The organism is Staphylococcus sp. GDY8P85P, from assembly GCF_017892405.1.
GTDB classification, from domain to species: Bacteria; Bacillota; Bacilli; order Staphylococcales; family Staphylococcaceae; genus Staphylococcus; species Staphylococcus borealis.
Genome location: NZ_JAESLA010000015.1, coordinates 1 through 56,341, shown reverse-complemented (window position 1 = coordinate 56,341; position 56,341 = coordinate 1). Strand labels below are relative to the sequence as shown.

The 56,341-nt window shown below is 32.0% G+C and carries 60 protein-coding genes and 1 pseudogene; 59 read left to right on the top strand and 2 right to left on the bottom strand.

What is annotated here, in order from left to right:
- The first annotated feature begins 289 nt into the window (after positions 1-289).
- The 26 genes from KA828_RS03710 to holA all read left to right on the top strand — a co-directional run bounded on the left by KA828_RS03710 (position 290) and on the right by holA (position 21,083).
- On the top strand, positions 290-925 hold the full coding sequence (locus tag KA828_RS03710) for an O-methyltransferase (protein WP_075108354.1): 636 nt from the start codon (positions 290-292) through the stop codon (positions 923-925).
- 2 nt (positions 926-927) lie between these two features.
- Entirely contained in the window at positions 928-1,851 is a 924-nt protein-coding gene (locus KA828_RS03705; protein ID WP_075108355.1) for a peptidase U32 family protein, read from the top strand.
- A 15-nt stretch (positions 1,852-1,866) separates the two neighbouring features.
- Positions 1,867-3,135 carry a peptidase U32 family protein gene (locus KA828_RS03700; protein ID WP_210125432.1) on the top strand — a complete coding sequence of 423 codons (1,269 nt, stop codon included), beginning with the start codon at positions 1,867-1,869 and terminating at the stop codon, positions 3,133-3,135.
- The gene (gene udk, locus KA828_RS03695; RefSeq protein WP_011275606.1) at positions 3,135-3,758 is read left to right on the top strand and encodes a uridine kinase; all 624 of its coding nucleotides are present in this window, start codon (positions 3,135-3,137) and stop codon (positions 3,756-3,758) included. The genes KA828_RS03700 and udk overlap by 1 nt, the downstream gene beginning before the upstream one ends.
- An 87-nt stretch (positions 3,759-3,845) precedes the next feature.
- Entirely contained in the window at positions 3,846-4,322 is a 477-nt protein-coding gene (gene greA / locus KA828_RS03690) for a transcription elongation factor GreA (protein WP_053029550.1), read from the top strand.
- Between the two features lie 621 nt (positions 4,323-4,943).
- Complete coding sequence (gene pxpB, locus KA828_RS03685; protein WP_210125431.1) at positions 4,944-5,672, top strand: 5-oxoprolinase subunit PxpB; 729 nt, start codon at positions 4,944-4,946, stop codon at positions 5,670-5,672.
- Complete coding sequence (locus KA828_RS03680; RefSeq protein ID WP_210125430.1) at positions 5,662-6,663, top strand: 5-oxoprolinase subunit C family protein; 1,002 nt, start codon at positions 5,662-5,664, stop codon at positions 6,661-6,663. Before pxpB ends, KA828_RS03680 begins: the two co-directional genes overlap by 11 nt.
- Before the next feature lie 7 nt (positions 6,664-6,670).
- Positions 6,671-7,120, top strand: a complete 450-nt coding sequence (locus tag KA828_RS03675) for an acetyl-CoA carboxylase biotin carboxyl carrier protein (RefSeq protein WP_210125429.1) — start codon at positions 6,671-6,673, stop codon at positions 7,118-7,120.
- 14 nt (positions 7,121-7,134) lie between these two features.
- Positions 7,135-8,496, top strand: coding sequence for an acetyl-CoA carboxylase biotin carboxylase subunit (locus tag KA828_RS03670; protein WP_075108359.1), 1,362 nt, complete (start codon positions 7,135-7,137; stop codon positions 8,494-8,496).
- The gene (gene pxpA / locus KA828_RS03665; RefSeq protein ID WP_210125428.1) at positions 8,496-9,248 is read left to right on the top strand and encodes a 5-oxoprolinase subunit PxpA; all 753 of its coding nucleotides are present in this window, start codon (positions 8,496-8,498) and stop codon (positions 9,246-9,248) included. The genes KA828_RS03670 and pxpA overlap by 1 nt, the downstream gene beginning before the upstream one ends.
- Before the next feature lie 12 nt (positions 9,249-9,260).
- Positions 9,261-10,517 carry an NRAMP family divalent metal transporter gene (locus tag KA828_RS03660; protein WP_075108361.1) on the top strand — a complete coding sequence of 419 codons (1,257 nt, stop codon included), beginning with the start codon at positions 9,261-9,263 and terminating at the stop codon, positions 10,515-10,517.
- A gap of 363 nt (positions 10,518-10,880) precedes the next feature.
- Positions 10,881-11,567 (top strand): 5'-methylthioadenosine/S-adenosylhomocysteine nucleosidase, encoded by a 687-nt coding sequence (mtnN, locus tag KA828_RS03655; RefSeq protein ID WP_210125427.1) that lies wholly within the window; start codon positions 10,881-10,883, stop codon positions 11,565-11,567.
- A gap of 23 nt (positions 11,568-11,590) precedes the next feature.
- Positions 11,591-12,118, top strand: coding sequence for a YqeG family HAD IIIA-type phosphatase (locus KA828_RS03650; protein WP_053029542.1), 528 nt, complete (start codon positions 11,591-11,593; stop codon positions 12,116-12,118).
- Positions 12,119-13,219: a ribosome biogenesis GTPase YqeH gene (gene yqeH, locus KA828_RS03645; protein WP_210125426.1), complete on the top strand. Its 1,101-nt coding sequence runs from the start codon at positions 12,119-12,121 to the stop codon at positions 13,217-13,219.
- Between the two features lie 12 nt (positions 13,220-13,231).
- The gene (gene aroE / locus KA828_RS03640) at positions 13,232-14,038 is read left to right on the top strand and encodes a shikimate dehydrogenase (protein ID WP_210125425.1); all 807 of its coding nucleotides are present in this window, start codon (positions 13,232-13,234) and stop codon (positions 14,036-14,038) included.
- A gap of 1 nt (position 14,039) precedes the next feature.
- Entirely contained in the window at positions 14,040-14,330 is a 291-nt protein-coding gene (yhbY, locus tag KA828_RS03635; protein WP_016930857.1) for a ribosome assembly RNA-binding protein YhbY, read from the top strand.
- Positions 14,331-14,909, top strand: coding sequence for a nicotinate-nucleotide adenylyltransferase (locus KA828_RS03630; protein ID WP_210125424.1), 579 nt, complete (start codon positions 14,331-14,333; stop codon positions 14,907-14,909). It begins immediately after the preceding gene.
- Entirely contained in the window at positions 14,899-15,483 is a 585-nt protein-coding gene (yqeK, locus tag KA828_RS03625) for a bis(5'-nucleosyl)-tetraphosphatase (symmetrical) YqeK (RefSeq protein ID WP_193839273.1), read from the top strand. Before KA828_RS03630 ends, yqeK begins: the two co-directional genes overlap by 11 nt.
- Positions 15,484-15,837, top strand: a complete 354-nt coding sequence (rsfS, locus tag KA828_RS03620; protein WP_053029538.1) for a ribosome silencing factor — start codon at positions 15,484-15,486, stop codon at positions 15,835-15,837. It begins immediately after the preceding gene.
- On the top strand, positions 15,838-16,563 hold the full coding sequence (locus KA828_RS03615) for a class I SAM-dependent DNA methyltransferase (RefSeq protein WP_053029537.1): 726 nt from the start codon (positions 15,838-15,840) through the stop codon (positions 16,561-16,563).
- Between the two features lie 52 nt (positions 16,564-16,615).
- Positions 16,616-17,320 carry a helix-hairpin-helix domain-containing protein gene (locus KA828_RS03610; protein WP_075108370.1) on the top strand — a complete coding sequence of 235 codons (705 nt, stop codon included), beginning with the start codon at positions 16,616-16,618 and terminating at the stop codon, positions 17,318-17,320.
- A 70-nt stretch (positions 17,321-17,390) separates the two neighbouring features.
- Positions 17,391-17,849 (top strand): ComE operon protein 2, encoded by a 459-nt coding sequence (locus tag KA828_RS03605; protein WP_075108371.1) that lies wholly within the window; start codon positions 17,391-17,393, stop codon positions 17,847-17,849.
- 117 nt (positions 17,850-17,966) lie between these two features.
- Positions 17,967-18,359: a hypothetical protein gene (locus KA828_RS03600; protein WP_210125423.1), complete on the top strand. Its 393-nt coding sequence runs from the start codon at positions 17,967-17,969 to the stop codon at positions 18,357-18,359.
- Positions 18,296-19,084 (top strand): ComEC/Rec2 family competence protein, encoded by a 789-nt coding sequence (locus KA828_RS03595; RefSeq protein ID WP_210125422.1) that lies wholly within the window; start codon positions 18,296-18,298, stop codon positions 19,082-19,084. The genes KA828_RS03600 and KA828_RS03595 overlap by 64 nt, the downstream gene beginning before the upstream one ends.
- A 43-nt stretch (positions 19,085-19,127) precedes the next feature.
- On the top strand, positions 19,128-20,039 hold the full coding sequence (locus tag KA828_RS03590; protein WP_348634767.1) for a ComEC/Rec2 family competence protein: 912 nt from the start codon (positions 19,128-19,130) through the stop codon (positions 20,037-20,039).
- A 69-nt stretch (positions 20,040-20,108) separates the two neighbouring features.
- On the top strand, positions 20,109-21,083 hold the full coding sequence (holA, locus tag KA828_RS03585; RefSeq protein ID WP_075108373.1) for a DNA polymerase III subunit delta: 975 nt from the start codon (positions 20,109-20,111) through the stop codon (positions 21,081-21,083).
- Between the two features lie 71 nt (positions 21,084-21,154).
- Here holA and rpsT read toward each other — a convergent pair whose 3' ends face one another.
- On the bottom strand, positions 21,155-21,406 hold the full coding sequence (gene rpsT / locus KA828_RS03580) for a 30S ribosomal protein S20 (RefSeq protein ID WP_053029533.1): 252 nt from the start codon (positions 21,404-21,406) through the stop codon (positions 21,155-21,157).
- 335 nt (positions 21,407-21,741) lie between these two features.
- Between rpsT and lepA the strand changes: the two genes are divergently transcribed.
- From lepA to recO, 19 genes are all read left to right on the top strand, one after another.
- A complete protein-coding gene (gene lepA / locus KA828_RS03575; protein ID WP_070854947.1) occupies positions 21,742-23,565 on the top strand; it encodes a translation elongation factor 4 in 1,824 nt (607 codons plus the stop codon).
- A 132-nt stretch (positions 23,566-23,697) separates the two neighbouring features.
- Positions 23,698-24,819: a radical SAM family heme chaperone HemW gene (gene hemW / locus KA828_RS03570; protein ID WP_210125420.1), complete on the top strand. Its 1,122-nt coding sequence runs from the start codon at positions 23,698-23,700 to the stop codon at positions 24,817-24,819.
- Positions 24,820-24,920: 101 nt separating this feature from the next.
- Positions 24,921-25,898 (top strand): heat-inducible transcriptional repressor HrcA, encoded by a 978-nt coding sequence (gene hrcA, locus KA828_RS03565; RefSeq protein WP_075108699.1) that lies wholly within the window; start codon positions 24,921-24,923, stop codon positions 25,896-25,898.
- Positions 25,899-25,929: 31 nt separating this feature from the next.
- A complete protein-coding gene (gene grpE / locus KA828_RS03560) occupies positions 25,930-26,556 on the top strand; it encodes a nucleotide exchange factor GrpE (protein WP_210125419.1) in 627 nt (208 codons plus the stop codon).
- A gap of 51 nt (positions 26,557-26,607) precedes the next feature.
- Positions 26,608-28,434, top strand: a complete 1,827-nt coding sequence (gene dnaK, locus KA828_RS03555; protein WP_210125418.1) for a molecular chaperone DnaK — start codon at positions 26,608-26,610, stop codon at positions 28,432-28,434.
- Between the two features lie 151 nt (positions 28,435-28,585).
- Positions 28,586-29,719, top strand: coding sequence for a molecular chaperone DnaJ (gene dnaJ, locus KA828_RS03550; RefSeq protein ID WP_107629545.1), 1,134 nt, complete (start codon positions 28,586-28,588; stop codon positions 29,717-29,719).
- Positions 29,720-29,723: 4 nt separating this feature from the next.
- Positions 29,724-30,662 (top strand): 50S ribosomal protein L11 methyltransferase, encoded by a 939-nt coding sequence (gene prmA, locus KA828_RS03545; protein WP_210125417.1) that lies wholly within the window; start codon positions 29,724-29,726, stop codon positions 30,660-30,662.
- Between the two features lies 1 nt (position 30,663).
- Entirely contained in the window at positions 30,664-31,416 is a 753-nt protein-coding gene (locus KA828_RS03540; protein ID WP_053029525.1) for a 16S rRNA (uracil(1498)-N(3))-methyltransferase, read from the top strand.
- Between the two features lie 5 nt (positions 31,417-31,421).
- Positions 31,422-32,768 (top strand): tRNA (N(6)-L-threonylcarbamoyladenosine(37)-C(2))-methylthiotransferase MtaB, encoded by a 1,347-nt coding sequence (gene mtaB, locus KA828_RS03535; RefSeq protein WP_210125416.1) that lies wholly within the window; start codon positions 31,422-31,424, stop codon positions 32,766-32,768.
- A 129-nt stretch (positions 32,769-32,897) separates the two neighbouring features.
- Entirely contained in the window at positions 32,898-33,074 is a 177-nt protein-coding gene (gene rpsU, locus KA828_RS03530) for a 30S ribosomal protein S21 (protein ID WP_000048060.1), read from the top strand.
- Between the two features lie 196 nt (positions 33,075-33,270).
- Positions 33,271-33,942 (top strand): NfeD family protein, encoded by a 672-nt coding sequence (locus tag KA828_RS03525; protein WP_481906423.1) that lies wholly within the window; start codon positions 33,271-33,273, stop codon positions 33,940-33,942.
- Between the two features lie 12 nt (positions 33,943-33,954).
- Complete coding sequence (gene floA / locus KA828_RS03520) at positions 33,955-34,941, top strand: flotillin-like protein FloA (protein ID WP_053029522.1); 987 nt, start codon at positions 33,955-33,957, stop codon at positions 34,939-34,941.
- 18 nt (positions 34,942-34,959) lie between these two features.
- On the top strand, positions 34,960-35,649 hold the full coding sequence (locus tag KA828_RS03515; RefSeq protein ID WP_075108705.1) for a hypothetical protein: 690 nt from the start codon (positions 34,960-34,962) through the stop codon (positions 35,647-35,649).
- Positions 35,650-35,927: 278 nt separating this feature from the next.
- Positions 35,928-36,875: a PhoH family protein gene (locus KA828_RS03510; RefSeq protein ID WP_193839281.1), complete on the top strand. Its 948-nt coding sequence runs from the start codon at positions 35,928-35,930 to the stop codon at positions 36,873-36,875.
- Positions 36,876-37,337: an rRNA maturation RNase YbeY gene (gene ybeY / locus KA828_RS03505; RefSeq protein ID WP_210125414.1), complete on the top strand. Its 462-nt coding sequence runs from the start codon at positions 36,876-36,878 to the stop codon at positions 37,335-37,337.
- On the top strand, positions 37,333-37,677 hold the full coding sequence (locus tag KA828_RS03500) for a diacylglycerol kinase family protein (protein ID WP_210125433.1): 345 nt from the start codon (positions 37,333-37,335) through the stop codon (positions 37,675-37,677). The genes ybeY and KA828_RS03500 overlap by 5 nt, the downstream gene beginning before the upstream one ends.
- Before the next feature lie 19 nt (positions 37,678-37,696).
- Positions 37,697-38,101: a cytidine deaminase gene (gene cdd, locus KA828_RS03495; RefSeq protein WP_070854955.1), complete on the top strand. Its 405-nt coding sequence runs from the start codon at positions 37,697-37,699 to the stop codon at positions 38,099-38,101.
- Positions 38,102-39,001, top strand: a complete 900-nt coding sequence (era, locus tag KA828_RS03490; protein WP_210125413.1) for a GTPase Era — start codon at positions 38,102-38,104, stop codon at positions 38,999-39,001.
- Between the two features lie 29 nt (positions 39,002-39,030).
- A complete protein-coding gene (gene recO / locus KA828_RS03485; protein ID WP_075108708.1) occupies positions 39,031-39,783 on the top strand; it encodes a DNA repair protein RecO in 753 nt (250 codons plus the stop codon).
- Between the two features lie 78 nt (positions 39,784-39,861).
- On the opposite strand, the gene KA828_RS03480 is transcribed toward recO, so the two are convergent.
- Positions 39,862-41,253, bottom strand: a complete 1,392-nt coding sequence (locus tag KA828_RS03480; RefSeq protein WP_210125412.1) for a glycine--tRNA ligase — start codon at positions 41,251-41,253, stop codon at positions 39,862-39,864.
- Between the two features lie 338 nt (positions 41,254-41,591).
- Here KA828_RS03480 and ccpN point away from each other — a divergent pair, with 338 nt between their 5' ends.
- The 14 genes and pseudogenes from ccpN to rpmG all read left to right on the top strand — a co-directional run bounded on the left by ccpN (position 41,592) and on the right by rpmG (position 56,267).
- A complete protein-coding gene (ccpN, locus tag KA828_RS03475) occupies positions 41,592-42,215 on the top strand; it encodes a transcriptional regulator CcpN (RefSeq protein WP_193839968.1) in 624 nt (207 codons plus the stop codon).
- 11 nt (positions 42,216-42,226) lie between these two features.
- Positions 42,227-43,042, top strand: a complete 816-nt coding sequence (locus KA828_RS03470; protein ID WP_210125411.1) for a pyruvate, water dikinase regulatory protein — start codon at positions 42,227-42,229, stop codon at positions 43,040-43,042.
- 59 nt (positions 43,043-43,101) lie between these two features.
- Positions 43,102-44,907: a DNA primase gene (gene dnaG / locus KA828_RS03465; RefSeq protein WP_210125410.1), complete on the top strand. Its 1,806-nt coding sequence runs from the start codon at positions 43,102-43,104 to the stop codon at positions 44,905-44,907.
- Between the two features lie 308 nt (positions 44,908-45,215).
- Positions 45,216-46,322 carry an RNA polymerase sigma factor RpoD gene (rpoD, locus tag KA828_RS03460; RefSeq protein ID WP_053029511.1) on the top strand — a complete coding sequence of 369 codons (1,107 nt, stop codon included), beginning with the start codon at positions 45,216-45,218 and terminating at the stop codon, positions 46,320-46,322.
- Positions 46,323-46,510: 188 nt separating this feature from the next.
- Positions 46,511-47,200: a tRNA (adenine(22)-N(1))-methyltransferase gene (locus KA828_RS03455; protein ID WP_075108712.1), complete on the top strand. Its 690-nt coding sequence runs from the start codon at positions 46,511-46,513 to the stop codon at positions 47,198-47,200.
- On the top strand, positions 47,190-48,290 hold the full coding sequence (locus tag KA828_RS03450; RefSeq protein WP_210125409.1) for a Nif3-like dinuclear metal center hexameric protein: 1,101 nt from the start codon (positions 47,190-47,192) through the stop codon (positions 48,288-48,290). The genes KA828_RS03455 and KA828_RS03450 overlap by 11 nt, the downstream gene beginning before the upstream one ends.
- A gap of 47 nt (positions 48,291-48,337) precedes the next feature.
- Complete coding sequence (locus KA828_RS03445) at positions 48,338-49,684, top strand: DEAD/DEAH box helicase (protein WP_193839287.1); 1,347 nt, start codon at positions 48,338-48,340, stop codon at positions 49,682-49,684.
- 9 nt (positions 49,685-49,693) lie between these two features.
- On the top strand, positions 49,694-50,584 hold the full coding sequence (locus tag KA828_RS03440) for a deoxyribonuclease IV (protein WP_053029507.1): 891 nt from the start codon (positions 49,694-49,696) through the stop codon (positions 50,582-50,584).
- A 231-nt stretch (positions 50,585-50,815) separates the two neighbouring features.
- On the top strand, positions 50,816-51,592 hold the full coding sequence (locus tag KA828_RS03435; protein ID WP_053029506.1) for a metal ABC transporter ATP-binding protein: 777 nt from the start codon (positions 50,816-50,818) through the stop codon (positions 51,590-51,592).
- A 62-nt stretch (positions 51,593-51,654) separates the two neighbouring features.
- Positions 51,655-52,517: pseudogene (locus KA828_RS03430) on the top strand (metal ABC transporter permease).
- A complete protein-coding gene (locus KA828_RS03425; RefSeq protein ID WP_075108718.1) occupies positions 52,504-52,920 on the top strand; it encodes a Fur family transcriptional regulator in 417 nt (138 codons plus the stop codon). Before KA828_RS03430 ends, KA828_RS03425 begins: the two are co-directional and overlap by 14 nt.
- A gap of 308 nt (positions 52,921-53,228) precedes the next feature.
- Positions 53,229-53,828: a superoxide dismutase gene (locus KA828_RS03420; RefSeq protein ID WP_037558187.1), complete on the top strand. Its 600-nt coding sequence runs from the start codon at positions 53,229-53,231 to the stop codon at positions 53,826-53,828.
- Between the two features lie 127 nt (positions 53,829-53,955).
- On the top strand, positions 53,956-56,001 hold the full coding sequence (locus KA828_RS03415; protein WP_075108719.1) for a peptidoglycan D,D-transpeptidase FtsI family protein: 2,046 nt from the start codon (positions 53,956-53,958) through the stop codon (positions 55,999-56,001).
- A 116-nt stretch (positions 56,002-56,117) separates the two neighbouring features.
- Positions 56,118-56,267: a 50S ribosomal protein L33 gene (gene rpmG, locus KA828_RS03410; protein WP_011275661.1), complete on the top strand. Its 150-nt coding sequence runs from the start codon at positions 56,118-56,120 to the stop codon at positions 56,265-56,267.
- Positions 56,268-56,341: the final 74 nt, after the last annotated feature.

The following is a 56,341-nucleotide window of genomic DNA, read 5'->3' as shown; positions in this document are numbered from 1 at the left end:
CCGATTTGACGAAGAGCCATTCTTTTCTGCTCCTTTTTGATTGACAAAATCATGTTTTTTTACTTGTTACACCTTAATTTACAATCAAATATGTGATAAAATATTTAAAGTTAAATTCTTATAACTAGACAAGTATTTTAATAAATATTTAAATCAGTCATACAATTATACACATGAGTTGACGTCATTTGATTTAGGTTATTTATAAGTCATCGGTGATTAAAACTTAATTTAATAGAGACTGGTTTATTTTTTAATGTCATTTTGTCTTAAAAAAGGAAGTAAGTAAATGGAAGCTAATCAGCAATATTTATTGGAGATACAATCTAAAACAGATAATCAGATTGAATCATTAAGAAGCTATGCAGAAGAGAATGCTGTACCAATTGTAGACAGATTATCTCTAGAAATGATCAAACAATTAATTCGAATCCATGGTGCAAAAAATATATTGGAAATTGGTACTGCGATAGGTTATAGTTCAATGCATTTTGCATCCGTATCAGATGACATTCAAATTACAACAATAGAACGTGATGAGAAAATGATTACGCAAGCTAAAACAAATTTTGAAACTTATGGTTATACATCACAAATACGATTAATAGAAGGCAATGCCTTAGAGCAATATAGTCAAGTCGATGACAAAGTATATGATATTATCTTTATTGATGCAGCTAAAGCGCAATCAAAGAAATTTTTTGAATATTATACACCATTATTAAAAAAAGGTGGACTAGTGATTACAGATAATGTTTTATATCACGGTTTTGTATCGAACATAGATATTGTTCGTTCCAGAAATGTTAAGCAAATGGTGAAAAAAGTCCAAAAATTTAATGAATGGTTAATGAATCAAAAAAATTACAGTACAAATTTTATCAATATGGATGATGGGTTAGCTATTTCAATTAAAGGAGAATAATTATGACGGAATTACTCGTTACTCCTAAATCTTTAACACATTTAGAAACACTAATCGATATTGGCGCGGATGCCTTTGTCATTGGTGAGCAAAAATTTGGGTTACGATTACCGGGAGAATTTAATCGAGAAGATATAAAAAAAGCAATTAAATTAGCACATGAACATGATAAAAAAATCTATGTCGCTGTAAATGGTATTTTCCATAACTATCATTTAAACGCATTGGAAGACTACATTAATTTCTTACACGAAATCAATGTGGATCGTATTATCTTTGGGGATCCTGCAGTTGTTATGTACGTAAAAAATCAACAAAATCCCATACCTTTAAATTGGGATGCCGAAACAATTGTTACCAACTATTTCCAATGTAACTATTGGGGTAAACGCGGTGCGAAACGTGCACTTCTTGCTAGAGAATTAAACTTAGATGAAATTATAAATATTAAAGAGAATGCAAATGTTGAAATTGAAGTTCAAGTCCATGGGATGACATGTATGTTCCAATCTAAACGGATGTTACTTGGAAACTATTATACATTTCAAGATAGACAAATGAAGATTAAACGTGAAAATGATGAACGTGAACTATTACTCTATGACGAAGAACGTGATAATAAATATCCTGTATTTGAGGATTTTAATGGCACACATATCATGTCTCCGAATGACATCTGTTTAATCGAAGAACTTGAACCATTGTTTGAAGCTGGTATTGATTCATTTAAGATTGACGGTATATTACAGAGTGAAGAATATATCAACGTTGTTACAGCTCAATACAGAGAAGCGATTGATTTATACAATGAAGATCCTGAAGCATATGAAGACGAAAAATTTATGCTAGTAGACCCAATTGAAGACATTCAACCAGAACATCGTCCATTTGACGAAGGATTCTTGTATAAACAAACCGTATATTAAAAGGAGGCGCTAAACTTGAAAACTTTAACTGACGTTCAATCTCAAGTAAAAAGTAAAATCAAAAAACCTGAATTATTAGCGCCTGCTGGTAATTTGGAGAAATTAAAAATTGCTGTTCATTATGGTGCAGATGCCGTATTTTTAGGTGGCCAAGAATATGGTCTACGTTCTAACGCTGATAATTTTACAATGGCTGAAATTAAAGAAGGCGTTGAATTTGCAAATCAATATAATGCTAAAATATACGTGACTACTAACATTATTGCACATGATGAAAATATTGATGGGTTGGAATCGTATCTAATTGAATTAGAAAAAACTGGAGCTACAGGTATTATTGTAGCAGACCCTTTAATCATAGAAACTTGTAAGCAAGTTGCACCAAAATTAGAAATACACTTATCAACACAACAATCATTATCTAATACTAAAGCTGTAGAATTCTGGAAAGAAGAAGGATTAGACCGAGTGGTATTAGCTCGTGAAACAGGCGCTATGGAAATGAAGGAAATGAAAGAGAATGTTGACATTGAAATTGAGGCTTTCATCCATGGTGCTATGTGTATTGCCTATTCAGGTCGTTGTACACTTAGTAATCACATGACAGCGAGAGACTCTAATAGAGGAGGGTGTTGTCAAAGTTGTCGTTGGGATTATGATTTGTTAGAGGTTGATAATGATGGTGATTTAGATCTTTATTATCAAGAGGGCGACGTTATCCCATTCGCTATGAGTCCTAAAGATTTAAAATTAATCGAATCTATACCACAAATGATGGATATTGGCATTGACTCCCTTAAAATAGAAGGTCGTATGAAATCGATACATTATATTGCTACTGTAGTTTCAGTTTATCGAAAAGTAATTGATGCCTATGCTGAAGATCCAGAGCACTTTAAAATAAATCCTGAATGGTTAATAGAATTAGATAAATGTGCTAATAGAGATACAGCGCCAGCTTTCTTTGAAGGTACACCAGGTTATGAAGAGCAAATGTTTGGTGTTCAGCAAAATAAAAAATCACCTTATGATTTTTGTGGATTAGTATTAGATTATGATGAGGCAACACAAATTGCTACTATTCAACAAAGAAATCACTTTAAACCTGGTCAAGAAATTGAATTCTTTGGACCTGAAATTGAAAGCTTTAGACAAGTGATTGATGCCATATACGATGAGGAAGGCAATCAATTAGATGCTGCACGTCATCCACTTCAAATTGTACAAATTAATGTAGATCATCCAATTTACCCTAAGAACATGATGAGAAAGGAAATTAGATAATGGCAAACACAACAATTATTGGTATTGCCGGTGGCTCTGGATCTGGTAAGACAACAGTTACTAATGAAATCATGAAAAATTTAGAAGGACATAGTGTTGCACTTCTTGCTCAAGATTATTATTATAAAGACCAATCACATTTAACTTTTGAAGAGCGTCTTGAAACAAATTATGACCATCCCTTTGCCTTTGACAATGATTTACTCATTGAAAATTTAAAGGATTTACGTAATGGTCATGCAGTTGAAGTTCCAACGTACGATTACACAAATCATACACGAAGTAATGAAACCATTGCATTTGAACCTAAAGATGTTATTATCGTAGAAGGTATATTTGCTTTAGAAAATAAAACACTTCGTGATATGATGGATGTCAAAATATACGTTGATACTGATGCAGACTTAAGAATTCTAAGACGACTCGTACGTGATACTAAAGAGCGTGGTCGATCAATGGAATCGGTAATTAACCAATATTTAAATGTTGTTAAACCAATGCACAATCAATTCATTGAACCAACAAAGAAATATGCTGACATTATTATTCCAGAAGGTGGAAGTAATAAAGTAGCAATAGATATTATGACAACAAAAATTCAAACATTGGTTAGTAAACAATAAGTAAGTTACAATGTATATTAAAAATAAATGTATTCAATAAATTTTTAATTGACGCAAACATATTAACTGAAAAAGGAAGATGACATAATGGAAAATCAAAAACAATATCCAATGACTCAAGAGGGTTATGAACAATTAGAAAAAGAATTAGAAGAATTAAAAACGGTTAAACGTCCTGAAGTTGTAGAAAAAATTAAAGTGGCACGTTCATTTGGTGACCTTTCTGAGAACTCTGAGTACGATGCTGCTAAAGATGAACAAGGATTCATTGAACAAGACATTCAACGTATCGAGCATATGCTTAGATATGCATTAATCATTGAAGATACAGGTGATAATAATGTTGTTCAAATTGGTAAAACTGTAACTTTTATTGAGTTACCTGGAGATGAAGAAGAAAGTTACCAAATCGTTGGTTCTGCTGAAGCAGATGCATTTAACGGCAAAATCTCAAACGAATCACCTATGGCTAAAGCATTAATTGGTAAAAGTTTAAAAGATGAAGTACGTGTGCCTTTACCAAACGGTGGAGAAATTAACGTTAAAATCGTAGATATCAAATAATCTCTATTTATAACAATGATTAATTTGAGTCTGAGACAATAATAATATACAACTGCTTTTTTCAAAAAAGGCAGTAAATAACTAAACTGAGAGGGTATTTAAATTAAGCTTTTCTCAGTTTTAGTCATTCTTGCGAGAGTGGGACATTGAATTTAAAAAATTCTGTTCCACTCTCGTTTTTAATGTCAAATGCTGTATCATTTTTGGTTAAGTTCAACTTATTTTTAACAACTAAATGGTTTATCCGACCGCGCTTGCTTTATTGGTTACATTTTTAACCATTTAAGCTATAAGTATCCTTAAAGTAACGAATATCTATTTATATTTTATCAAATTAATTTGAAAATCTGAACTTTTTCATGACAAATTTTGTTTTATATGCTTAAATAACATTGTGAATACAATTGAATGAATTGTTAAGTATACATAAAAGTAAGCGATTACATCATGCCTTACTTTTTTTATTATTCACAATTTGAAATACTTATTAAACAACTAAGATATGAAAATGTTATAATTTTTTATACATAATAGTAAAATTTGAAAGTTGATACTTTTGTTAAATCAATACTTTTAGAAATACAATATAATCAAATGAAAGTATACAAGGGAGGCAATAGGTTGGAAGTTAAAGTTATAAATGAGCAATCGCTATTGCTATATTTCAAAGAAGAGATTAGCGAAGATAATTATCAAGAAGTTAATCTAACTACTCAATATATTCTGTCTAAAAACATACCAGACATTAAGGATGTAATCCCGTCTTATCGAGCAATTATGATAAATTTTAATAATGATTTAATTGATTACAAGCAATTAATTGAAAAATTAGAATTAGATAATCTTAAACTTTCAAAAGTTGATTCAACTTCAAATAAGAATATTATACATATTCCTGTACTATATAATACTGAGATGGGCCCGGATTTAGAAGAGGTAGCAAATCATAATCATTTATCTGTAGAGGAAGTGATCCAAATTCATACAGAAAATGAATATCTTGTTTATATGCTTGGTTTTATGCCAGGTTTCCCATTCTTAGGTGGGTTAGATGAGCGTGTTCATACACCTAGAAGAGCTGAACCACGAGTTAAAATAAATGCCGGTTCTGTAGGAATCGCTAATAATCAAACGGGATTATATCCATCAGATTCACCAGGTGGTTGGCAAATTATTGGTAGAACACCATTAAAAGTGTTTGATCAATATTCTGACCCTATGACATTGTATGAAGCTGGTGATTATATTAAATTTTATGCAATTGACGAGCAAACGTATAACCAAATTAAAAAAGAAATCAACGACGGTCAATTTAATAAAGAAAAGTGGGTGACGTGTAATGGGCATTAAAATTATAAAACCAGGACTGTTCACCACGGTACAAGACAAAGGACGTTTTGGATTTCAACATTTAGGTTTTTCAGGCTCTGGTGCTATGGATCAATTTAGTTATGACTTAGGACGACAATTGATTGCTAACGATGGTCCAAGTTTGGAATTTACAATTATCGGACCAACAATACAATTCACTCAAAATAACACGTTTGTATTGACAGGCGGCCAGTTCAATGCAAAATTAAACAACGCCAAAATAACAAATAACAGTGTTGTCTTGGCAAATAAAGGCGATATCCTTGAATTAGGACCTGTAATACGTGGTGCACGTGGCTATATTTTCTTTGGTCATTCACTTGATATTGAAAAAGTTGCAGATAGCTATTCAACGCATACTAGAAGTGGCGTGGGTGGTTTTTACGGAAGAGCATTGAAAAAAGATGATCATATTCAAGTCGTGCAAAATAGCAATTATAAAGTAAATCTTGGAAAATCAATTGATTATGATGCAGTTGAACAAGACAATATTATTCACATTATAGAAGGTCCGCAAGTTGATGCCTTTTCTGAAGAAAAACGAAAAAATTTAGTTGAATCTGAATATAAAATATCTGATCAATCTGATCGTATGGGATATAGACTTATAGGCAATCAAATTCCACCTGAAAATGGTGCGGATATCATTTCTGAACCAGTAGGCTTAGGTAGTATTCAAGTACCTAACGATGGGAATCCAATCATTCTATTAAATGACAAACAAACAGTCGGTGGTTATACAAAGATAGCTACAGTAAGTCAATTGGGCCTTAAGAAACTAGCACAATTCAAGCCAGGAGATATGATACAGTTCAAATGGACTTCTGTAGATGAAGCAAATGAGATGTTGCAGTCGTTTAATCAAAAGTTCAGTGACAAATTGGACTCTGTGACAAATGCACCAATATTTAATATGCATTCAATGCGACCAACATCACAAAAATTAGCAAAATTAATTGAAGAGGAGTAATAACAAGATGAATATTAAAAAAATTGAGGAAGTTATTAATTTAGTTAAATCAAATGGCGTAAAACGCTTTAAATTTAAAGATAATAAAAGTGAACTAGAATTAGACTTCACAGAGGGCGCTCAAGTAGTCAGTGAATCTGCTAATCAAAGTGTAGCAAGTACAAGTGCTGTGAATAATGATAATCAACAACAAGCCGAATCTAGTTCAAATGAAGATACTTCTAAAGAAATAGCTTCACCAATGGTTGGTACATTCTTTTTACAAGATAGTAAAGAATTAACTGATCCTCAAATTAAAGTTGGAGATAAAGTTAAATCTGGAGATATCATCGGTTATGTTGAAGCAATGAAAGTTATGAATGAAATTACAAGCGATGTAGATGGAGAAGTCGTTGAAATAGTAGCAGATCATGGTACAAATGTCGAATATGATCAAGTACTAGTTAAACTTAAATAAAGGGGGACAGCTAAATGTACCGTTGTTTAGTAGCAAATAGAGGAGAAATTGCAGTCCGTATTATTAGAGCCTGTCGTGAAATGGGCATTGAGACTGTTGCGATATATGCTAAAGGAGATGAGCAAAGTTTACATGTTAGCTTAGCTGATCAAGCAGTTTGTATTGGAGAAGCCAATCCTTTAGATAGTTATTTAAATATTGAACGTATCATTGGCGCAGCTGAAATAACAGGTGCGAATGCGATCCATCCAGGGTACGGATTTTTATCAGAAAGTACAACTTTTGCTGAAAAGGTAGAAGAAAATGATATTCATTTCATTGGTCCAAGTAAAAAAACAATGGAGCTGATGGGTGATAAAATAACTGCGCGTCAAACAGTAGACGCTGCGGGAGTACCCGTCATTCCTGGATCAACAGGTGCTGTCAATTCAGTGGAAGAAATTAAACAACTTGCAGATGAAATTGGTTACCCTGTCGTTTTAAAAGCAGCTAGTGGCGGTGGCGGTAAAGGTATCCGTATCGTTAAGGAACCTGAACAACTTGAAAAATCATTAAAAGAAGCAAAAAGCGAAGGGCAGAAGTACTTTAATGATGACAGAGTCTATGTCGAAGCTTTTATACCTGTAGCAAAACACGTTGAAGTTCAAATCATTGGTGATGGAAAAGGTAACTATGTACATTTAGGAGAACGAGATTGCTCAGTACAACGCAAAAATCAAAAGTTAATTGAAGAGTCTCCTTGTGCAGCATTAACAGAGGAAAGACGAAAACAAATTTGTGCAGATGCAGTTGCCGTTGCCAAAGCTTCAAATTATCGAAGTGCAGGTACAATAGAATTTTTAGTTACAAAAGATGCACATTACTTTATAGAAATGAATGCACGTATACAAGTAGAACATACTGTCACAGAAATGCGTGCTGATAGAGACTTATTACAAGCACAACTGTATTTAATGCAACATGATAAACTTCCATTCGGTCAAGATGACATCGTATTCAATGGTCACGTAATCGAAGCGCGTATCAATGCTGAAAATCCAGAGAAGAAATTCCAACCTACGCCTGGTAAAGTAAAAAAATTACATTTACCTCAAGGGTTCAATATTCGTGTTGATTCTTTACTATATCCAGGATACCAAGTATCACCATATTATGACTCACTTGTCGCAAAGGTTATAGTTAAAGATACGGATCGACAAACTGCGATTAACAAATTGAAAGTAGCACTTGATGAAATGGTAATTGAAGGCTTTACAACAACTGCTGACTTTTTATACGCAGTTTTAAATTACCCATTATATGCAGATGATGATGCTAGTGAAGTAGATATTAAATTCCTTGAAAAACATCAAATTATTGAAGGAGTGGAGCTATAATGCGCATAGACTTGAATTGTGACTTAGGCGAAGCATTTGGAAATTATTCATTTGGCGGTGACAATCAAATCATTCCATTAATCACTTCAGCTAATATTGCTTGTGGCTTCCATGCAGGTGATGAAAATGTGATGTATGACACTATTAAACTCGCTAAAGACAACGGTGTAGGAATAGGTGCGCATCCAGGATTACCAGATTTAAAAGGATTTGGTCGCCGAAATATGGATATTTCACCTAAAGAAATTTATAATTTAGTTATCTATCAACTAGGCGCTTTAGATGGTTTCTGTAAAGTACATCAAACGCGTATTAATCATGTAAAACCACACGGCGCACTGTATAACATGGGGGCTAAAGATCAAAATATTGCGCGTGCTATTGCACAAGCAGTTTATGATTTTGATGCTTCACTTGTCTTAGTAGGATTGTCAAATACATTACTAATTACTGAGGCCGAAGCATTAGGTTTACGCACTGCATCTGAAGTGTTTGCTGATAGACGATATGAAGATAATGGTCAACTCGTTAGTCGTAAAGAGGCAGATGCAATCATCACTAACACTGAAGAAGCGTTAGATCAAGTTTTAAAAATGGTTATTGAAAACAAAGTGGTTAGCAAAAATGGAAAAGAAATCAATCTAAAAGCGGATACGATTTGTGTGCATGGTGATGGTGCTCATGCTTTAGAATTTGTATCACAAATTAGAGAAAAATTAACGAAAGAAGGCATTGATATTCAATCCTTATAAGGGGGACCAATTATGGGAGAAAACTTTAATCAAAATCCAAATCAAGAAATAAATCCGAATGAGAAGGAATTTAAATTCACGAAGAACCACAGACGATTATTATATGGATCTGTGTTCCTAATGGCAACTTCTGCTATTGGCCCAGCATTCCTTACTCAAACAGCTGTATTCACAGCTGAGTTTTATGCTAGTTTTGCATTTGCAATATTAATTTCAATTATTATTGATATAGGCGCACAAATTAATATTTGGCGTGTCCTTGTAGTTACTGGTTTACGTGGACAAGAAGTGTCAAATAAAGTGATGCCTGGTTTAGGTACATTAATTTCAATATTGATTGCATTTGGGGGTCTTGCATTTAATATAGGTAATATTGCTGGTGCAGGCTTAGGCTTAAACGCTATGTTTGGATTAGATATCAAATGGGGTGCTGCAATTACAGCTATTTTCTCTATTTTAATTTTTGTTAGTAGAAGTGGTCAAAAGATCATGGACGTTGTTTCGATGATTTTAGGGGTTGTAATGATACTCGTAGTTGCATATGTTATGGTAGTTTCAAACCCGCCATATGGTGATGCATTAGTACACACATTCGCGCCAGAACAGCCGGTTAAATTAATTTTACCTATTATTACATTAGTCGGAGGTACTGTAGGGGGTTATATTACTTTCGCAGGTGCACATAGACTTTTAGATTCTGGTATGAAGGGTAAAGCGTTCTTACCATTTGTAAACCGCTCTGCAATTGCAGGTATATTAACAACAGGTATTATGAGAACTTTATTATTCTTAGCAGTATTAGGTGTAGTTGTAACTGGTGTAACTTTAAGTGCCGATAATCCACCTGCTTCAGTTTTTGAACATGCAATTGGACCGATTGGTAAGAATATTTTCGGTGTCGTTATCTTTGCAGCTGCCATGTCTTCTGTTATTGGCTCAGCTTACACAAGTGCTACATTCTTAAGAACATTACATAAATCTTTATTAACTAAAAATAATCTAATTGTAATCGTCTTTATCGTAATTTCGACATTAATTTTCCTATTTATTGGTAAACCTATTAGTTTACTTATTATTGCTGGTGCAATTAATGGTTGGATTTTACCTATCACACTTGGAGCGATACTTATTGCAAGTCGTAAAAAAGATATTGTTGGAGATTATAAACATCCAACGTGGATGCTAATCTTTGGTATTGTAGCAGTTATTGTAACTATTGTAACAGGTATCTTCTCATTACAAGATTTAGCTGCACTTTGGAAAGGATAAATGGCTTTTATACGGTATAAGACATATAGCATTAGATTTGCTTAAAATTCTGGGTTATAGATTAATACTTTTATAAAAATATCAGATTAAATTCACTATGAAAAATTGAGCTGAGAAGTTAGTGGTAGTATGCTTTTCTCAATTTAAATTACACATAGGAAGGGTGAGATTTTGAATTCAAATTGAATTCCATCTCACTCTTTTTTTGTAGCATTTATTCTCTTTTTCACTAGTGAAATTTATAAAAAGAGATGAATGTGTAAGGAATTTATTATTTTAAATACGGAGTGATGAAACATTGTCGTGATGAATGAAATTATATGATAAAATAGCAATTGCTAAGATAAAGACTGAGGTGTAAATATGATAGGAATTATAGGAGCTATGGAAGAAGAAGTAGCTATTTTAAAAGATAAATTAACAGAGATGGATGAAATTTCTGTTGCACATGTTAAATTTTATAGAGGGAAATTAAATACAACAGAAGTTGTTTTAACGCAAAGTGGTATTGGTAAAGTGAATGCCGCTATTTCAACAACATTATTAATTGAGAAATTCAATCCTAGACTCATTATCAATACTGGATCTGCCGGTGCGCTAGATGAAAGCTTATCTGTAGGAGATATGTTGATTAGTAATGATGTACAATATCATGATGTTGATGCAACTGCATTTGGTTACGAATTTGGACAAGTACCTCAAATGCCTTCTAAATTTGAGTCAAATCAAGAACTATTAAACTTAGCTGAACAAGTTATTAAACAACAAAATTATACTGCTAAAATAGGCCAAATTGTGAGTGGTGATAGTTTTATTGGAAGCGTTGAGCAACGTTTAACGATAAAACGACAATTTCCTAATGCTATGGCTGTTGAAATGGAGGCAACTGCAATTGCACAGACATGCTATCAATTTCATGTTCCATTTATCGTGACACGTGCAGTATCCGATTTAGCGAATGGTAAAGCAGATATATCTTTCGAGGAATTCCTCGGTAAAGCTGCTAAATCATCAAGTTCAATAGTTGAAGCATTAATTAAAGTTTTATAAATATTAATAAAGGTGATAAATAAATGGGATTAATAAAGAAATATTTTATGCCAAATGATTATGTTAAGTCTGTATTTCAAATCGATATTGAAAAATTAGCTAAGGCTGGTTTTAAAGGTATTATTACAGATTTAGATAATACATTAGTTGGGTGGGATGTAAAATCGCCAACTATAGAAATACAACAATGGTTTAAAAAAGCAAATGAATTAGGTATTACAATCACTATTGTATCTAATAATAATGAAGATAGAGTTTCAAGCTTTTCTAAGGACTTAAATGTAGATTTCATTTTTAGAGCAAGAAAACCTATGGGCAAAGCATTTAAAAAAGCTATCAAACAAATGAATATCAAACCTGAGGAAACCATTGTAATTGGAGACCAAATGTTAACGGATGTTTTTGGTGGTAATCGTAATGGCTTATATACAATTATGGTTGTGCCTGTGAAACGTACAGATGGATTTATTACTAAATTCAACCGTATTATTGAGCGTCGATTATTAAATTACTTTAAAAATAAAGGCTATATCACATGGGAGGAAAATTGATTGGATGACACATTAAAATGTATTGGATGCGGTGCACCACTTCAATCAGATGATAAAAGTGCACCTGGATATGTTCCAGAACATAACCTTTTTAGAGAGGACGTTATTTGTCAACGTTGTTTCAGATTGAAAAATTATAACGAAATTCAAGATGTCGGAATGGATAGTGAAGATTTTTTAAATTTACTAAATGAATTATCTGACCGACAAGGAATAATTGTGAATGTTGTTGACATTTTCGATTTTGAAGGTTCATTTATCAATGTCTTGAAACGAATTGTAGGCAATAAAAAAATAATATTAGCTGCTAATAAATTAGATCTTTTACCTAAGCAAATTAATAAACGTCGTGTAAAAGAGTGGCTCAAAAAAACTGCTAGAAAATATGGCTTAGAAGCTGACGACGTTATACTTATTTCTGCACAAAAAGGTTGGGGAATCGAAGATTTATTAGCATCGATTGATAAGCATAGACATAATCAAGATGTGTATATTGTCGGTACTACGAATGTAGGTAAATCAACACTTATAAATAAATTGATTGAACAAAGTGTGGGCGAAAAAGATGTTGTAACCACTTCTAGATTTCCAGGAACTACATTAGATTTAATTGATATACCTTTAGATGAAAAAACATTCATGTACGATACGCCGGGTATTATTCAGTCTCATCAAATGACACACTATGTATCTGAGAAAGAATTGAAAATAATCGTGCCTAAAAATGAAATAAAACAAAGAGTTTTTCAACTTAATGAAGGACAAACGTTATTCTTTGGTGGACTGTCTAGAATTGATTATGTATCAGGTGGAAAAAGACCACTCGTTTGTTATTTTTCAAATGATTTGAATATACATCGAACTAAAACGGAAAAGGCAAATGATTTATGGCGAAATCAAATTGGTAATGTTTTGACACCACCAAATAATCCTGACCACTTCGATATGAGTGATACAAAGGCTGTACGTCTTGAAACTGGTAAGGAAAAGAAAGACATAATGATATCAGGTCTAGGATTTATAACAATTGAAGCTGGTGCAAAAGTTATTGTACGCGTCCCTAAAAATGTTGATGTAATCCTAAGAAATTCAATAATGTAAGGTGGGTTATTTATGAAGTATGCAGTAATAGGTGATCCCGTATCGCATTCATTATCTCCAGTCATGCATCAAGTTAATTTTAAATCATTAAATATGGAAGACACATACGAAGCGTTGCATATTCCCACACAAGACTTCCATGATATTAGACAAATTATTGAAGATAACCATATTAATGGATTCAATGTTACGATTCCGCATAAGGAAAGAATTATTCCTTATCTGGATGAAATTGATGACCAAGCAAAAGCTGTTGGAGCCGTTAATACTGTGAAAATTATTAACAATAAATGGATAGGTTATAATACAGATGGTATTGGTTATGTGATGGGCTTGAAACAAGTTTATCCTGATTTAGAAAATGCTTTTGTTTTAATCCTTGGTGCTGGTGGTGCTAGTAAGGGAATTGCAAATGAACTCAGTAAAATTGTACAACCAAAATTAACAATCGCTAACAGAACAATGCGTAGATTTGAGACGTGGGATATGGATATTAATGCAATTTCATTAGAACAAGCAGAACAATATTTAGATGAATTTGATATTATAATCAATACGACATCTGCTGGATTAAATAATAACGATGATATGGTTATTAGCTTAGATAATTTATCATCAAGTACACTCGTTAGTGATATTATTTATATTCCATATAAGACTAAATTTTTAAAAGAAGCAGAACTTAAAGGCAATACGGTTTATAATGGCCTGGATATGTTCATAAACCAAGGCGCTGAAAGTTTTAAAATTTGGACCGGCAAACAGCCTAATATACTAGAAATGAAATACGCAGTACTAAACAAATTAAAAGGAGTTTAATATGTTAACAGGAAAACAAAAAAGATATTTAAGAAGTTTAGCACACAATATAGACCCTATTTTTCAAATTGGTAAAGCAGGCATTAATGACAATATGATTGCTCAAATTGATGATACACTTGAAAATCGCGAGTTAATTAAAATACATGTGTTACAAAATAACTTTGATGATAAAAATGAATTAGCGTCAACATTAAGTGATGCAACTAATAGTGAAGTTGTTCAAGTGATTGGTTCGATGATTGTCATTTATAGAGAATCAGTTGATAATAAAGAAATCACATTACCGTAAATGATGAATAAAAAATCAATAGTGCTTTATGGTGGTCAATTCAACCCAATCCACACTGCACACTTGTTAGTTGCAAATGAAGTCTATCATCAACTTAAACCTGACAAATTTTATTTTTTACCAAGTTATATGGCACCATTGAAAACGCATGATGACTATTTAGATGCTAAATATCGAATCAAAATGATACAACTTGCTATTGAAGAATTAGGTTTTGGTGAAATATGTGAAATTGAACTTGAGAGAAAAGGTCAAAGTTACACTTATGAAACGCTAAAAGATATCGTTAATAATGAAAAAGATGCGAATATCTATTTCATTATCGGAACAGATCAGTATAAACAATTAGATAAATGGTATAAAATTGAAAAGTTAAAACAACTTATTACGTTTGTAATTGTAAACAGAGATGTTAATTATCAAGAGGTCGACGAATCAATGATATCGGTTAATATACCGCGAATGGATATTAGTTCATCATTGATTCGAAATCGTATAAAAAATAAACAACCAATAAATATCTTGGTTCCTCGTAGTATTCACGACTATATAAGAGAGGAAGGATTTTATGAAAATTGATAAAGCGATTGAACTCGTTAAAGATAAACTACCGGAGAAACGTTTTAAGCACTCATTGAGAGTAGCTGAAACCGCAGTAAAACTTGCAGAAATTTATGATGGTGATAAAGATAAAGCTAACTTAGCGGGTGTATTGCATGATTATTGCAAGTATGATGACCTAAGCACAATGTACCAAATTGTAAGACAACACGATTTAGATAGTGAACTATTAAGTTATGGTGGAGAAATCTTACACGGACCAGTCTGTGCTGCTCTCATGCAATCAGAATTTGGTATTGAAGACGAGGAAGTGCTTCTTGCAATCAAGAATCACACTACAGGTCGAAAAGAAATGACTAAAACTGAAAAACTTGTGTTTATTGCTGATTATATCGAGCCTGGAAGAAAAACCCCAGGAGTTGAAGAAATTAGAGATATGGCATACAATCAAGGTAGCTTAGATAAAACAATTTATGAAATTTCTAAGCGAACAGTACTGTTCCTAATTAGTAAGGATATAACTGTTTATGGCACAACGATTTCATGTTTAAACTATTATAATTATAGTGATCAAAGGATAAAGGATGATTAAATGAATTCAGAAGAATTATTAAATATTGCTGTCGATGCGACAGAAAATAAAAAAGCAGAAGATATTGTTTCTCTTAATATGAAAGGTATCAGTGACATGACAGATTATTTCGTTGTTTGTCACGGTAATAATGAGCGTCAAGTTCAATCAATTGCTAGAGCAGTTAAAGAGGCAGCACATGAACAAGCTATTGATGTAAAACGTATGGAAGGGTATCAAAGTGCTAGATGGGTTTTAATTGATTTAGCAGATGTTGTGGTGCACATCTTCCATAAAGATGAACGTAATTATTATAATATTGAGAAGCTATATCAAGATGCGCCAATAGAATCATATGGGCAGGTTGCGTATTAGATGGCTCAATATGGTGAGATGAGCTTAGTTTATGATCAACTTACGCAAGATCAACCTTATGACAAGTGGTTTGAAATCGTGAACCATTATACGCAAGATCTCAGTCATAAGCCGAAAATCCTTGATATCGGTTGTGGAACTGGCAGTTTAACTGCTCAACTAAGTACTATTGGTTCGGTTACAGGAATGGATTTAAGCTCAGAGATGCTCTCCATTGCTGCTAATAAATCTAATCAAGTAACATGGTTAGAAGGCGATATGACCGATTTTTCATTCAATACTAAATTTGATGTAATAACAATATTTTGTGATTCACTGAATTATTTACCTGATATCGAAGATGTAAATGAAACATTTATCAATGTTTTTAATCATCTATCAGAAACTGGTGTTTTTATATTTGATGTCCATACTATTCAAAAGATGAATACGTTGTTTCATAATCAATGTTACATTGATGAAAATGAGTCAATCTTTTTAGCATGGGAAGCTATTGTCGGTGATGAACCTTATAGTGTGTATCACGACATGAGTTTCTTTGTAAAAAATACTGATGATACTTATCAGCGATTTGATGAATCGCACTATCAAAGAACCTTTGAAAAAGATACTTACATTAGTTTATTAAAGACAATTGGATTTAAAGCATTCGAAACATTTATCGACTTTAATCGCAATAATCACGATGAAAACGGCGATCGTTTATTTATCGTAGCTTATAAATAAATAAAGTAAACTCATCTCCTTAAACGTTTATATATATAAGGAGATGAGTTTTTTGTTTAAAGATAAAATAGAATTATTGGCATTTATCAAGCAATGGAAATTTCAACTGATGATCACTTTGACCATTATAATAGCTATCGCATGTATACTAATGTTTCTTAAACCTGTTAAGGAAACAAGCAATGACATGCCAATCGTTTCATCGCAAAACAATTCAAAAGAAAAAAATAATACACGTCAATCATCTAGACAAATTAATGATGCAACTAAGAAAGATGAGTTGAATACTGGTATTGATGAAAATAAAACGGTAATTGTAGATATTAAAGGCGCTGTTGAGCACCCTGATGTATATAAAATGAAAGGATCAGATAGAATTAAAGATGTATTGGAAAAAGCTAAATTACAAAAAGATGCTGATTTGACACAAGTCAATTTATCTGAAAAATTAACAGATCAAAAATTGATTTACATACCATCTACCAGTGAAATGAAAAATACTATAGCACATAGTGATGATAATAATAAGCGTAGTAATACAAAACCTTTAAATTCATTAACTACTGACAAGATAAATTTGAATACTGCGAGTGAAACTGATTTGCTAAAGATCCCAGGAGTAGGACCGACAAAAGTCAAAGAAATTTTAGATTACAGGGCAAAGAATAACCAGTTTCATTCAATAGAAGATTTAAAAAATATCAAAGGCATCGGTGACAAAACTTTCGAAAAGATTAAGGATTATATTACAATCTAACTTTGTTGATTGGCTTAAATATAAAGATATTCTATAATAATGATAATAAATTTGAATCGGAGTGAATTTAATGGAAAGATTAAAATGGGACGAATATTTCATGGCGCAAAGCCATTTACTAGCTCTAAGATCAACTTGCCAAAGATTGTCAGTAGGGGCAACGATAGTAAAAGACAATAGAATTATAGCAGGGGGATATAATGGATCTGTTGCAGGTGAGGTGCATTGTATTGATGAAGGATGTTTAATTGAAGATGGCCATTGTATCAGAACCATACATGCCGAAATGAACGCTTTATTACAATGTGCTAAGCAGGGTGTATCAACAGAGGGTGCTACTATCTATGTCACTCACTTTCCGTGTCTTAATTGCACAAAATCTATTATACAAGCAGGCATTAAACAAATATATTATGCTGAAGATTATCACAATCACGAATATGCGCTGCAATTATTAAACCAAGCTGGTATTGAATACAAAAAAATACCTTTTTCTGCTCGAAATGTGGCTCAATATTTAACTGACTAATATATGATTTATTTTGCATTGTCCTTTCTCATAGGTATTCTATGGATACATTTAAAATTAATGTCGTGTTTGATTATTTTTTTATTAGTTATCATTTCAATACAAAGAAGAATTAAAATGCATCATATATTATTAATGATTATTTGTGTATTTTGTGGTGTGAGTTTTGAACATTTTCACAATGAAAACAGTGTAAGTAAAGATGATTTCTTCAAGATAAACCCTAACATATTTACCAAGGTCGAATTTGGATCTAATATCGAACGTCAAGGAAAGCAATTAAAAGGTAAATTTACTGTCAAAGATCAATTGTACGTCTTTCACTTAAATACCAATCAATTAAGTGAAAAAGACATTGAAAATAAATCATGTGTTATTAAAGGTAAAATTGTTAATGTTTTAAATCACACCCCTTATGTTTCTGTTAACAAAGTAGTCACGAATACGTGCCAAATCACAAAAATTCAAATGTATTTGAAAAGCATTCGTCGTATATTACTCAAAAATTGACTCACTCAAGCCTATCGCATCCTGAATATATTACTGCTTTAATTAGTGGTGATATTCATGGCATTAGTACTGAATTTATTGATAAGGTCAAAGACATAGGCATTTATCATTTATTAGCAGTGAGTGGGTCGCATATTGCTACTATTTCTTATCTTATATATCAACCTCTAGTTAGACTTAATATACCCAAAGTGATTATTAACGGTTTAATTATCATATTTCTAATTATATTCGCATATTATACCGATTTTGCACCAAGTGCATTGAGAGCAATTTTAGCTACAATAACCGTCATTCTCTTTTCTAATAAGTCTAAAATGTCGACCATTGATATTTTAGGTCTAATCTTTATCATTATGATTTTAATAACACCTGACTATTTGTATGATATAGGCTTTCAATTTTCATTTATTATTTCATTTTTTATTCTAGTTTCCTTTCCACTTATAAGACAGTTATCTTTTTTTAATAATATTATTATCCTTACTTTAATAGCTCAGCTTTCTTCTTCAATCATTTCAATTTTTCATTTTAATCAATTACAATGGATAGGCTTATTTTCTAATATACTATTTGTTCCTTTATATAGCTTTATTATTTTCCCATTAGCAATATTATTATTTTTTACTTATCATTTTGTTAATGATATACCTTTATTTAGTGCAATATTCAATAAAATATATATCTTACACGATAATCTCTTAGAATTATTTTTTGAAATTTAAATTTTATCAAGTTTTTATTGCACCAAAATCATCTTTTGAATATGTGCTTTTTGTAGTATTGATAATACTAATATTCATCTTTTTATGCCATAAAAAAATAAAATCACTCGTATTACTATGTGTCTTGTTTATATCTTTATGCGTTTTTAATATCCAACCTAACACGAGTACAATTACTTTTTTTAATGTTGGGCAAGGGGATAGTTTAATATTTCAAACAAGCATGAAAGAAACTGTTATGGTTGATACTGGTGGCAAGGAAATTAGAGACGGTACGATAGATAATCATAATATAGCCAAATATCATATTTTACCTACATTAAAACGTAAAAGGATTACCTCAATAGATCATTTAATTATTACGCATCCACATGCAGACCATATTGGCGAGCTACCTTACATCATTCAACACATAAGAATCAAAAAGTTATATATTCATGTATATAGCTATTCAGAAGTAGAACTAACAAGACTCATACGTTTGTGTAAAAATAACAATATCCAATTAGTAGATGCTAAAGAAATAGATTCTATCCAATTCAATAACGGTAAAATTTCATTCCTTCATGGAGATATTCCTTCAAGTGATGATAAAAATGAGCATAGCATTATCTTACTTATTGAATATCAAAACTACAAAATGATTTTATTGGGTGACGCGACGAAAAATAATGAAACTAAATTGATGAAATTATACCAACTTCCCACCGTTGATATATTGAAAGTAGGACATCACGGAAGTAAAACAAGTAGTTCGGAAGTATTTATAAAGTCTATTAAACCAACTATTAGTATTATTTCAAGTGGTAAAAACAATAAATATCATTTGCCAAATAAAGAAACATTGCAGACGTTAACGTCGGTAAACAGTAAAATTTTGAACACTCAAGACGTTGGAGAAATAACAATAGATTTGGATCACAATATGAATATTACATCTAATCAAATTGATTGAACTGGTGACGCTTTACCCAAGCATGATATAATTATCAATGTTTGATATTTTAAAAGGGAGTTCACAATTATGACAAACAATATTATGGCTATATATGGTGAAGTGCCTGAATTAGTAGAAAAGAAAAGTAATGAACTGACAAATGCATTCTTAAATGAGGACAGAGATGACTTTAATTTTATAAAATTTAACCTTTATGAAACAAATATTTCGACAATTATTGAAGAAGCCTTAACAATGCCATTTATATCTGAAAAGAAAGCAATTGTTGTTAAAAATTCATTTATATTTACTGGCGAAAAAGTTAATAAAGATTTACAGCCGAACAATGAGCAAGTTATAGAATTTTTAGAGAAGTATGATGGTGATAATTTAGTCATTTTTGAAATCTATAGTAATAAATTAGATGAAAGAAAGAAATTAACTAAATCATTAAAAAAGACCAGTAAGCTAACCAAAGTAGAACAAATGTCAGAACAAGAAATTAAATCCTGGATTCAAAATCAACTACATGAGAATTTCAAAGATATAAAGCAAGATGCGCTAAACCTATTTATTGAATTAACTGGTGTGAATTTCAATATCGTTTCTCAAGAGCTAGATAAACTCATTTTATTCTTAGGTGATAGATCTACTATTAATAAAAATGATGTAGGTTTAATTATTAACAGAAGCTTAGAACAAAATGTTTTTCTATTAACAGAATATATTCAAAAAAATGAAAAAGACAAAGCTATACAACTTGTAAAAGATTTAATCGTTATGAAAGAGGAACCCATTAAATTACTTGCACTTATTACAAGTAATTATAGATTGTATTACCAATGTAAAATATTAGCTCAAAAAGGGTATAGTGGGCAACAGATTGCTAAAACAATTAATGTGCATCCATATAGAGTTAAGTTAGCATTAAACCAAGTCCGTTATTATGAGTTAAAAGAATTATTAAATATAATAGATAACTGCGCAGAAACAGATTACAAACTAAAGTCGTCATATATGGACAAACAACTAATACTTGAGTTATTTATTCTATCACTATAAGCTTGTAATCAACCCTAGTTATATATTTAAATACAAAAAAGCACGGAACATAGTTCCGCGCTTTTTACACATTATTTACTTGATGACATTAATTGTGATTTAATGCGATCAGCTTTGTTTGAGTGAATTAAGTTACTTTGTGAAGCTTTATCAACTGATTTGATTGCGAAGTTAACTAATTCAGCTTTGTTATCAGCGTTATTGTTGATTGCTGTTTTAGCATTTTTCACAGCAGTACGCATAGCGTTTTTTTGTGAAATATTACGAGCTTCTGCGTTTTCAGTTGTTTTAACACGTTTAATAGCAGATTTAATATTTGGCATTACTGTCACCTCCTAAAAGTGATCTTAAGCATATCAAATTTTATTTTGATTACAACAAGAAATATTTTATCAAAACTAACATATTTGTGCAATCATTAATTAAATATAGCATAATTAAAATCTCAATTAAATCATAATTACTGTTGGAATGCGCACTTTAACACTTTATAATTAGGATATATTCTATAATTATATACGAATAACGCAAGTGATTTTATAATCACGTTTTAACATTTAATAGTAAGGATACGTTTGCAATTAATCATTAAAAACGATATCATATCAAAGATGTATACATATACGGGCTAATTTTATGAAAGCGAGAATGATAGGCTATGGATATGCAAGAACGCTATAACAGAAGAGAAAATATACGAAATTTTTCTATTATTGCTCATATTGATCATGGTAAATCAACATTAGCAGATAGAATATTAGAAAATACTAAATCTGTAGAAACAAGAGAAATGCAAGATCAATTATTAGATTCAATGGATCTTGAAAGAGAACGTGGTATTACAATCAAATTAAATGCCGTACGATTAAAATATGAAGCTAGTGATGGACAAACTTATACTTTCCATTTAATTGATACACCTGGACACGTAGACTTTTCATATGAGGTCTCTAGATCCTTAGCTGCATGTGAAGGTGCAATTTTAGTAGTAGATGCAGCACAAGGTATTGAAGCACAAACATTGGCAAATGTGTATCTAGCACTTGATAACGATTTAGAATTATTACCAGTCGTTAACAAAATCGATCTCCCTGCTGCTGAACCTGAAAGGGTTAAACAAGAATTAGAAGATGTGATTGGTTTAGATCAAGATGATGTCGTACTTGCTAGTGCTAAATCAAATATCGGTATCGAAGATATTTTAGAGAAAATTGTAGAAGTAGTGCCACCACCTGAAGGTGATCCTAGTGCCCCGTTAAAAGCTTTAATTTTCGATTCAGAATATGATCCTTATAGAGGCGTTATTTCATCAATTCGCGTGATGGAGGGCGTTGTTAAAGCTGGAGATAGAATTAAAATGATGGCAACAGGTAAAGAATTTGAAGTTAGTGAGGTAGGTATTAATACACCTAAACAATTACCTATTGAAGAACTAACTGTAGGTGATGTTGGTTATATTATTGCAAGTATTAAAAATGTCGATGATTCACGTGTAGGTGATACGATAACACATGCAAACAGACCAGCTGAAGCACCGCTAAAAGGATATAAAAAAATGAACCCAATGGTTTATTGCGGTTTGTTCCCAATTGAAAATAAAGACTATAATGATTTAAGAGAAGCTCTTGAAAAGTTACAATTAAATGATGCGTCATTAGAGTTTGAACCAGAATCTTCTCAAGCACTTGGTTTTGGTTTTAGAACTGGATTTTTAGGCATGCTTCACATGGAAATCATTCAAGAGCGTATTGAAAGAGAATTTGGCATTGAATTAATTGCTACTGCGCCATCAGTTATTTATCAATGTGTAATGAAAGATGGTTCAGAAGTCACAGTAGATAATCCCGCACAAATGCCAGAAAGAGACAAAATTGATGCGATTTATGAACCTTATGTGAAAGCAACCATGATGGTTCCAAATGACTATGTAGGAGCAGTAATGGAATTGTGTCAACGTAAACGTGGTCAATTTATTAATATGGATTATTTAGATGATATTCGAGTGAATATCGTTTATGAAATACCACTTTCTGAAGTTGTTTTTGATTTCTTTGATCAACTTAAATCTAATACTAAAGGATACGCTTCGTTTGATTATGAGTTTATTGAAAATAAAGAAAGTAATTTAGTGAAGATGGATATTTTATTAAATGGTGATAAAGTAGATGCATTAAGCTTTATCGTTCATAAAGATTTTGCTTATGAACGAGGCAAAGCATTAGTTGAAAAATTAAAAACGCTTATTCCGCGTCAACAATTTGAAGTTCCAGTCCAAGCTGCAATTGGACAAAAAATCGTTGCAAGAACTAATATTAAATCAATGGGTAAAAATGTTTTATCTAAATGTTATGGTGGGGATATTAGTCGTAAGCGTAAATTACTTGAAAAACAAAAAGCAGGTAAAGCGAAAATGAAAGCAGTTGGTAGTGTTGAAATTCCACAAGATGCATTCCTAGCTGTACTAAAAATGGATGATGAATAGAACATAAAAGAGGTCGAGACGAATATAAATTGGTAGATACCATAACAATAATGAATATTATTGATAAAGAAACTACTAACTTATATTACTAAGTCTCAATCTCTTTTTTTAAGTTATAGAAGGGGTGTAACATTGGAAGTTAAAAGTGCGTATATACACATACCTTTTTGTGTCAGAATTTGTACTTATTGTGATTTTAATAAATATTATATTGATAAACAGCCAGTAGATGAATATTTATCCGCATTAATAAAAGAAATGTCGTTTAGTAAAACAAAACAACTTGAGACAATGTACGTTGGAGGAGGTACGCCAACAGCACTGAATGACATGCAACTTGAAAGATTATTACAAGCTATTACTTCAACTTTTTCAATCAATGGAGAGTTCAGTTTTGAAGCAAATCCAGATGAACTAACTTTTAATAAAGTAAAGTTACTTAAACAATATGGTGTTAATCGTATTTCAATGGGTGTTCAAACATTTAAACCAGAGCTATTAAAAATATTAGGCCGAACACATCATGCTCAAGATATCTACAATGCAGTAAATAATGCTAGGAAAGCTGGTATCAACTCTATAAGCCTTGATTTAATGTATCATTTACCTGAACAAACGATAGAGGATTTTGCAGACAGTTTAAATCAAGCAATCAATATGGATATTGACCATATTTCAAGTTACGGTTTAATACTTGAACCTAAGACACAGTTTTATAATATGTATCGAAAAGGGAAACTAAAATTACCAAATGAAGATTTAGGTGCTGAAATGTACCAATATCTAATGAAAGCATTAAGTCAAACTGACTTTAAGCAATATGAAATTTCTAACTTTGCTAAAACGAATCATGAATCTGAACATAATAAAGTGTATTGGTTAAACGAAGAATATTACGGTTTTGGAGCAGGTGCAAGTGGATACGTTGAAGGCGAACGCTATACAAATTTAAATCCGGTTCAACATTATATAAATGCAATTAATGATGGCAAACGGCCTATACTAACTTCTAATCGACCAACCTTGAATGAAAAGATGGAAGAAGAAATGTTTTTAGGTCTGAGAATGAATCAAGGTGTAAATCGCGAACGTTTCGAGTTGAAATTTGGTCAATCACTTGATGCAATATTTGGAGAAACGGTTAAAGATTTAAAATCAAGACAACTTCTAATTGAAACGAATGGAAATATCTCACTTACCCCAAGAGGAAAGGTTATAGGAAACGAAGTATTTGAGGCTTTCTTACTAAACTAATAAAAAATTAAAAAAGTAAGGCTTTAACGTTGACTTACTTTGACCAATTTGATAAATTATAATTAGCACTTAGGACAAAAGAGTGCTAATGAGGTGAAAACATGATTACACAAAGACAATTAAGCATTTTAAATGCAATTGTTGAAGATTATGTTGATTTAGGACAACCTATAGGTTCTAAAGCTTTAATTGATAGACATCATTTAGATGTCAGTCCTGCAACAATAAGGAATGAGATGAAGCAACTTGAAGATTTGAACTTTTTAGAGAAGACGCATTCTTCTTCAGGGCGTTCACCTTCCGAAGAAGGGTTTAGACTTTATGTCGATCAATTGTTAAAACAAACCTCTCGTCAAAACAAAAATAAAATACAACGTTTAAATCAACTATTGATTGAGAATCACTATGATATTTCTTCAGCATTAAGTTACTTTGCAAATGAGTTATCAATGAAATCTCATTATGCAACATTAGTTGTTCGTCCAAAACATAGTGAAGAAATGATTAATAATGTTCATTTAATTAAGGCAAATGATTCAATCATGATTTTAGTAATTATTTATAATTCTGGTCATGTTGAGCATTTTCACTTGAATTCTTCACTTGAGTTATCATCCGATAGATTAATCGCCATTTCTAATTTTATTAGTAATAATAATATAGAAATAAGCGCTAAACTATCAGATAAAATTCGTTCTTTCGCCAACTCAAATGAAGAAAATCAATTTATTAATGACATTGTTAAGATGATAAATTCTCATATTAGCAAACAAAGTAATAGCATTTTCTTAGGTGGAAAGGTTAAACTAATTGATGCGTTAAATGAATCTAATGTTTCGTCAATTCAACCAATTTTGCAATATCTAGAATCTGAAAGAATCACTGAATTACTACAGACAATTTCAACTAATGATATTAACGTTAAGATTGGAAAAGAGATTGATGAAAGCCTTAGTGATATATCGATTGTAACGAGTCAATATCACTTCGACAATTCATTGAAAGGTCAAATTGCGGTTATTGGACCTACAGCAATGCGTTATCAGAATGTGATTCAATTACTTAACCAAATATGGTGATTTTAATTGTAATTATATTGGAGGGTAAAAAATGACAGAAAAAGATGAATCAGTAAAAAGTAATTCTGAATATACTGAAGAACAAGAAGTAAAGAACGAAGAAACATCAACAGTTGAAAATGTTGAAGATACTACTTCTGATAGTGATAATTCATCTAACGACAGTTCGAACGAAGATAGTTCTGAAGAAACTGCAGTTGATCCTAAAGATGAAGAAATTCAGCAATTACAATTAAAAGCTAATGAAAGTGAAGAAAAATATTTAAGATTATACGCTGAATTCGAAAATTATAAAAGACGAATTCAGAAAGAAAATGAAACAAATAAAACTTATCAATCTCAACGTGTTTTAACGGATATTTTACCAACGATTGATAATATTGAACGCGCACTACAAATTGAAGGTGATGATGAATCATTTAAATCACTTCAAAAAGGTGTTCAAATGGTACACGAAAGTTTACTAAGAGCACTTAAAGATAATGGTTTAGAAGAAATTGAAACAGAAGGTCAAGCTTTTGATCCTAACTTCCACCAAGCAGTAGTTCAAGATGATAATCCAGATTTCAAATCTGGTGATATTACTCAAGAATTACAAAAAGGTTATAAGTTAAAAGATAGAGTATTAAGACCATCAATGGTAAAAGTAAATCAATAAATTGACGAAAATACCATTTATTAAAATTTTTAAAATTGGAGGAATTTTATTATGAGTAAAGTAATCGGTATTGACTTAGGTACAACAAATTCATGTGTAGCTGTATTAGAAGGCGATGAACCAAAAGTAATTCAAAACCCAGAAGGTGCTAGAACAACACCATCAGTTGTAGCATTTAAAAATGGTGAAACACAAGTTGGTGAAGTAGCAAAACGTCAAGCTATCACTAATCCAAATACTGTTCAATCAATTAAACGTCATATGGGTACTGACTATAAAGTAGATATTGAAGGTAAATCTTATACACCTCAAGAAATTTCAGCTATGGTATTACAAAACCTTAAAAACACTGCTGAAAGTTATTTAGGAGATAAAGTAGATAAAGCTGTTATTACAGTTCCTGCATATTTCAATGATGCTGAACGTCAAGCAACTAAAGATGCTGGTAAAATTGCTGGTTTAGAAGTTGAACGTATTATTAACGAACCTACTGCTGCAGCATTAGCATATGGTTTAGATAAAACTGATCAAGACCAAAAAGTATTAGTATTCGACTTAGGTGGCGGTACGTTTGACGTATCTATCCTTGAATTAGGTGACGGTGTATTCGAAGTACTATCAACTGCTGGTGATAATAAACTTGGCGGTGATGACTTTGACCAAGTAATTATTGACTACCTAGTGTCTGAATTCAAAAAAGAAAATGGCGTAGATTTATCTCAAGATAAAATGGCATTGCAACGTTTGAAAGACGCTGCTGAAAAAGCTAAAAAAGACTTATCTGGCGTTTCACAAACTCAAATTTCATTACCATTTATTTCAGCTGGTGAAAGTGGTCCATTACATTTAGAAATTAGTCTTACTCGTTCTAAATTTGAAGAATTAGCTGATTCATTAATCAGAAGAACTATGGAACCAACTCGTCAAGCATTAAAAGACGCTGGTTTATCAACTTCTGAAATTGATGAAGTTATTCTTGTTGGTGGTTCAACACGTATTCCAGCAGTTCAAGAAGCTGTTAAAAAAGAAATCGGTAAAGATCCTCATAAAGGTGTAAACCCAGACGAAGTTGTAGCAATGGGTGCTGCAATTCAAGGTGGCGTTATCACTGGTGATGTTAAAGATGTTGTATTATTAGACGTAACACCATTATCATTAGGTATTGAAATTATGGGTGGACGTATGAATACGTTAATTGAACGTAATACTACAATCCCAACTTCAAAATCTCAAGTTTATTCAACTGCAGCTGATAACCAACCAGCAGTAGATATTCACGTATTACAAGGTGAACGTCCAATGGCAGCTGATAACAAAACATTAGGAAGATTCCAATTAACTGATATTCCACCAGCTCCACGTGGTGTTCCACAAATCGAAGTAACATTTGATATTGATAAAAATGGTATCGTAAATGTTACTGCGAAAGACTTAGGTACTAATAAAGAACAAAATATTACTATTCAATCAAGCTCTGCGCTTTCTGATGAAGAAATCGATCGTATGGTTAAAGATGCCGAAGAAAACGCTGAAGCAGATAAAAAACGTCGTGAAGAAGTAGATTTAAGAAATGAAGCAGATAGCTTAGTATTCCAAGTTGAAAAAACAATTACTGACCTTGGCGACAATATTAGTGAAGAAGATAAATCTAATGCGGAAAGCAAAAAAGATGCTTTAAAATCTGCGCTTGAAGGACAAGACATCGAAGATATTAAAGCGAAAAAAGAAGAACTTGAAAAAGTAATTCAAGATTTATCAGCAAAAGTATATCAACAAGCTCAGCAACAAGCACAAGATGGTGCTCAACAAACTCAAAACGATAGTAATGTTGAAGATGCTGAATTTAAAGAAGTTAAAGATGATGAAGATAAAAAATAATTGCTAAGCGTTTATAGTGTATGCTTATATTAGCAAACTATTATGAATGTGAGCCAAAAAGTCAAAGTCAATTGAACATTGGCTTTGACTTTTTCTTTTATAACTTCGTTCTTTTAAACATATTAAATAATTAAGTTAAGGAGAGATGGTCGTGGCTAAAAGAGACTATTATGAAGTCTTAGGTGTAAGTAAAAGCGCATCTAAAGATGAAATCAAAAAAGCATATCGCAAATTATCAAAAAAATATCACCCTGATATCAATAAAGAAGAGGGTGCAGATGAAAAATTCAAAGAGATTTCAGAAGCTTACGAAGTTCTAAGCGACGATAATAAAAGAGCAAATTATGACCAATTTGGCCATGATGGACCTCAAGGTGGTTTTGGTGGCCAAGGATTTAGCGGCCAAGACTTTAGTGGATTTGGCGGAGGTGGATTTGAAGACATCTTCAGCTCATTCTTTGGTGGTTCACGTCAAAGAGATCCTAATGCACCTAGAAAAGGTGACGATTTACAATATACGATGACTCTAGAATTTGAAGAAGCTGTCTTCGGAACTAAGAAAGAAATCTCAATTCGTAAAGATGTGACATGCCATACATGTAATGGTGATGGTGCTAAACCAGGTACTAGTAAAAAAACATGTAGTTATTGTAACGGCGCAGGTCACGTATCAGTAGAACAAAATACAATTTTAGGCCGTGTACGCACGCAACAAACATGTCCAAAATGTGATGGAACAGGTCAAGAATTCGAAGAACCATGTCCAACTTGTCATGGTAAAGGTACCGAAAATAAAACAGTTAAATTAGAAGTAACTGTACCTGAAGGTGTAGATAATGACCAACAAATTAGACTTGCCGGTGAAGGAACACCAGGAGAAAACGGTGGACCTCATGGTGACTTATATGTCGTATTTAGAGTAAAACCGTCTGACAAATTTGAACGTGATGGTGACGATCTTTATTACAAACTTAATGTTAGTTTCCCACAAGCAGCACTTGGTGATGAAATAAAAGTTCCTACACTTAACGGAAACGTAATGTTAACTATTCCTTCTGGCACTCAAACTGGTAAGCAATTCCGCTTAAAAGATAAAGGTGTTAAAAATGTTCATGGATATGGTCATGGTGATTTATTTGTTAATATTAAAGTAGTTACACCTACAAAATTAACAGATAGACAAAAAGAAATTATGAGAGAGTTTGCTGAATTAAATGGTGAGTCAATTGAAGAACAACCATCTAATTTTAAAGATAGAGCACGCAAATTCTTTAAAGGAGAATAACTAAATGAACTGGACAGAACTTTCGATTGTTGTAAACCATGAAGTTGAACCTTTAGTTACTGATATATTAGAAAATTATGGATCAAACGGCGTTGTAATTGAAGATTCTAATGATTTAATTAATCAGCCTGCCGATAAATTCGGTGAAATATATGAACTGAAACAAGAAGATTATCCTGAAAAAGGTGTTCGATTAAAGGCTTATTTCAACGAATTAAAGTTTGATGAATCTCTAAGAAATAAAATTGAAACAGATGTTACAAAACTTGAAAATATTGATTCATCTGTATTGGATTTTTCTGAGAAAACAATAGCTAAAGTAGATTGGGAAAATGAATGGAAAAATTATTTCCATCCCTTTAGAGCATCAGAAAAATTCACAATTGTTCCAAGTTGGGAACAATACACTAAAGAAGATACTTCTGAAATGTGTATTGAATTAGACCCAGGCATGGCATTTGGAACTGGAGATCATCCAACAACAAGCATGTGTCTTAAAGCAATTGAAACCTACGTTAAACCAGAGCATTCCGTTATTGATGTTGGAACAGGTTCAGGTATTTTAAGTATTGCCAGTCACTTACTTGGAGTAAAACGGATTAAAGCTCTGGATATTGATGAGTTAGCTGTTAACGTTGCTAAAGAAAACTTTGCTAAAAATCATTGTGAAGATGCAATTGAAGCTGTACCAGGAAACTTATTAAAAAATGAAACAGAAAAATTTGATATTGTTATTGCAAACATTTTAGCTCATATTATTGAAGATATGATTGAAGATGCTTATAATACTCTAAATGAAGATGGTTATTTTATAACATCAGGAATTATAGAGGAAAAGCATGAACTAATATTAAATCAAATGGAAGATGTAGGATTTGATATTATATCAGTAAATCATGACAATGGTTGGGTATGCATTGTAGGTCAGAAAGTGAGTGAATAATTTGCAAAGATACTTTATCGATCAAAACGCTGATGACAGTCAGCGTTTTTTTATAACAAATAAGGAAGATATACATCATATTACTAATGTGATGAGAAATACAGTTGGTAACCAGATTATTGTAACGTTTAAAGATAAAACCGTGTTTAAATCGGAAATCATTACTGTTGAGAATGAATCAATTGAAATTAAATTGATTGAGCACATTGATATCAATTCAGAGTTACCTGTACAAGTTACTATATGTAGTGGCTTAATCAAAGCAGACAAATATGAATGGTTAATTCAAAAAGCAACAGAATTAGGTGCTGATAGTTTCATAGCTGTAGAAATGGACAGATCTGTAGTCAAACTTAATTCAAATAAAGTTCAAAAAAAATTAGAACGTTGGCAAAAGATAATTAAAGAAGCAGCCGAACAAAGCTACCGTTTAATTATTCCTAAAATCAATTTTAAGTCGAATTTAAATGAAATTTGTGATACTATAAATCATTATGACTATATTTTGTTAGCATATGAAGATGAAGCAAAACGTGGTGAAGTTAGTCTTTTTAAAGAAACCTTGAAAAAATTTAAGACTAACGATCGTATTTTATTAATATTTGGTCCTGAAGGTGGCTTTTCAGAGAAAGAAATCTCTCTGCTTAAAGAAACGAGTGTTAATGTTGGTTTAGGACCTCGAATTTTACGGGCAGAAACGGCGCCACTTTATGCTTTAAGTGCTATCAGTTATGAAAATGAATTAATGGGGTGAATATTATGTCAACAGTTGCGTTTCACACATTAGGTTGCAAAGTAAACCATTATGAAACTGAAGCAATTTGGCAATTATTTAAAGACGCTGATTACGATAGAGTTGATTTTGAAACGAATGCAGACGTCTTCGTAATCAACACTTGTACAGTAACAAATACTGGAGATAAAAAAAGTAGACAAATCATTAGAAGAGCAATTCGACAAAATCCAGACGCAGTAGTATGTGTTACAGGGTGTTATGCGCAAACATCTTCTGCAGAAATTATGGAAATTCCTGGCGTAGACGTAGTGGTAGGTACGCAAGATAGACACAAATTATTAGACTACATCCAACAATTTAGAGAAGAACGCCAACCAATTAATGGTGTTGGTAATATTATGAAAAATCGTACATATGAAGAATTAGATGTACCTTATTTTACAGATAGAACAAGAGCTTCACTAAAGATCCAAGAAGGGTGCAATAATTTCTGTACATTTTGTATCATACCATGGGCTCGTGGATTAATGCGTTCACGTGATCCTGAAAAAGTGGTTGAACAAGCTACACAATTAGTTAATGCCGGCTATAAAGAAATTGTTTTAACTGGAATTCATACTGGTGGTTATGGTCAAGATTTAAAAGATTATAATTTAGCACAGTTACTTCGTGATTTAGAAGAAATTGATGGTCTTGAACGAATTAGAATTTCATCTATTGAAGCTAGCCAATTAACTGATGAAGTTATTGATGTTTTAAAACGTTCAAATAAAGTTGTTAGACATTTACATGTTCCATTACAATCCGGTTCTGATACTGTATTAAAACGAATGAGACGTAAATATACTATGGAACATTTTTCAGAGAGAATCACAAAATTACATGATGCGTTACCAGATTTAGCTGTTACAAGTGATGTGATTGTAGGATTCCCAGGAGAAACAGAAGAGGAATTCCAAGAAACTTATGACTTTATTGTTAAACATAAATTCTCTGAATTACACGTTTTTCCATATTCAGCTAGAATTGGTACGCCTGCTGCGCGTATGGATGATCAAATTGACGAATCTATCAAAAATGACCGTGTGCACAAATTAATCGCGTTAAGTGATCAATTAGCTAAAGAATATGCATCTAAATTTGAAGACGAAGTTTTAGAAGTTATTCCTGAAGAAGCTGGCGAAGTAGAAGGCACATTAGTTGGTTATGCTGACAACTATATGAAAGTTCAATTTGAGGGTAATGATTCTTTAATCGGACAAATTGTAAAAGTAAAAATCATTAAAGCTGATTATCCTATTAATACAGGTAAAGTTGTTAGAATTGTAGAACACGCAACAAACAAGTCTGAAGAAGGCGTATTATTATAATTTTTAAAAATTATAATAATTTGGAATTGACCATAATAAATTCATATATTATACTAAGTAAAGCATAGTTGTATATTACTATGTATTGACTTTAAAGTTCCGTTGATATTTGGAGGGAGGGAAATACAGATGTCTAAAACAGTAGTACGTAAAAATGAATCACTTGAAGATGCATTACGTAGATTTAAACGTTCAGTATCTAAAAGTGGTACTATCCAAGAAGTACGTAAACGTGAATTTTACGAAAAACCAAGCGTAAAACGTAAAAAGAAATCAGAAGCTGCACGTAAACGTAAATTCAAATAATTAATAACTCTGTTGACTCCCTCAACAAGAATATTAATTATATATATGCTCTCGATTAGTTAAACTAGTCGAGAGTTTTTTTATATTAAAGCGTCTACTATCACTATTATAACTAAGTGTATTCATGTATAATCGGAATTGAGAGCGAGGTGAAATTGTGAACTATTTCAATGCGATACATACAGTTATCAATTCCATTTTAACTACTAATTATTTATTCAATAATCTATCTCAGATTGTAACGAGTCCATTAATATCACTTATATTAACGTGTATCATTTTTTTAGGCTTTTTATATCAATTGTATTCGAAGCGTATTAATTTTGCGGGAATTATCGCGATGCTTGCACTTTTAATTCTCTTCCTCGGCTTTTTAATTAACGGTGATGTTAATCTTATTTCTGTATTGCTATTCTTCGTTGGAGCAATACTCGTTATTATCGAATTATTTGTCATTGGCGCAGTCATAGGTATTATTGGCATATCATTGATTATACTTAGCATCATTATGTTAGGAGATAATATTCTTTTAATGCTATTAAATGTTGTGATTGCATCAATATTGGCAATTATTGAATGGGTGATATTAGTGAAATGGTTTAAAAGGAAAATTCCGTTTTTAGATAAAGTTGTGTTAAAAGATTCTACTAATTCAGAAGCAGGATATAGATCTCACGATGATCGTTCTCATTTAGTTGGTCAAACAGCTCGTACTGTGACAGATTTAAGACCTGCAGGAATTATAACGCTTGATAATGAAAGAATAGATGCCGTATCAGATGGCGCTTTCATTTTAAGAAATAAAGAAGTTAAAATTCTTGAGGTAGAAGGATCTAGAGTTGTTGTTAGAGAAATTGAAAACACATAAAGGAGTGGTTAAATGTTTGGATTAGGCATTATAGTGATTGCAGTTATCATAGTTATTGCATTATTAGTGCTATTCTCATTTGTTCCAGTAGGACTTTGGATATCTGCAATTGCTGCTGGAGTTAAAGTAGGTATTGGAACATTGGTAGGTATGAGATTACGTCGAGTATCTCCACGTAAGGTAATTGGTCCATTAATTAAAGCACATAAAGCTGGGTTAAACCTTACAACAAATCAATTAGAATCACATTATTTAGCGGGTGGTAATGTCGATAGAGTTGTCGATGCGAATATAGCTGCTCAACGTGCAGATATTAACTTACCATTCGAACGTGGTGCAGCGATTGACTTGGCTGGACGTGACGTATTAGAAGCTGTTCAAATGTCTGTTAATCCTAAAGTAATTGAAACACCGTTTATAACTGGTGTAGCAATGAATGGTATAGAAGTAAAAGCGAAAGCTAGAATTACAGTACGCGCCAACATCTCTCGTTTAGTTGGTGGTGCAGGAGAAGAAACAATCATTGCTCGTGTAGGTGAAGGTATTGTTTCTACTATTGGTTCTAGTGAGCATCATACACAAGTACTGGAGAACCCTGATAACATTTCTAAGACTGTCTTAAGTAAAGGGCTTGATTCAGGTACTGCGTTCGAAATTTTATCTATCGATATAGCTGACGTAGATATTGGTAAAAATATTGGTGCTGACTTACAAACTGAACAAGCACTTGCAGATAAGAATATTGCGCAAGCGAAAGCTGAAGAACGCCGTGCTATGGCCGTAGCTTCTGAACAAGAAATGAAAGCGCGTGTTCAAGAAATGCGTGCTAAAGTGGTTGAAGCTGAATCTGAAGTGCCACTTGCAATGGCAGAAGCTTTACGTGAAGGTAACATGGGTGTCAAAGATTACTACAATCTAAAAAATGTAGAAGCTGACACTGGCATGAGAAATGCGATAAATAAACGTACTGAACAAAATGAAGATGAATCACCAAAGTAAATGTTAAGGGGTGATTAGATGAATATTGGTATTATAATTTTTATAATATCCATTATTGTAACAGGTATTAGTGCGATGAGGGATAAGAGTCATGAGCAAAGAAAAAATCAGAGACCACCACAACATAAGCCAACAACGTCTGATAAAAAAGAGACGCAAGGAAAAGGTTTCTTTGAGCAAATAGAAGAAGCATTTAGTGAATTTGAAAAAGAATTTACTAATGATGATGAACCCTCTAAACAACAAAAGAAAACCGCACAACAAGAATCAAAACGTGTTTATCAAGATAAAGAACTTGAAAAAGAAATTATTGAGGAAAGTGTACCTGAAGAATTAGAGCGTTCTACTAGGCAACGTAATAGATTTGAAAAGGAAGCGCGCCAATCAACCAATACACGAGAGCGTACTAGAGATGTTAATCATCTCCAAAAAGAACTTGAAAAGCAACTCGTAGACGACTTATATAATGTACGCTCAGAAATTGATCGTGAAAAAGAAAAGCAACTTACAAGAATTGAAAATAAAGCAAGAGCGATTATTAATGATAAAAATTTATCTGAACGTACTAAACGTTATAGATTGAAGCAATTGTTAAATAGTAAGTTAATTGAACAAGATATGACACATCAAAAATTTCAATTCGATAATGATCCAGTCGTCAATGGTATTCTTTGGCAAGAAATTCTCAATAAACCTAAGCAATTATAATTAATATTTTAACCCGAAATTCATTTTCACATGATTTTCGGGTTCTTTTTCTAATAAATATTAAAAGCTTATACTACAATTTAATAAAAAAAGCACACTAAGCCAAATAAATTTGTATACTTTAACAGACTTTAGTAAAATTTAAATGAAAGTTAATTTACTAAAGTAACTTAAATCTTAGCTTTTTAAAGATTGATATATCATGTTTTATTTTTAAAACATAAGTGAACTAATATAATCTAAATATATACATTGTTTTAGTGAAAAGGAGCGCTTATATGCCAGGAATAATTCAAATAGACGACATTAATCATTCTCAAGCACTGTTAGGTAATAATGATGAACATATTAATGCGATTGAGGAAGCGTTTGATGTCGAAATACACGCTCGTGGCCAAGAAGTAGCAGTTAAAGGTCAAAAATTAGAGCTTGTAGAAAAATCAGAATTAGTTCTTAAAAATTTATTAAAAGTCATTGAAATGGGCAACACCATAACTTTAAAAGATGTTGAAGCTGCTATAAAAATGGCTGAAAATGATACTATACATCATCTCATTGATTTATATGATGAAGAGATTACAAAAGATGCTTTTGGAAAGACAATAAGAGCAAAAACGATGGGCCAAAGATTATACGTTAATGCTATGAAAAACAATGACCTAGTCTTTGGTATTGGGCCTGCAGGTACGGGTAAAACATTTTTAGCGGTGGTGTATGCGGCTAAACAACTTAGAAAAGGTGCGGTTAAACGTATTGTATTAACAAGACCTGCTGTAGAAGCTGGGGAGTCTCTAGGATTTTTACCTGGTGATTTAAAAGAAAAAGTAGATCCTTATTTGAGACCGCTTTATGATGGATTGAATACAGTATTGGGTAGAGAACAAACTGCACGATTTATCGAGAGAGGCACAATCGAAATTGCACCATTAGCCTATATGCGTGGCCGTACACTTGATGATGCTTTTGTCATTTTAGATGAAGCTCAAAATACAACACATGCGCAAATGAAAATGTTCTTAACACGATTAGGATTCGGCTCTAAAATGGTAGTTACAGGAGATCAAACTCAAATTGATTTACCTAAAGGCGTCAAAAGTGGATTAAAAGAAGCAGTCAAAAAATTACATGGGGTTAAAGGAATTAATATTATGCAATTAGATCAAAGTGATGTTGTAAGACACCCATTAGTAAGTAAAATAATTGATCGCTATGAAGGAGACATTTAAATGTTTACAATTGATTTTAATGATCATACAGACCTTGTAGAAGAAACTTGGTATCAACAAATTGATGACTTACTTAATTTTGCTAAAGAACAAGAACAAATCAAAGAAGACGCTGAGCTTTCTGTTACTTTTGTTGATAAGAGTGAAATTCAAGAAATCAATAAAACATATCGAGATAAAGATAAAGTAACTGATGTAATTTCGTTCGCACTTGAAGAAGATGAACCTGAAATTATTGGTTTAGACATGCCAAGGGTGCTTGGAGATATCATCATCTGTACAGATGTAGCTAAAGACCAAGCTGATTCATATGGCCATTCTTTTGAAAGAGAATTAGGTTTTCTAGCACTACATGGTTTTTTACATTTACTAGGTTATGATCATATGAACGAAGAAGATGAAAAAGAAATGTTTGGACGCCAAGAGACAATATTAAATGCATACGGATTGACTAGAGATTAAGCAATTAAGACGTTTCAAATATACGTTTGATGGGTTTAAGACACTTCTTCTAAAAGATCATAATTATTTACTACATATTGTAATTGCGATTATAACTATCATTTTAGGTTATATCTGCCAATTAAGTGCAACTGAATGGTTATTTATAATATTGGCTATCTTCTTAGTACTTACGATAGAAGCAGTTAATACTGCAATAGAATGTGTAGTTGATTTAGTCACAAGTGACTATCATGAACTTGCTAAACAAGCTAAAGATATTGCTGCGTTTAGTGTTATGTTAGCATCAATTTTCGCATTAATAACTGGATTAGTTATTTTTTTACCACATATTTTCTAATATTAAAGGGGATGTTTTGATGAGTTATCAATCACATTATTTTCAAGAGGCACGAGAAGCACAAAGTCGAGCATATGTGCCATATAGTCAATTTAAAGTAGGTGCTTATTTAAAGACTAAAGATGGTCGAACATTTTATGGTGCCAACGTCGAAAATGCAGCCTATCCTGCTACAATTTGTGCCGAACGTTCAAGTTTAGTAGCAGCCATATCTGAAGGTTATCGACCTGGTGACTTTGAATCAATAACTGTAACGGTTGATGCTGAAAAGCCATCATCACCTTGTGGAACATGTAGACAAGTTCTTAAAGAATTATGTGATGATGATATGCCAGTGTATATGACGAATCATAAAGGGGAATTACTTGAGTCAACTGTGGGCGAACTGTTACCACATGGCTTTTCAGGAAAGGATTTAGAATAGATGACAGAACATAAGTCAGGATTTGTATCAATTATAGGAAGACCCAATGTAGGTAAATCTACATTTATGAATAGAGTAATCGGACATAAAATTGCAATAATGTCTGATAAAGCTCAAACTACACGTAATAAAATCCAAGGTGTAATGACTCGAGACGATGCGCAAATCATCTTCTTAGATACACCTGGCATTCATAAACCTAAACACAAATTAGGTGATTATATGATGCGTGTTGCTAAAAATACATTATCTGAAATTGATGCAATCATGTTCATGGTTAATGTAAATGAAGAAATTGGGCGTGGCGATGAATATATCATGGAAATGCTAAAAAATGTTAAAACACCAGTTTTCTTAGTGCTAAATAAAATTGATTTAGTACACCCAGATGCTTTAATGCCTAAGATAGAGCAATATCAACAGTATATGGATTTCACTGAAATCGTGCCAATCTCCGCATTAGAAGGATTGAATGTCGATCACTTTATAGATGTACTGAAACATTATTTACCTGAAGGTCCAAAGTATTATCCGGACGATCAAATTTCAGATCACCCTGAACAGTTTGTTGTAAGTGAAATTGTACGTGAAAAGATTTTACATTTAACGAGTGAAGAAATTCCTCATGCAATCGGCGTTAATGTAGATAGAATGATTAAAGAAAGTGAAGAACGTGTCAGAGTAGAAGCTACTATTTTCGTTGAGAGAGATTCACAAAAAGGTATAGTCATCGGAAAGGGTGGCAAAAAATTAAAAGAAGTAGGTAAAAGAGCAAGACATGATATCGAAATGTTATTAGGCTCAAAAGTGTATTTAGAACTTTGGGTAAAAGTTCAGAAAGATTGGCGTAATAAAGTTAATTTCATCCGTCAAATGGGATATATTGAAGATCAAGATTAATGGATCGAAGTTAGAAGGGTCGTGATACTATGCTCGAAAAACAAAAGGGAATCATTATAAAGTCCGTAGATTATGGAGAATCTGATAAAATTATTACAATTTTAAACGAGCATGGTGCCAAAATACCATTGATGGTTAGACGAGCCAAAAAATCAAAAACAGGTTTACAAGCCCATACGCAACTCTTTGTGTATGGCTTATTTATTTATAATAAATGGAAAGGTATGGGGACTTTAAGTTCAGTAGATGTAATTAATCAATATTACGATTTACGGTTGGATATATTTAATAGTAGCTATGCAACATTGTGTGTTGAGGCCATTGAGCGTTCAATGGATAGCGATGACATTTCTCCATTCCACTATAAACTGTTACACTTTGTACTCGAAAAAATTTCATCTGGTAATTCAGCGCAACTTATGTCCATTATAGTAATGTTAAAATGTATGAATCGCTTCGGTTTTACAGCATTTTTTAATCATTCAGCTATTTCAGATAGTTATGATCAATCACAATTAGCTGCATATAGTTTTGTTTATGATGGAACAATTCTTGAATCAGAATTATATAAAGATCCACATGCTTTACGAATATCTAACAAAACATTATATTTATTAGATGTCTTACAAAAATTGCCTATAGATAAAATGAATCAATTTAATATTAGTCAAGGTATTCTGGATGAAATGTCGGAACTGCTTCTATTAATATACAAAGAATATGCAGGTATGTACTTTAAAGGTCAAAAGTTAATCAATCAATTGAAACGAATTGAATATTGATAAATCTTCCAATATAAACACAAAAAACCCACCTCAAAAAATGATTTGAGGTGGGTTTTGTACTTTATATAATTATAGTTAGAAAGCAACTTTTTCAGCTAAGAACGTTTCCAATTCAGAGATAGGCATACGTACTTGTTCCATAGAGTCACGGTCACGCACTGTTACTTGATTATCTTCTAATGAATCAAAGTCAAATGTAATACAATATGGCGTACCAATTTCATCTTGTCTACGGTAACGTTTACCAATTGATTGAGATTCATCGAAGTCTATTGCAAATTTAGAACTTAATTGTTCGAAGATTTTAATCGCATCTTCAGATAATTTTTTGCTTAATGGTAAAACTGCAGCTTTATATGGTGCAAGGGCAGGGTGGAAGTGCAATACTGTTCGTGAATCTTTACTTCCTTCAACGCCTTCTTCTTCATATGCGTCACATAAGAATGCTAATGTAACACGGTCTGCACCTAATGATGGTTCAATACAATATGGCACATATTTTTCATTTGTTTCAGGATCATGGTATTTGAAATCTTCGCCTGAATGTTCACTGTGTTTTTTCAAGTCAAAATCAGTACGGCTTGCGATACCCCATAATTCACCCCAACCAAATGGGAAGCGATATTCAATATCTGTAGTTGCGTTTGAATAGTGTGATAATTCTTCTTCATCATGATCACGTAGACGCATATTATTTTCGTTGATATTTAAATCTTTTAACCATTGGCTAGCAAATGTTTTCCAATAATTTTGCCATTCAATTTCTTCACCTGGTTTACAGAAGAATTCCAATTCCATTTGTTCAAATTCTCTAGTTCTGAAGATGAAGTTACCTGGTGTAATTTCATTACGGAATGATTTACCAATTTGACCAATACCAAATGGTAGTTTTTTACGCATAGAACGTTGAACGTTTTTGTAATTTACAAAAATACCTTGTGCAGTTTCAGGTCGTAAGAAAATTTCATTTGTAGAATCTTCGGTAACACCTTGGAATGTTTTGAACATAAGATTGAATTGACGAATATCTGTCCAATTAGCAGTGCCACTTACAGGACAAACGATACCTTCATCGTCAATAATACGTTTCATTTCATCAAAACTTAAACCATCGGCGATAAAGTTTTCATCACCTTTTTCTTTTTGCATGTAATCTTCAATTAACTTATCGGCACGATAACGGATTTTACTATCTTTATTATCAATCATAGGATCATTAAAGTTACCTAAATGTCCTGATGCTTCCCATGTTTTTGGGTTCATTAAAATCGCTGCATCAATACCTACGTTAAATGGTGATTGTGTGATGAACTTTTGCCACCATGCTTTTTTTACATTATTTTTTAATTCAACACCTAATGGGCCGTAATCCCACGTATTTGATAATCCACCATAAATATCACTACCAGGAAAAACAAATCCTCTGTGTTTTGCTAATGATACAATTGTTTCCATATCTTTAACCATATAATCTCTCCTTATTAAATACATAAAAACGCCCCAAGACAATAAATAAATGAAAATATCACATTTATCATTATCTTGGGACGAGTTAATTTATTTCACTATATCAATTAAATATAGTTGATAACTTAATAACCCGCGGTTCCACCCAAATTAGTGTAGCCACTCACTTTTATCAAATTTTACGATTAGCCAAATTGAAGTTGTTAAGCTTACACCATCCTTAACTCGCTTACCATTAGTTTAATAGATTGATTATTTAATAGCAAGAAATTATATGTATTTGTAGGTACATTAATAAATAGGTATAATAGACGTGAACAATAAAGGGGTGAAGACCTATAGAACTTAGTAAAAGACAAGAACAAATTATTGAGATAGTCAAAAGCGGAGGACCTATTACCGGGGAACACATTGCCGAAAAACTAGACTTGACACGTGCTACATTGAGACCTGATTTAGCAATTTTAACAATGTCAGGATTTTTAGAGGCTAGACCTCGAGTGGGGTATTATTATTCTGGCAAATCTAAAAATAAGTTAATGACTGATAAATTACGTCAATATGTTGTTAAAGACTATATGTCTCCACCAGTCATTGTAAAAGAGGATATGTCTGTTTATGATGCTATTTGTACGATTTTCTTAGAAGATGCTAGTACATTATTTATTATTAACGAACACAATGATTTTATTGGTGTTTGTTCTAGAAAAGACTTGTTACGTGCATCTATGATTGGTGAAGATATTCATACCATGCCGATCAGTGTTAACATGTCGAGAATGCCAAATTTAACTTATCTTGAAGAAGATGAACTTATCATTTATGCAGCAGATCAAATGATAGAGAAAGAAATTGATTCAATACCAATTGTTAAAAGTAAAGGTAATCATAAATATCAAGTAACAGGTAGAGTATCAAAAACAACAATCGCAAAATTATTTGTATCATTATTTAAAGAATAGGTGGTAAAACGATGGAAAATATAAAGATAATCATCGCATCTGATTCAATTGGAGAAACTGCTGAATTAGTAGCTAGAGCGTGTATTTCACAATTTAATCCAAAAGAATGCAAACATGATTTTTTAAGATATCCATATATTGAAACTAAGGAAGATATAGATGAGGTTATTCAAGTAGCTAATGATAGAGAGGCAATTATCGTTTATACATTAGTAAAACCAGAAATGAAAACGTATATGGAACGCAAGATTGATTCCAATCAGTTACGCTCTATTGATATTATGGGACCATTAATGGAATATTTGAAAGAAGCATTCGAAGAAAATCCATATAATCAACCTGGTAGAGTACATCGTTTGGATGATGCTTACTTCAAAAAAATTGATGCGATTGAATTTGCCGTAAAGTATGACGATGGCAAAGATCCTAAGGGTCTACCTAAAGCTGATATCGTATTAATTGGTGTTTCTAGAACCTCAAAAACGCCGTTATCACAATACTTAGCCCTTAAGAGTTATAAAGTGATGAATGTTCCAATAGTACCTGAAGTAACACCTCCAGACATGTTATTTGAGATAGATCCAGAGAAATGTATCGCGTTAAGAATTAGCGAAGAAAAGTTAAATCGTATAAGAAAACAGCGTTTAAAACAACTGGGACTAGGAGATTCAGCGAGATATGCAAATGAGTTGCGTATTAAAGAAGAGATTAAATATTTCGAAGACATCGTAAACAAAATCGGTTGCACTGTGATTGATGTTTCCGATAAAGCAATTGAAGAAACTGCCAATGACGTTATTAATATAATAGAACGTCAATCAAAATAGTTTCAATTTAAACTTCAAAAATGTATAATATTATGATAAATATTTATGGGTGATGTACTTTGCGCATTGAACAATCAGTAATTAATGAAATTAAAGATAAAACAGATATTTTGGATTTAGTAAGTGAATATGTAAAATTAGAAAAAAGAGGACGCAATTACATCGGTTTGTGTCCTTTTCATGATGAAAAGACACCTTCATTCACTGTTTCTGAAGATAAACAAATTTGCCATTGTTTTGGGTGCAAAAAAGGTGGTAACGTCTTTCAATTTACACAAGAAATTAAAGATTTATCATTCGTAGAGGCTGTTAAAGAACTAGGTGAACGTCTAAATATATCTGTTGACATTGGTAATTCAAGTGACTATACAAGTCAAATTGCGTCTGATGACTTATCTATGATAGAGATGCATGAATTAATGAATGAGTATTATCAGTATGCTCTACTTAAAACGGTTGAAGGTGAAGACGCCTTAAACTATTTGACAAATAGAGGCTTTACTGAAGAACTTATTAAAGCGCGTGGAATAGGTTATGCACCGAATCACACGCATTTCTGTCATGACTTTTTACAACAAAAAGGTTATGATATTGAACTCGCATATGAAGCAGGCCTTCTATCTCGAAACGAAGAAAATTTTAGCTATTTTGATCGCTTTAGAGATCGCATTATGTTTCCATTAAAAAATGCGCAAGGTCGTATCGTTGGCTATTCTGGTAGAACTCACAATAATCAAGAACCTAAATATTTAAACAGTCCGGAAACACCGATATTTCAAAAAAGACGATTATTGTATAATCTTGATCAAGCTAGAAAATATATACGTAAAAATGACGAAGCCATTTTACTTGAAGGATTTATGGATGTTATAAAATCTGATTCCTCCGGCTTAAAACCTGTTATTGCTAGTATGGGTACAGCGCTATCAGATGAACACATTACCGTTCTCAAGAAATTAACATCTCATATAACACTAATGTTTGATGGTGATTTCGCAGGGCAAGAAGCAACGATTAAAACAGGACAACACCTTCTTCAACAAGGGTTAAATGTTTTTGTGGTTCAATTACCTAAAGACATGGACCCAGATGAATATATTACAAAATATGGTAATGAAAAATTTCTAGAATATGTTAATAATGAAAAGAAATCATTTATTTTATATAAAGTAAATAGACATAAAGACGAAATTACTAATAATGATTTAGCTTATGAACGTTACCTTAAAGAAGTTACACAAGACATTGCAATGATGAATTCACAAATATTACAAAATAAAGTCATCAAAGATGTTGCTAATATATTTAACGTAGATCCTAGTACATTAAATGGTAATGTATTAGGCCAACAGCAATATGTTCATAATGATCCTTATTTTAACGATTATCAATCGTATAATAGTGAGATTCAACAAAACGTAAATGCAATGTTCTCAAATTTATCAAAGCAAGAGAGTGCTGAGAGAGCGCTACTTAAACATTTTATGCACGATAAAGATTTGTTTTTAAATTATCATAAGCAACTTGAAAGCGAAGATTTTAGCAATCAATTTTTCAAGTGCATCTATAGTATTTTAGAAGAATTTTACGCAGAAAATGACAAATATTCGATAAGTGATATGATATTATACACAGACAACGATGATTTAAGAGATGCGATTATTGCATTAGACAATTATGATTTAAATGAAGAGCCTTATGATAGCGAAATTGAAGATTATATGAATGTTATAAATGAAGCTAAATATGGTGACACAATTGAAGAATTAAATCACAAGTTGCGCGAAGCATCGCGACTAGGTGATGTAGAATTACAAAAATATTATTTAGAACAAATCGTTAATAAAAATAAAGCAAGAATGTAACATCATTATTAAAATAAATGCGTATTTGAAGCATACAGGTTTAAACAAATCATATAAATTGTATTTCTATTTAATAACCATTATTGTATAATGGTTATTATGCGTTTTTAACGGGTAGAAATGGAACATAAGTAATATTTAATGAATGTAATAGTTTTGAAACCAATTTAGTATTTAACATTCAAATATTGAATATGAAATGTTACCATTGTTATGAATTTTTTATTAATACTTTTCTTATTATATTGAAATATTATATAATTAAATATCTTGTTTGAAAGCATATATTACTATTGGGAGGCCTTTTCATGTCTGATAACCAAGTTAAAATTAAAAAACAAACAATAGATCCGACATTAACATTAGAAGATGTTAAAAAACAATTAATTGAAAAAGGGAAAAAGGAAGGTCACCTTAGCCATGAAGAAATAGCCGAAAAATTACAAAATTTCGACATGGATTCTGATCAAATGGACGATTTCTTTGACCAATTAAATGATAATGATATCAGTTTAGTAAATGAGAAAGATAGCTCAGATACTGATGAGAAATTAAATCCTAATGATTTAAGTGCCCCTCCTGGCGTTAAAATAAATGACCCTGTCAGAATGTATCTAAAAGAAATCGGGCGAGTAAATCTACTTAGTGCTCAAGAAGAAATTGAACTCGCGAAACGTATTGAGCAAGGTGATGAAATTGCTAAGTCTCGTTTAGCAGAAGCTAACCTACGTCTTGTTGTAAGTATTGCAAAAAGATATGTAGGCCGTGGCATGTTATTCCTTGATTTAATTCAGGAAGGTAACATGGGATTAATCAAAGCAGTAGAGAAATTTGACTTTAGTAAAGGGTTTAAATTCTCAACATATGCTACTTGGTGGATTAGACAAGCAATTACTAGAGCGATTGCCGACCAAGCCCGTACAATCAGAATTCCAGTACACATGGTTGAAACTATCAATAAATTAATTCGTGTTCAAAGACAATTATTACAAGATTTAGGTCGTGATCCAGCACCTGAAGAAATTGGGGAAGAAATGGATTTACCACCAGAAAAGGTACGCGAAATTCTTAAAATTGCTCAAGAACCGGTATCTCTTGAAACACCAATTGGCGAAGAAGATGATAGTCATTTAGGTGATTTCATCGAAGACCAAGAAGCACAAAGTCCATCTGATCATGCTGCATATGAACTATTAAAAGAACAACTTGAAGATGTATTAGATACACTTACGGATCGTGAAGAGAATGTTCTACGATTACGTTTCGGCTTAGATGATGGTAGAACGCGAACACTTGAAGAAGTGGGTAAAGTCTTTGGTGTTACGCGTGAAAGAATACGTCAAATTGAAGCGAAAGCTTTAAGAAAGCTTAGACATCCAAGTCGTAGCAAGCGACTAAAAGACTTTATGGATTAATAAATAAAATAATTCGAGTTTAAATTGATTTATTTTTCATTGCTCATTATAGATTTAACACTTATATACGAGTCGAATTAGTAATGATTACACTTTGTTATAGGTGTTACTATAATGTGCTTTAGAAAAATGCTAGACTGAGACACTTAACTTTGTCCCAGTCTCTTTTTATAGTAAAGGAGATATCTATGATAACTTTAAACCAAAGATTAACTACTGTGTGCAACTATCTTGTTCCAGGAAGCTTAGCCGACATTGGTTCAGACCATGCCTATCTTCCTATCTATGCGATTCAACATGGTCTAATTACACATGCTATTGCAGGTGAAGTCATAAAAGGACCTTTTGAAGCAGCGAAAAAGAATGTGTCAGAAAATCAGCTCAATGATGTTATCGATGTTCGATTAGGGGACGGATTAAGTGTACTTCGTCAGAATGAATCTATTCAAAATATAACCATTTGTGGCATGGGTGGTCCGCTTATAGCAAGAATATTGAATGAAGGACGCATTCATTTAGCAAATGGTCCTAGATTAATCTTGCAAAGTAATATTCAAACTGAAGTATTAAGATACACGCTCATGACACTGAATTACCAAATCATAGAAGAAGTCATTATGGAAGAGAAAGGACATATCTATGAAATTGTGGTTGCAACGCATATGGATCATCAGGATCATTTAGACAAAAAAGAATTAAAATTTGGGCCGAAATTATTACAAAATAAAAATGAAATATTTTATAAAAAATGGCGTCATGAATTAGAAGCCTTAAATCACATTCGTAATCAATTGAATTCAGAGTTACATCATGAGAGACTTAAAGAGATAGATAATGATATATCATTAATTACAGAGGTGTTAAATAATGAAAATTAAACAATTAATGTCTATTATCGATACACATGTGCCATTAGAGACAGCTGAGAATTGGGACAATGTTGGATTACTTATAGGTAATCATGAATCTGAAATCAATGGTATATTAACGACGTTGGATTGTACAGATGCAATTGTTAACCAAGCTATCGACAAAGGCTATAATACGATTATCGCTCACCATCCTTTAATTTTTAAAGGGGTAAAATCAATCATTGATAATGGCTATGGTCAATTAATTCAAAAAATAATTCGTCACAATATCAACCTTATTGCGTTGCATACAAATCTTGACAATTACGTTTACGGTGTTAACCAAATGTTGGCAAATAAATTAAAATTGCAAGATATACAATTTTTAAATCAAGAGAATGAAACGTATTATAAAGTTCAAACATATATACCTAAGGATAATGTAGAAAACTTTAAAAATAGTCTTGATAAACATGGACTTGCCAAAGAAGGTAATTATGAGTATTGTTTTTATGAAACTGAAGGTAAAGGCCAATTTAAACCTGTAGGAAATGCTAATCCACATCTAGGTCAGCTGAATAACATAGAATATGTGAATGAAGTTAAAATTGAATTCATGATTAAAGCTAGCCAGTATGCATTAGCTGAAAAAGCAATTATCGACAATCATCCTTATGAAACTCCTGTCTATGATTTTATTAAAATGACTAAAACAGCAAATTATGGTCTTGGCAAAATTGGCACTTTAGAAGATGCGATGTCATTAACAGACTTTGTAAAATTTGTGAAACATGAACTTGATATCCCAAGTGTTCGATACACAGGCGATGCGAATAAACGTATCCAAAACGTAGCTATCATCGGTGGTGCCGGAATTGGTTATGAGACACTTGCATTTAACAAAGGTGCAGACATCTTTATAACTGGAGATGTTAAACACCACGATGCACTTGATGCACAAACGTATGGTATGACCATTTTAGATATCAATCATTACAGTGAGTATGTGATGAGAGAGGGACTTAAAGAATTATTAGAACAATGGCTATATGATGAAAGTATAGATTTTCCAATTGATGCTTCTAATATCAATACCGATCCATTCAACTACATGTAAATTGAACTAAAACAACTTCAACTGAATATTTTAAGGAGGCCAAATCGATGGCAACTCACCCATTTGAATTATTTAATTTAGACTCAAAACTTATAGAAGCAATTAAAGACTTAAAATTTGATAAACCAACTGAAATACAAAATAGAATAATTCCAAGAATTAAAAAAGGCGTCAATTTAATAGGTCAATCTCAAACAGGTACAGGAAAATCACATGCATTTTTATTACCACTTATGGATAAAATAGACGAAGAAAACAAAGAACCTCAATCTATTGTGGTAGCGCCAACTAGAGAATTAGCGCAGCAATTATATCAAGCAGCTAGTCATTTAGCTCGTTTTAAACAAGGGGTTAAGGTAAGCCTTTTTATAGGTGGTACAGATATTGAAAAAGATAGACAACGAACTAATAATCAACCTCAATTAGTTATTGGAACTCCGACTAGAATTAATGATTTAGCTCAAAGTGGGCATTTACATGCGCATTTGGCATCATACCTCGTTGTTGACGAAGCTGATTTAATGATTGACTTAGGCCTTATCGAAGATGTAGATTTAATTGCTTCACGCTTAGATGAAAATGCGCATATAGCAGTTTTCAGTGCTACGATTCCTAAATCATTACAACCGTTTTTAAATAAATATCTAAGCAATCCAGAATATGTAGAAGTGGATTCCAAGTCTCAAAATAAAAAAAATATTGAATTCTATTTAATTCCAACTAAAGGAACTGAAAAAGTAGATAAAACACTTCAATTAATCGATATTTTAAATCCATACTTATGTATCGTTTTCTGTAATAGTAGAGATAATGCGGATGAGCTGGCAAATTCACTCAATGCTGCTGGAATTAAAGTTGGCATGATACACGGAGGTTTAACACCAAGAGAACGTAAGCAACAAATGAAACGTATACGCAATTTAGAGTTTCAATTTGTAATCGCAAGTGATTTAGCTTCTCGAGGTATAGACATTGAAGGCGTTAGTCATGTTATTAATTTTGACGTACCTAAAGATATCGACTTTTTCACTCACCGCGTTGGTAGAACAGGTAGGGGTAACTATAAAGGTGTAGCAATCACACTTTATAGTCCTGATGAAGAGAATCTTATTACGTTAATTGAGGATAAAGGCTACCATTTTGAAAATGTTGATGTAAAACATAATGAATTAACACCAATTAAAGCGCATAACACACGACGTAAACGTGAAAGAAAAGATGACCACTTAACAAACGAAGTCAAACATAAAGTACGTAGTAAGACTAAAAATAAAGTAAAACCAGGTTATAAGAAGAAATTTAAACAAGAAGTTGAACGAATGAAAAGACAAGAAAGAAAACAATTTAGTAAGAGACAAAATAGACAGCAACGAAAAAATAATAAAAAAGGTTAGGTGAACATCATGTTAATTGGATCACATGTATCAATGAGTGGGAAAAAAATGTTAGAAGGCTCTGCTGAAGAAGCGCATAAATTAGGTGAATCAACATTTATGATTTATACAGGTGCACCTCAAAACACGCGACGAAAAAGCATTGAAGATCTAAATATTGAAAAAGGCCACGAAGTTATGAATAAATATGGTTTATCTAATCTAGTGGTTCATGCACCATACATTATCAACATTGCAAACACTACAAAGCCCGAAGTTTTTCAGTTAGGTGTAGACTTCCTTCAAAATGAAATAGAACGAACACAAGCGCTTGGTGCCAAAGATATCGTTCTGCATCCAGGTGCCCATGTTGGTGCGGGTGCTGAGAAGGGTATTCAACAAATTATTAAAGGGTTAAATGAAGTTTTAACTCATGATAATGATGTGCGTATTGCATTAGAAACTATGGCTGGAAAAGGTTCTGAAGTAGGACGCACGTTCGAAGAAATTGCTCAAATCATTGATGGTGTCACACATAATGATCGATTATCAATCTGTTTTGATACATGTCATACTCATGATGCAGGGTATAATATCAAAGATGATTTTGATGGCGTATTAAATGAATTTGATAAAATTATTGGTTTAGACCGAATAAAAGTGGTTCATGTCAATGACAGTAAAAATGAACAAGGTGCGCATAAGGATAGACATGAAAATATTGGTTTCGGACACATTGGTTTCGATGCACTTAATTATGTAGTGCATCATGATGCTTTTAAAGATATTCCTAAAATTTTAGAAACGCCTTATGTCGGTGAAGATAAGAAAAATAAGAAAGCACCTTATAAATTTGAAATTGAAATGTTAAAGGCACAACAATTCGATTCTGAGTTAAAAAATAAAATTCTTCAGCAATAGTTAATTTTACTGATTTGTAGTTAGCGATAGTATTAAGCATATACTTTGTCATTGCTTAATACCTAACTAACTCTAAAAATAAAACTTCATTGCTCTAGTTAGCCATATGGGTGGTACAATCAATTCTAAATGAATTTTGTATCACCCTTTTCTAAATAACAAAAACAAGTCGTAAACATTACTATTTACAATATTTAAACTTAATTGTATAGTATTAAACGAGGTGAAATAATGAGCCAACCTGTATTTGAATTAAAAAACATAGATTATTATTTTGAAAATAAGCAAGTATTAGATAACATCAACATTCACATAAATAAAGGTGAATTTTTGGCAATTGTCGGCCCTAATGGCGCTGGTAAGTCAACTTTACTTAAAATCATATTAGGATTACTACCTTTACAAAAAGGCGAAATATATATTGATGGCAAATCATATAAGAAGCAAAATCAATCGGAATTAAAAATTAGTTATGTATCACAAAAAGCTACAGCATTCAATGCTGGATTTCCAGCCAGCGTTAAAGAAGTTGTTCTCAGTGGACTTACAAAAACGAAGAAGTTATTTCAAAGATTCAATAAAAAGGATGAAGCATTAGTTGATACCGTATTAACGAGATTGAATATTCAACATCTTATCAATAAAAATATTGCAGAACTTTCAGGTGGACAACAACAACGTGTATTAATTGCTAGGGCATTAATATCTAATCCCTCAGTACTTGTATTAGACGAACCTACAAATGGTATCGATGCTAAACATGTTAGTGAATTCTATGAAACACTTGAGCAATTAAAGCATGAGGGCATTACAATTATACTAGTTACTCATGACATTGGTGTTGTAGCAGATACAGCAACAGAAGTAGCATGCTTAAATAAACATTTACATTTCCATGGATCGACTGAAGAATTTAAAAAGTTAGATGAAGTTGAAATTTCGAAAATATATGGTCATCCCGTTAAATTTGTAGATCATCAACATAATAGAGAATGTTGCGAAGCTTAAAATTTAATATATTAGGAGTTTAAAAATGAACAGTTTTATCAAACAAGTTAGTGGTGATATCCATGATTGATGCGTTATTAAATTTTGACTTCATGAGATATTCATTACTTAGTGGGATTTTAATAGGGTTTATTGCACCTTTGATTGGTGCTTTTATTGTTGTAAGAAGATTATCTTTGATTGCAGACGCATTAAGTCACGTCACATTAGGCGGCATTTCCTTTGGTATGTTTGTATTGACTTTATCACCTGCACTCGCTATTATCAATCCAATGTGGTTTGGAATATTATTTGCCATAATAGGTGCAATACTAATCGAAAAGTTAAGAACATCATACTCTAATTATCAAGAGATTGCTATTCCTATTATTATGAGTGCTGGTATAGCGCTCAGCGCCATTTTCATCTCTCTTGCTGACGGATTTAACCAAGAGATCGTAGGCTTATTATTTGGTTCAATAAGTGCAGTAAGTCTTAGCGATTTATTAACGGTTGTCGTTATTGCTATAGTTGTCGTGTTATTCATCGTATTATTCTATAAAGAACTATTTATTCTTTCATTTGATGAAGAATATAGCAAAGTTATAAATATTCCCAAATGGATTCAATTCCTATTTATAGTTATTGTTGCTATGGTTATCTCGGCTTCAATGAGAGTTGTTGGGATTTTATTAGTCAGTGCTTTAATAACATTACCAATTGCTATAGCTATGCGAATTACTAAAGGTTTCAAACAATTAATCATTTTAAGTGTTATAATTGGTGAATTCTCAGTAATATTAGGACTTATACTTGCATTTTATATGAATATTTCACCTGGTGGTGTTATTGTAGTACTATTAGTTTTATTATTAGGACTTACAATGTTATTCCAAAAATCAACCGTAAGACTTAAAAAGGGGAAATAACTTATGAATACAAATGATGCAATTAAAATTTTAAAAGATAACGGTTTGAAATATACAAAAAAACGTGAAGATATGATAAATATTTTTGTTAATGAAGATAAATATATCAATGCTAAGCATATACAAAAACAATTAGACAAAGATTATCCAGGCATATCTTTTGATACTATTTACCGTAACTTACACTTATTTAAAGATTTGAAAATTATTGAAAGTACTGAATTAGATGGAGAAATGAAATTTAGAATTGCTTGCATGAATCATCATCATCATCATTTTATTTGTGAAAATTGTGGTGACACTAAAGTTATTGACTATTGCCCAATCGATCAAATTAAATCTTATTTACCAAATGTTGATATTCATACGCATAAGTTAGAAGTTTATGGTGTATGTGAAGCATGTCAAAAATCAAAATAAATTTTAAATTAATACATTCTATAAACTAAGCAAGCCGGGAGTGGACGACGAATTGAAAACAATTCTGTCCACTCCGCTTTTTTAATCTATTTAAGTGGAAAACCAGTTGAAATATAGGCCAAAAGTAGGATTTATTTAAAAATGACGAAATATTGACTCGTATTATGTTTAAAAGCTACCTTTTTGAGATATATTATATAAGTAAGTTGATAATAAGCGTATTAATATTAGTTGCAAGCAAATATTTTGTTGCTTTGTTAATAACTTGTTATTATAAATGTAACGAATTTTTAGGAGGATGATTAAATATGGCTTTTGAATTACCAAATTTACCATATGCAGCAGATGCATTAGAACCACACATTGACAAACAAACTATGGAAATCCATCATGACAAACACCACAACACTTATGTTACTAAATTAAATTCTGCAGTTGAGGGTACAGATCTTGAATCTAAATCAATTGAAGAAATTGTTGCTAACTTAGATAGTGTACCTGAAGATATTCAAACAGCTGTTCGTAATAATGGTGGCGGACACTTAAATCACTCATTATTCTGGGAATTATTAACTCCTAATTCTGAAGAAAAAGGTACTGTTGTTGATAAAATTAAAGAACAATGGGGCTCTTTAGACGAATTCAAAAAAGAATTTGCTGATAAAGCAGCAGCTCGTTTCGGTTCAGGTTGGGCTTGGTTAGTAGTTAATAATGGTCAATTAGAAATTGTTACTACACCAAACCAAGATAACCCATTAACTGAAGGTAAAACACCTATCTTAGGCTTAGATGTTTGGGAACACGCTTATTACCTTAAATATCAAAACAAACGTCCAGATTATATCAGTGCTTTCTGGAATGTTGTTAACTGGGAAAAAGTTGACGAATTATATAATGCAACAAAATAATTCTGCTTTTTCAATTTAGCAAGTGGTCTCTTTATGAGGCCACTTTTTTTATGAAAATGATGGTAATATGTCTCATTTTCATATATCATTTATGAGTAAACATGTTTAATAATTGAGGTAGGTTATCTTGCTTAAAAGATTAAAAGAAAAGTCAAATGATGAAAAAATAAAGCACACAATGAATAAACGAATTAGCTTCGTATTTGGTGCTATTATAGTTATATTTGGAATTATAGTTTTAAGATTAGGATATTTACAGATTGCACAAGGTTCACATTACAGTCAATTAGTTAAAAATGACGAGAACATAACTGTAAATGAATCCGTACCTAGAGGGCGAATTTTAGATAGAAATGGAAAAGTCTTAGTAGATAACGCATCTAAACTAACGATTACATACACTAGATCTCGAAAAACAAGTCAAAAAGATATGTTAGATACTGCTAAAAAATTGTCATCTTTAATTTCTATGAAGACAAATAAAATCACTGAAAGAGATAAACAAGATTTTTGGATTCAGAAACATCCTGATGAAGTTGATACATTGATGAAAAAAGAAATGTCGATGCTAAATGAAGGCAGTATCTCTCAAGATCAATATGATAAACAGTTATATAAGAAAGTCGGCGATAAACAAATTGAGAGTTTATCAAAAAAAGACTTACAGGTTTTAGCAATTTATCGTGAAATGGCTGCTGGTTCTACAATGAATCCACAAACAATTAAAAACGAAGATGTAAGTGAAAAAGAATATGCTGCAGTATCACAACAGTTAGATAATCTTCCAGGTGTCAATACAACAATGGATTGGGATCGTCGCTATCCATATGGAGATACTTTGAGAAGTATATTTGGAAGCGTCTCTACGTCGAGTGAAGGTATTCCTAAAGAATTAACTGAACAATATTTAGCTAAAGGCTATTCTAGAAATGACAGAGTCGGCAAATCTTATTTAGAGTATCAATATGAAGATATTTTACGTGGTAAAAAGAAAGAAATGAAATATACAACTGATAAATCTGGAAAAGTTATCAATTCTGAAGTCATCAATCCTGGATCTAGAGGTGATGATTTACAATTAACAATCGATATAGATTTACAGAAAAAAGTTGAATCATTATTAGAAAATCAAATTAAAACATTACGTAGCCAAGGTGCTAAAGATATGGATAATGCGCTAATTGTGGTCCAAAATCCTAAAAATGGTGATATTTTAGCAATGGCAGGAAAACAGATTGATAAAAATGGTAATCTTACTGATTATGATTTAGGTAACTTTACCGGCCAATTTGCAGTTGGATCTTCTGTCAAAGGTGGAACTTTACTAGCAGGATATCAAAATAACGCTATAAAAGTAGGCGAAGAAATGATAGATGAGCCATTGCATTTCAAAGGCGGATTAACTAAGCGTTCATACTTTAATAAAAATGATAAAGTTAGAATTAATGATAAAGAGGCTTTAATGCATTCATCTAACGTTTATATGTTTAAAACCGCACTGAAATTAGCTGGTGATCCTTATTATAGTGGTATGGGCTTACCTTCAGATATAAGGGAAGCTGGTCAGAAGTTAAGAAAAGGGCTAAACCAAGTTGGATTAGGTGTTAAGACAGGTATTGATTTACCGAATGAAACAATAGGTCAAATTGAACCCTTAACCAATAATTCAGGAAATTACCTTGATTTGTCAATTGGACAATATGATACGTATAGTCCAATCCAGTTATCACAATACGTTTCTACAATTGCAAATGATGGATATAGAATCCAACCACATATAGGTTTGGCCATTCATGATGCCACAAATAGTGATGACATCGGTCCAGTTAAACAAAAAATTAAAGGCAATGTCTTAAACAAAGTAAATAATTCAGAAGATGAAATTAAAGAAGTACAAAAAGGATTTGAAATGGCATTCAATGAAAAAGATGGAACAGGCTATTCAAGTTTCCACAAAACAAAAGTACCTTCTGCAGGGAAAACTGGTACTGCCGAAGTATTCCAAGATGGTGAATCAAGAGTTAATTCAACTTATATAGGTTATGCACCAATCAAAAATCCTAAACTATCATTTTCAATTGTATACACGAATCAACCCGTTCCACCACCATGGTTAAATGGCGGAGATTTAGGTAGAGACGTCATTAATTATTATTTTGATGATAAAAAGTAACCCATTCACTTTTAATTGATTGAAATTATTAATGTATAAAAAATAATACTTTTCAATTATTGTACTAAGTGGTATGATAATAAAGTCGTATTTAGAAAAGGTAAGGAGGATTTAACATGCGCGTAAATGTAACATTAGCTTGTACAGAATGTGGAGATAGAAACTATATTTCTACTAAAAACAAAAGAACTAATCCTGAACGTGTTGAAATGAAAAAATATTGTTCACGTGATAATAAACACACTTTACACCGTGAAACTAAATAATAGCTAACTAAAGCTTTATAAAAATAATTTAAAGCTACAATGCAAATTTGTAGGGTTCTAAGAGAAATGCGGTT

What these genes read in the sequence shown, in the direction of transcription:
- lepA (WP_070854947.1), top strand. Translation starts at nt 21,742, where the DNA reads ATGGATATGCAAGAACGCTATAACAGAAGAGAAAATATACGAAATTTT.
- KA828_RS03450 (WP_210125409.1), top strand. Translation starts at nt 47,190, where the DNA reads ATGAAAATTAAACAATTAATGTCTATTATCGATACACATGTGCCATTA.
- rsfS (WP_053029538.1), top strand. Translation starts at nt 15,484, where the DNA reads ATGAATTCAGAAGAATTATTAAATATTGCTGTCGATGCGACAGAAAAT.
- rpmG (WP_011275661.1), top strand. Translation starts at nt 56,118, where the DNA reads ATGCGCGTAAATGTAACATTAGCTTGTACAGAATGTGGAGATAGAAAC.
- KA828_RS03660 (WP_075108361.1), top strand. Translation starts at nt 9,261, where the DNA reads ATGGGAGAAAACTTTAATCAAAATCCAAATCAAGAAATAAATCCGAAT.
- KA828_RS03435 (WP_053029506.1), top strand. Translation starts at nt 50,816, where the DNA reads ATGAGCCAACCTGTATTTGAATTAAAAAACATAGATTATTATTTTGAA.
- era (WP_210125413.1), top strand. Translation starts at nt 38,102, where the DNA reads ATGACAGAACATAAGTCAGGATTTGTATCAATTATAGGAAGACCCAAT.
- pxpA (WP_210125428.1), top strand. Translation starts at nt 8,496, where the DNA reads ATGCGCATAGACTTGAATTGTGACTTAGGCGAAGCATTTGGAAATTAT.
- KA828_RS03480 (WP_210125412.1), bottom strand. Translation starts at nt 41,253, where the DNA reads ATGGTTAAAGATATGGAAACAATTGTATCATTAGCAAAACACAGAGGA.
- mtaB (WP_210125416.1), top strand. Translation starts at nt 31,422, where the DNA reads ATGTCAACAGTTGCGTTTCACACATTAGGTTGCAAAGTAAACCATTAT.
- KA828_RS03600 (WP_210125423.1), top strand. Translation starts at nt 17,967, where the DNA reads ATGCATCATATATTATTAATGATTATTTGTGTATTTTGTGGTGTGAGT.
- KA828_RS03510 (WP_193839281.1), top strand. Translation starts at nt 35,928, where the DNA reads ATGCCAGGAATAATTCAAATAGACGACATTAATCATTCTCAAGCACTG.
- KA828_RS03680 (WP_210125430.1), top strand. Translation starts at nt 5,662, where the DNA reads ATGGGCATTAAAATTATAAAACCAGGACTGTTCACCACGGTACAAGAC.
- holA (WP_075108373.1), top strand. Translation starts at nt 20,109, where the DNA reads ATGACAAACAATATTATGGCTATATATGGTGAAGTGCCTGAATTAGTA.
- mtnN (WP_210125427.1), top strand. Translation starts at nt 10,881, where the DNA reads ATGATAGGAATTATAGGAGCTATGGAAGAAGAAGTAGCTATTTTAAAA.
- KA828_RS03615 (WP_053029537.1), top strand. Translation starts at nt 15,838, where the DNA reads ATGGCTCAATATGGTGAGATGAGCTTAGTTTATGATCAACTTACGCAA.
- KA828_RS03420 (WP_037558187.1), top strand. Translation starts at nt 53,229, where the DNA reads ATGGCTTTTGAATTACCAAATTTACCATATGCAGCAGATGCATTAGAA.
- yhbY (WP_016930857.1), top strand. Translation starts at nt 14,040, where the DNA reads ATGTTAACAGGAAAACAAAAAAGATATTTAAGAAGTTTAGCACACAAT.
- KA828_RS03445 (WP_193839287.1), top strand. Translation starts at nt 48,338, where the DNA reads ATGGCAACTCACCCATTTGAATTATTTAATTTAGACTCAAAACTTATA.
- KA828_RS03605 (WP_075108371.1), top strand. Translation starts at nt 17,391, where the DNA reads ATGGAAAGATTAAAATGGGACGAATATTTCATGGCGCAAAGCCATTTA.
- KA828_RS03425 (WP_075108718.1), top strand. Translation starts at nt 52,504, where the DNA reads ATGAATACAAATGATGCAATTAAAATTTTAAAAGATAACGGTTTGAAA.
- prmA (WP_210125417.1), top strand. Translation starts at nt 29,724, where the DNA reads ATGAACTGGACAGAACTTTCGATTGTTGTAAACCATGAAGTTGAACCT.
- rpoD (WP_053029511.1), top strand. Translation starts at nt 45,216, where the DNA reads ATGTCTGATAACCAAGTTAAAATTAAAAAACAAACAATAGATCCGACA.
- hrcA (WP_075108699.1), top strand. Translation starts at nt 24,921, where the DNA reads ATGATTACACAAAGACAATTAAGCATTTTAAATGCAATTGTTGAAGAT.
- recO (WP_075108708.1), top strand. Translation starts at nt 39,031, where the DNA reads ATGCTCGAAAAACAAAAGGGAATCATTATAAAGTCCGTAGATTATGGA.
- aroE (WP_210125425.1), top strand. Translation starts at nt 13,232, where the DNA reads ATGAAGTATGCAGTAATAGGTGATCCCGTATCGCATTCATTATCTCCA.
- KA828_RS03710 (WP_075108354.1), top strand. Translation starts at nt 290, where the DNA reads ATGGAAGCTAATCAGCAATATTTATTGGAGATACAATCTAAAACAGAT.
- rpsU (WP_000048060.1), top strand. Translation starts at nt 32,898, where the DNA reads ATGTCTAAAACAGTAGTACGTAAAAATGAATCACTTGAAGATGCATTA.
- KA828_RS03705 (WP_075108355.1), top strand. Translation starts at nt 928, where the DNA reads ATGACGGAATTACTCGTTACTCCTAAATCTTTAACACATTTAGAAACA.
- KA828_RS03630 (WP_210125424.1), top strand. Translation starts at nt 14,331, where the DNA reads ATGATGAATAAAAAATCAATAGTGCTTTATGGTGGTCAATTCAACCCA.
- KA828_RS03650 (WP_053029542.1), top strand. Translation starts at nt 11,591, where the DNA reads ATGGGATTAATAAAGAAATATTTTATGCCAAATGATTATGTTAAGTCT.
- floA (WP_053029522.1), top strand. Translation starts at nt 33,955, where the DNA reads ATGTTTGGATTAGGCATTATAGTGATTGCAGTTATCATAGTTATTGCA.
- greA (WP_053029550.1), top strand. Translation starts at nt 3,846, where the DNA reads ATGGAAAATCAAAAACAATATCCAATGACTCAAGAGGGTTATGAACAA.
- udk (WP_011275606.1), top strand. Translation starts at nt 3,135, where the DNA reads ATGGCAAACACAACAATTATTGGTATTGCCGGTGGCTCTGGATCTGGT.
- KA828_RS03455 (WP_075108712.1), top strand. Translation starts at nt 46,511, where the DNA reads ATGATAACTTTAAACCAAAGATTAACTACTGTGTGCAACTATCTTGTT.
- KA828_RS03470 (WP_210125411.1), top strand. Translation starts at nt 42,227, where the DNA reads ATGGAAAATATAAAGATAATCATCGCATCTGATTCAATTGGAGAAACT.
- dnaK (WP_210125418.1), top strand. Translation starts at nt 26,608, where the DNA reads ATGAGTAAAGTAATCGGTATTGACTTAGGTACAACAAATTCATGTGTA.
- rpsT (WP_053029533.1), bottom strand. Translation starts at nt 21,406, where the DNA reads ATGCCAAATATTAAATCTGCTATTAAACGTGTTAAAACAACTGAAAAC.
- cdd (WP_070854955.1), top strand. Translation starts at nt 37,697, where the DNA reads ATGAGTTATCAATCACATTATTTTCAAGAGGCACGAGAAGCACAAAGT.
- ybeY (WP_210125414.1), top strand. Translation starts at nt 36,876, where the DNA reads ATGTTTACAATTGATTTTAATGATCATACAGACCTTGTAGAAGAAACT.
- grpE (WP_210125419.1), top strand. Translation starts at nt 25,930, where the DNA reads ATGACAGAAAAAGATGAATCAGTAAAAAGTAATTCTGAATATACTGAA.
- KA828_RS03515 (WP_075108705.1), top strand. Translation starts at nt 34,960, where the DNA reads ATGAATATTGGTATTATAATTTTTATAATATCCATTATTGTAACAGGT.
- KA828_RS03670 (WP_075108359.1), top strand. Translation starts at nt 7,135, where the DNA reads ATGTACCGTTGTTTAGTAGCAAATAGAGGAGAAATTGCAGTCCGTATT.
- KA828_RS03440 (WP_053029507.1), top strand. Translation starts at nt 49,694, where the DNA reads ATGTTAATTGGATCACATGTATCAATGAGTGGGAAAAAAATGTTAGAA.
- KA828_RS03675 (WP_210125429.1), top strand. Translation starts at nt 6,671, where the DNA reads ATGAATATTAAAAAAATTGAGGAAGTTATTAATTTAGTTAAATCAAAT.
- yqeK (WP_193839273.1), top strand. Translation starts at nt 14,899, where the DNA reads ATGAAAATTGATAAAGCGATTGAACTCGTTAAAGATAAACTACCGGAG.